The sequence below is a fragment of the Geobacillus sp. BK01 genome, assembly GCF_052220245.1.
Classification (GTDB): domain Bacteria; phylum Bacillota; class Bacilli; order Bacillales; family Anoxybacillaceae; genus Geobacillus.
In genome coordinates this window covers 1-48,674 of sequence record NZ_JBQPTH010000019.1, presented here as the reverse complement: position 1 = coordinate 48,674, position 48,674 = coordinate 1, and the positions used below count along the sequence as shown (strand labels likewise).

Genomic DNA, 48,674 nt, shown 5'->3' with positions numbered 1-48,674 from the left:
TTTGCTCTACCTGCCCCTTCCTCTACAAGCTTATTCACGGAAGTCAAGTGCGTCGGGGCAACTCGAAGCCCATTCGACGATGCATCGCTCGTTGCTGAGCGAATGGCTCATGTTTTCAATAACACTCTAAGCATCGCTTTGCTCTACCTGCCCCTTCCTCTGCAAGCTCATTCAAGGAAGTTAAGTGCGTCGGGGCAACTCGTAGCCTATTCGACGATGCATCACTCGTTGCTGAGCGGATGGGTCATCGTGCTATATAGGTGGTGGAGGATGACGGGATCGAACCGCCGACCCCTTGCTTGTAAGGCAAGTGCTCTCCCAGCTGAGCTAATCCTCCACGATGCTGCCTAGCGACGACCTACTCTCGCAGGGGCGTTGGCCCCAACTACCATCGGCGCTGGAGGGCTTAACTTCCGTGTTCGGGATGGGAACGGGTGTTTCCCCTCCGCTATCATCACTAGGCAGTCAATATAACAGACAAATAATATTATAATCGAATATGTTTGTTTGTCAATACTTTTTGAATATCATGATTGACGCATCCGCGTGCTATCATAATATAGCACACTAAAGGAGGTTTGTCAACTTATTTCGTTTTTTGTTTTATTATTAAAAACAACGTCTTACATTTTACATATTCTATGAGTAAAAGTCAATAGTTAAATGAAAATTAGTATCGATGTGCACCGTAAGAAAATGCTAGCGGTGTATGATGCAAATACGATTTGCCGAGACGGTAGTAATGGTCGACGATCTTCCGGTTTAAGTCTTTCCATTTGTCTGGGACAGGTGGCAATCGGTCGGCCTGTTCCTGTTGCCATACTGTCTCTCCTGGAGCGACGAACCGATTATCGGGGATTTTCACGCCGTTGGTTACGGTCGCCCCATGCATGATGACGCAATTTCTGCCGATTATGGCGTCATAAATATTGGCGTGTTGCCCAATGAATGTATTCCGCCCGACGAACAGGGGACCATGCACGGCTGCGTGGTGCAAGACGCTGTTTTCCCCTTCGAGATAAACACCCCATTTTCGGCCTTTCACGTTCACATGTTCGCGGCCGGGATGTACATGCATAAGCACATAATCTTGGATATTCGTATAAGGACCGACATAATACGGATACCCCGAGTCTGCTCGCAACAAATTTTTAAAACCGATAAACACATCATCAGCGATCGTTATATCACCGATAATCATCGAATCGACGCCGATGACCGCTTTGGGACTGATTTTCGGGGCGCTGATCTGTGCGGCCTCGGCCACAGGAGGATTGTGATAGAGGATCGGATAGGAAAGCAACAGAACCGCTCCTTTCACCTTTATGTTTTTTACTTCCGAGTCCTCCGTTAATATATGCAGGTCAACTGTCCAATGATATTGATCTTCTTTCTAGAGGCTGATAAACAACCGACTTTTTTTCTCGAATCGATATCCCTTAACAAATTATCCCCTGCCGTTGTTCGCGGCAGGGGACGATCATTGTTATTTATGGCGCATTTGCGGGAAGAGAAGGACATCGCGAATGGACGGTGAATTGGTCAAAAGCATGACTAACCGGTCGACCCCGATCCCGAGTCCGCCCGTCGGCGGCATGCCGTATTCAAGCGCTTCGAGGAAATCCTCGTCCATTTCGTGCGCTTCGTCGTTTCCTTGTTCGCGCTCCTTCAGCTGCGCCTCAAACCGTTGACGCTGATCGATCGGGTCGTTTAGTTCCGTAAAGGCGTTCGCATGTTCGCGCCCGACGATAAACAGCTCAAACCGGTCGGTAAAGCGCGGGTCGTCTGGGTTTTTCTTGGCTAATGGCGAGATTTCGACCGGGTGGCCGTAAATGAACGTCGGCTGGATTAGTTTATCCTCTACTTTTTGTTCAAAAAACTCGTTGACGATATGGCCGAACGTCATGTGTGGGGCGACTTCAACGCCATGTTCTTTGGCCAACGCCCTCGCTTCCTCATCGGTCATTTGCTGCCAAAAATCGACACCGACGTATTCTTTGATCGCATCCACCATGTGGAACCGCCGCCATTCAGGCGTTAAATCGACGATATGTTCATCATATTGGATTTTCGTTGTGCCAAGCACCTCTGTGGCAATGTGGGCGATCAAGTTTTCCGTTAATTGCATAATATCGCGGAAGTCGGCATACGCCTCATACAACTCGAGCATCGTAAACTCCGGGTTATGGCGGGTGGAGATGCCTTCATTCCGGAAAACACGTCCGATTTCATACACTTTTTCTAAACCGCCGACGATGAGCCGTTTCAAATGCAGCTCAATGGCGATTCGCATGTACAGCGTCATATCAAGTGCATTATGATGCGTAATGAACGGGCGGGCCGCCGCGCCGCCTGCTACGGCGTGCATCATCGGTGTTTCGACTTCCAAGTAGCCATGGCTGTCAAGATAACGGCGCATCGATTGAATAATGAGACTGCGGGTAATGAACGTCTGCTTGCTTTGCGGGTTCATAATTAAGTCAAGATAGCGCTGGCGGTAGCGCTGTTCGACGTCCTTTAAACCGTGGTATTTTTCCGGCAGCGGGCGCAGTGCTTTTGTTAAAAATTCATACGACGATACTTTGATAGAAAGCTCGCCAACTTTTGTTTTGAACATCGTGCCGCGCACGCCGACGATATCACCAAGGTCGGAGATTTTAAACAGCTCGTATTGCTGTTCGCCGACATCGTCTTGACGGACGTAAATTTGGATTTGCCCTGTCACGTCCTGAATGTGGGCAAACCCCGCTTTTCCTTTGCCGCGTTTCGTCATGATGCGGCCGGCGACGGCGACTTCGATTTGTTGCTCTTCGAGTTCCTCTTTTGACAAATCCCCGTACAGTTCAAACAGTTCTTCCGCTTTATGCGTGCGCTCGAACCGTTTGCCGAACGGGTCAACGCCTAGTTCTTCAATTTTGTTCAATTTTTCCCTGCGGACACGCAGTTGGTCGTTCAATTCTTCATGGCTCATGGTTCCTTCACTCCATTTGGCGATTTTTACGAAAAATACTGCCAGCACGAGCTGGCAGTCATCCGCTGTTTACATGTCACACCTTTGCTAGACGGCTTGAGCGTTCGCCGCTCGGCTTTCCGCTTCTTCTGCAACTTGAACCAACAGTGCCGCCAACTCATCCCGCGTCTCGCACTCGTTGATGGCATTGCGGATTTTCGCTGCCCCGCGCACGCCTTTTAAGTACCAAGCGGCGTGCTTGCGCATCTCTTTCACCGCGATGTACTCGCCTTTGAGGGCGATCAGGCGATCCAAGTGCAGCAAGCAGACATCGATTTTCTCCCTCGGGGTCGGTTCAGGAATGAGTTCTCCGGTTTCCAAATAGCGAACTGTGCGGTAAATCATCCACGGGTTGCCGAGCGCCGCCCGCCCGATCATGACGCCGTCAACCCCAGTTTCTTCGAGCATCCGCTTGGCGTCTTGCGGCGTTTTGACATCGCCGTTGCCGATGACTGGGATATTAACCGCTTCTTTCACTTGTTTAATAATGTTCCAATCCGCTTTTCCTTCGTACATTTGCACCCTTGTCCGTCCGTGGACGGCGACGGCTTTGCCACCGGCGCGCTCGACTGCTTGGGCGTTTTCAACGGCGTAAATATGCTGGTCGTCCCAACCGATCCGCATTTTGACCGTAACCGGTTTTTCGACAGCATCGACAATGGCGGCGACGACATCGTAAATTTTGTTCGGGTCAAGAAGCCATTTCGCCCCCGCGTCGCAGTTTGTAATTTTCGGGACTGGGCAGCCCATGTTAATGTCAATAATATCAGCGTTCGTATTTTTATCGACAAACTTCGCTGCCTCGACAAGCGTTTCCTTTTCACCGCCGAAAATTTGCAGGCTGAGCGGCTTTTCCCGTTCATCGATATATAACATATTTAACGTCTTTTCATTGTTATATACGATTCCTTTATCGCTCACCATCTCTGCGCATACAAGCCCGGCGCCGAATTCTTTGACAGTCAAACGAAACGCGGAGTTGCACACCCCCGCCATCGGGGCAAGTACGACGCGATTTTTAATCTCGACATCACCAATGCGAAACATCCAAAACGCCTCCTTTCTAGTTGTTTGATTCCATTTTCGGCGGCGTCAGTTCTTCCACCGATATATTCAACCGTTCGGCGATTTGCCCGACGAGCGAATCGGACGGCATCCGATTCCCCCGTTCAATCTCTCCGAGAATCGATACAGAAATGCCTAACTCCTTGGCAAATCTTTCTTGTGTATATCCTTTCAGCTTTCGAAAAGCGCGAATACGTCTTCCCCATCTTTCTGCTTCCATACACGAACTCCTTCTTTGTCGGGTAGTCGGTCAATGATGTCCGTTAACGGCTCGGAAATGTTCGGTATTGCTAAATGGGAATTGATTTCAAGCAACGGAATGAGAACAAACGCCCGCTCTGTCATGCGTGGATGCGGAATGACAAGTTGCTCTGTTTCAATATTTTCGTGATTATATAGCAAAATGTCAAGGTCTAACGTGCGCGGTCCCCATTTTATTTCCCTTTTCCTTCCAAATCGTTGTTCAATTTGTTGTGTTACGTCAAACAAGGCAAACGATGACAACGTCGTCGTCACTTCGATAACCATGTTTAAAAACTTGTCTTGATGGACGTAGCCGACTGGATCCGTTTCATAGATGGACGAGCTTGATTTTACAGAAATTCCCTCGTGGCGATGGAGGACTTCAATGGCCGAACGCAAATAATAAGCACGATCACCTAAGTTGGAACCTAACGCGATATACGCAATATTCTCCATTTAACGACCCCTACCGATTTCAACGGCAACATGCCCGTAGTGTCCGCGGATTGGTGGATTCGGTTTCGTCACCTTCACGGTACAGCGCTGCACGGCAGGGAAAGCGGCGAGCAGCTCGTCCGCAATCACTTCAGCCACCGCCTCAAGCAACGCAAATGTCCGCTCTTCTACGATCGCCCGACAACGCTCGTACACATCCGCGTAATTAACAGTATGTTCAAGGCTGTCGCTCCGCCCAGCTGGCCGCAAATCCAGCTCTAACGTCACGTCCACCACGAACCGTTGGCCGAGCACATTTTCTTCCGGAATCGCTCCATGATATCCGTAAAATTCCATCTGATGAATATAAATTTTATCGATGGCCGCTCTCCCCTTTCCCGAGCATCGCATCCATCATCTTCGCCATGCGGGCGATCGGCAATACGTCATGGACGCGGACGATATGCGCTCCTTTGGCAATGCCAAGGCAAACCGTCGCCCCCGTTCCTTCGACCCGCTCCTCAACCGGTACATCAAGTACGTGGCCAATAAACCGTTTGCGCGATGTGCCGAGCAAGAGCGGGTAGCCAAGGGCGGCAAACTCATCGAGGCGGCGCATCACTTCCAAATTGTGTTCGAGCGTTTTCGCAAATCCGACACCTGGATCTAAAATAATGTTTTCCTCTTTTACACCTGCTTGTTTGACAATACGAATACTTTCTTCCAAGTCGGCAATCATATCGGAAATGAGGTCGCGATATGCCATATCGTGGCGATTGTGCATTAAAATAATCGGCACCTCGTACGAAGCGGCGACACGGGCCATATCGGGGTCGGCTTTCGCTCCCCAAACGTCGTTGATGATGTGCGCCCCGGCTTCAATGGCTTGCCGTGCCACCTCGGCTTTATACGTGTCGACGGAAATCGGCACATTCACCTCATTGGCAATCGCTTTGACCGCCGGGATGACGCGCCGCAATTCTTCGTCAAGCGGCACTTGTTCCGCTCCTGGGCGAGTCGACTCGCCGCCGACGTCGATGATGTCCGCTCCCTCTGCCACGAGCCGTTTCGCATGCTCGACAGCTCGCTCCACCTCGTAAAACCGACCACCGTCGGAAAAGGAATCAGGCGTGACGTTAACAATCCCCATGATCAATGTTTTTTTGTCTAAATCAAACTCATACCCACGACATTTGAGCACACGTGAACGCGTCAATGTTATCATCATCGGTTCATCCTTTCTGCCAATTCGTTCCTTGTCCATAACGTATCGGTAAAGTAGCGGTAATGGTGTTGTAGCACACAGGTCACTGGGCCGTTTTTTCCAAGGTAAACACGATGGCCGATACGGTGAAGCGGCACAACTTCCTGCAGCGAATTCGTGATAAAGACCTCATCGGCTTCTTGCAAATGGGACAGGGGATACACTCCTTCTTCGACCGGAATATGAAGCTGTTCGAGCAGCGCGATGATGAACTGCCTTGTAATGCCGTTTAATATGCCGACAGACAGCGCTGGAGTGTAGACGACACCGTCTTTTACCCAAAAAATATTGGAAACGATGCCTTCCGCCACTGCCCCTTCATGGTTTAAAAAGATGCCTTCCGCATGGGGGCGATTTCCAAGCTCCCACTTTCCAATTATATTGTTTAAATAATGGTGCGATTTTAACCGTTCGTCTCCCTCAGGGCTGTTCCGCCTTGTTGTTAAAACGATCCCTTCTTTCCCTTCTCGGGGGGCAGACGGCGGCAGCGGCTTCATATAGACGATAACGGTCGGGCGTAAGTACCGTTCCACCGACAAGCCGAGACCTCCAATGCCGGCGGATACATTGAAACGGACGTAGGCGTCATGCAGCCCATTTGCCCTGAGCAGCCGCTCAATGATGTCGACTGCCTCCGCGCGGCCGAACTGTCTGTCGATGCGGAGCCCGGACAACCCGCAGTTTAGCCGCTCTAAATGATCATCAAGCAAAAACGGATGGCCTCCATACGTGCGGAACGTCTCAAACAAGCCGATCCCGTACAAAAAACCGTGGTCAAACGCCGAAAGCCGCGCCTCTTCGTGCGGGACAATCTCCCCATTGACATATACGTACATGCCCGTCACGCCTTTTTGTACGTATCGATAAAGTTTTTCAGCAGCTGCATTCCATGGCTTGTCATAATCGACTCCGGATGAAACTGTACCCCTTCGATCGGCAATGTTTTATGACGGATGGCCATCACTTCGCCTTCATCCGTCCAAGCAGAAACAACAAAACAATCTGGAAGGGTCTCTTTTTCAACGATGAGAGAATGGTAGCGCGTCGCCGTAAACGGGATCGGCACGCCGCGGAAAATCGTTTCCCCGTCATGGTAAACGGATGACGTTTTCCCGTGCATCAGCCTTGGGGCACGGATGACGCGGCCGCCAAACGCCTGGGCGATGGCCTGATGGCCGAGGCAGACACCCAAAATCGGGATTTTGCCAGCAAAGTGGGCGATGGCTTCCAGGCTGACGCCCGCTTCATTCGGCGTGCACGGGCCCGGGGAAATCATAATAAAATCTGGATGAAGCCGCTCAATCTCGGCGACGGTAATTTCATCATTGCGCTTGACAAACAGCTCCTCACCTAGAACTCCTAAATATTGTACTAAATTGTACGTAAAGGAATCATAATTATCAATCATGACGATCATTATTCTCACCTCGTGCTCGAAAATAATGTCTCCGCTTCGCTCAGCTCTTTTGCTCTCCAAAGGGCCGCCGCTTTTTTTAAACACTCGTTGTATTCATGCTCCGGGTTGGAATCAATGACAATACCTGCGCCTGCTTGTACGTGCGCTAGACCGTCTTTGGCGACCATCGTCCGGATGGCGATGTTCAGCTCCATGTTGCCTTGAAAGTCGATCCAGCCGATCGAGCCAGTATACAAGCCGCGGCGGACCGGTTCCAGTTCTTCGATGATTTCCATCGTCCGCACTTTCGGAGCGCCGGTGATCGTCCCGCCTGGAAACATGGCGCGAATGACGGCAAACGCATCGTGTTCTGGCGCCATTGTTCCGGAAACGTGCGACACAATATGCATAACGTGCGAATACCGTTCGACCGTCATCCATTCGTCGACACGGACCGTGCCATACGCACAGACACGCCCGAGGTCATTTCGCTCAAGGTCAACGAGCATGGCGTGCTCGGCCCGCTCTTTTTCGCTGGCCAGCAGTTTGCGGGCGATTTGCCCGTCTTCCGCTTCCGTGCGTCCGCGCGAGCGGGTGCCGGCTATCGGGCGTGTTTCCAGCCGTTCTCCCTGCTTGCGCACAAGCAACTCCGGCGAGCCGCTGACAGCTTGAAATTCCGGGGCGTGCAAATAAGCCATATACGGCGACGGGTTAATGGTGCGCAGCTTCTTATATACGGAAAATGGATGAGCCCGAAGCGGCTGCGACTGGCGCACCGATAAATTAACTTGGAATACATCGCCTTGGGCGATGTAGTGTTGGACGCGCCGAACAGCTTCTATAAACCGCTCTTTTGTCATCGAAACAGACGAGGCATCGGCCGGGGCTACAAGTGGCCAAACGGGCAATTCATTCCGCTCCTCGAGCCACATCCGCTCATATGCCTCAAGCCGCCGGACCGCTTCGGTCTCTTCCTCTTCTCGGGCATGGGCAAGCAAGTGAAGCTGCTGTTTTTCGTGGTCGTAAATCGCCACATCGTCAAACAGCAAAAAATGCATAATAGGCAACTGTAAATCGTCAACAGCCAGCGCCGGAAGCCGTTCAATACAGCGGGCAGCATCATAGCTGATATAACCGATCAGCCCGCCTTGGCACGGCAATGGCTCGCCGTCATCCGGAACAATAAAGCGCGAGAACCATTGTTGCAGCAGTTCGAGCGGCTGCCCGTTAAGCACCGTTTTTTTTCCTCTGTAAACGATGGACAACTGCCGCTCAGTCGCACGGGCGATCCCGCTTGGGATGAGGCCGATGATGCTGTACCTTCCCCCCTGTCCGCTCTCAAGCAGCACGTGATGCGGCCGGCTGTATGCCAGTTGCTCGTACCGGCAAAACCAGTCCCGCCCACTATAACGGATTGTCCGCTTTAGTTGCCTTCGCCGTTGTCCCACCTTGATCAGCCCCTTTACGACGTGCATGGTTATTCTTATTGTACAATGAGTGGGCGCTCATATCACGCATAAAAAAAGTTCGACAGGGTTGCCCCTGTCGAAAAACGTTGCTTAGTCTTCGAATTGGTAAAGCGCCGTGCTCAAATAACGTTCCCCGTTGCTCGGGATGATGGCCAGCACTTTTTTCCCTTTGCCGAGTTCTTTCGCCACTTTTAACGCCGCATGAATGGCGGCACCGGACGAAATGCCGCCGAGAATGCCTTCCTCACGGGCTGCACGGCGGGCTGCCGCAAACGCTTCTTCCGTTGTTACCGTAATGACGCCGTCATAAATGTCTGTATCTAAAATATCCGGAACAAATCCAGCGCCGATTCCTTGGATTTTATGAGGGCCTGGTTTGCCGCCTGACAAGACCGGTGAATCGGCCGGCTCCACAGCGTAAATTTTGATATTCGGATACGCTTCGCGCAACACTTTGCCGGCACCCGTAATCGTTCCGCCCGTGCCGATGCCGGCCACAAACGCGTCAAGTTGGTCCCCCATTTGCTCGACGATTTCTTTCCCCGTCGTCAAACGGTGGATTTCCGGATTTGCCTCGTTTTTAAACTGTTGCGGCATAAAGTAGCCATGCTCGCGAACGAGCTCTTCCGCCTTTTCGATTGCCCCGCGCATCCCTTGAGCACCCGGCGTCAGTACCAACTCTGCTCCGTATGCCCGCAGCAAGTTGCGGCGCTCTAAGCTCATCGTATCCGGCATGACCAATACCGCTTTATATCCTTTCGCCGCTGCGACCATTGCCAACCCGATTCCCGTGTTGCCGCTTGTCGGTTCGACGATCGTGTCGCCCGGTTTTAGTTTCCCTTCTTTTTCCGCTGCTTCAATCATTGCCAACGCAATCCGGTCTTTGACGCTGCTCCCTGGGTTCATGAACTCCAATTTCACATAGACATCGGCGCTGTCTTCATCGACGATGCGGTTTAATTTGACGGCTGGTGTATCGCCGATCAGCTCTGTTACAGAATTGACTGTGCGTGCCATGGTTCCACCCCTAATCCCGATTAATTTTATCGAATTTATCTACAATGTATCAGTTATTGGTGCAATTGTCAATCATTTTCGCGTTTTCACCGTTTTTCGGCAAGTTGCTTCAGCTGTTCCAACTCCTCTTTTGCAAAATGGTACACCTCGTTGCAAAAATGGCAGGAAGCTTCCGCTTGCCCTTCCTGATTGATGATATCTTGGATTTCCTCCGGCCCAAGGCTGACAAGCGCATTGGCGATCCGCTCGCGGGAACAGCGACAGACGAACGACACGGGCATCGTCTCCAACACCCGGACGTCCCCGTCACCCAAAATTTCCTCTAATATTTGCTCGGGGTTGAGCCCGTTTTCAATCATGCGCGACACAGGCGGAATTTGTTTCAACCGCTCTTCAATGCGACTGATCGTGTTTTCTTCCGTCCCGGGCATCAGCTGAATGATAAACCCTCCCGCAGCCCGGATCGTGTAATCGGGGTTGACGAGCACGCCAACACCGACAGATGATGGAATTTGCTCGGATGAGACGAAATAGTACGTAAAATCGTCGCCAAGCTCCCCGGAGATAATCGGTACCTGCCCGGTGAAAAAGTCACGCAGTCCAAGGTCTTTGACGACCGTCAACATCCCGTTTTTGCCCACGGCTCGCGCCACATCAAGCTTCCCATGTTCGTTCAGCTCAAAATGAACATGCGGATTGGTCACATAGCCGCGCACTTCCCCTTTGGCATTGCTGTCGATTAAAATCGTGCCGATCGGCCCACCGCCGTCAATTTTTATTGTTAACGTTTCCTCGCCTTTGAGCATCGCCCCCATCATGACGCCCGCCGTCAGCGCCCGTCCAAGCGCAGCCGATGCGGTCGGCCACGTTTGATGACGGCGCTGCGCTTCCGCCACCGTCTCTGTCGTTCTTGTGGCATACGCCCTCACCTGTCCATCATAGGCGAGCGCTTTCACTAAGTAATCTCCCATGTTCATCAAGCCTTTCATCCTTTTTTCTCGGTGTTTTTCTCATACAACAATTTCAGCCCGGTCAACGTTAAAAACGGATCCACGACATCGATCACGTCCGATTCACTGGCGATGAGCGGTGCAAGGCCGCCGGTCGCGATCACCTTCGGCGGAACTTTGCTTTTCGCCTTCATGCGCGACACGATGCCTTCCACTTGTCCGACATAGCCGTATAAAATGCCGGCTTGCATAGCGCTGACCGTATTTTTGCCAACGATATCGTCCGGGCGGGCGATTTCAATGCGCGGCAATTTTGCCGCCCGGGCGAACAGCGCTTCTGTCGAAATCATAATTCCCGGGGCAATGGCCCCTCCCATATATTGTTTATGTTCGTTAATATAACAATACGTCGTCGCCGTGCCAAAATCGACAATAATGAGCGGGCTGCCGTACAAATGGATGCCCGCGACCGCATTGACAATCCGGTCGGCGCCCACTTCGCGCGGGTTATCGTATTTAATGTCCAGTCCGGTTTTAATGCCCGGTCCGACAATAAGCGGCTTAATATGGAAATATTTTAAACACATGCGTTCAAGGGCAAACATAATCGGCGGCACGACCGAGGAAATGATCATACCGCGGATATCGGAAAACTGTAGGCCGACATGATTCAAAAGCGCTTTAATCGTCATGCCGTATTCGTCTTCCGTTTTCGCCCGGCTCGTCTCGATGCGCCAATGGTACTTTAGTTCATCGCCATCATAAACCCCTAATACGGTATTGGTATTGCCGACGTCCAACACAAAAATCATGGCCTCATTCCCCACTTTTCCTCAATAAATTCCTTTCTTTATCATATCATACCTTATTTTCTTGCGGGGAAAAACCGACGCCCGCCCTGCTCGGAGCCACAGCAAAAAAAGAGGATGTCCCGAACATAGCAGGACACCCTTTGCCATCACCATATTACGCACCGGACGCTTCCATCGGACAGTAGCGGTCTTTTGGTTCAGCCTCGTTACTCCTCTTTCTTTTGAATGTTGACTTTCACATCGCCTTTCTCTTTATCAGCCCCATTATTGTTTCCGTTGCGGTCGAGCGGGAGCGTGCCGTGCTCAAACAAATGTTTAATTTGTTCAGCATCGAGCGTCTCCACTTCCAAAAGTGTCGTAGCAATTAAATCCAATTTATCCCGATACTGCGTTAAAATTTGCTTCGCCTTGTCGTAACACTCTTTGATGATGCGTTGAATCTCCAGGTCAATTTCATAGGCGATTTTATCGCTATAGTTTTGCTCGTTATGCAAGTCGCGGCCTAAAAACACTTGCCCTCCCGGCTGACCGAATTGAAGCGGGCCAAGTTTTTCGCTCATCCCGAATTCCGTCACCATCCGGCGTGCAATGTTCGTCGCTCGCTGAAAATCGTTGTGGGCCCCCGTGCTCACTTCGTTGAACACGATTTCCTCGGCGACGCGCCCGCCGAGCAGGCCTGTAATTTTGTCTTTCAGTTCTGCTTTTGTCATAAAGTACCGATCTTCCTTCGGCAGCATCACCGCATAACCGCCGGCTTGGCCACGCGGGACGATCGTCACCTTATGCACCATTTCCGCGTCGGCAAGCACCATGCCGATGACCGTATGTCCGGCTTCGTGAAACGCAACGATGCGCCGTTCTTTTTCCGAAATGACGCGGCTTTTTTTCGCCGGTCCGGCGATGACGCGATCGGTCGCTTCATCGATATCGCTCATATCGATTTTCTTTTTGTTGCGGCGCGCCGCGACAAGCGCTGCTTCGTTCAACAAGTTTTCCAAATCGGCCCCGGAAAATCCCGGTGTCCGCATGGCGATCGCCTTTAAGTCAATCGATTCATCAAGCGGCTTGTTGCGGGCGTGGACGCGCAACACTGCTTCACGCCCTTTTACGTCCGGACGATCGACAGTGATTTGCCGGTCGAAGCGGCCGGGACGCAACAGCGCTGGGTCTAAAATGTCCGGCCGGTTCGTCGCCGCAATAATGATGATCCCTTCATTCCCGTTAAAGCCGTCCATTTCGACAAGCAGCTGGTTGAGTGTTTGCTCGCGCTCATCGTGGCCGCCGCCAAGGCCGGCGCCGCGCTGGCGGCCGACGGCGTCAATCTCGTCGATGAAAATGATGCACGGTGCGTTCTTTTTCGCTGTTTCAAACAAGTCGCGCACGCGCGACGCACCGACCCCGACGAACATTTCCACGAAATCGGATCCGCTGATCGAGAAAAATGGCACGCCTGCTTCCCCGGCCACTGCACGCGCCAACAGCGTTTTCCCCGTACCCGGCGGTCCGACAAGCAGCACCCCTTTTGGAATGCGGGCGCCAAGTTCGGCGAATTTGCGTGGGTCTTTCAAAAACTCAACAATTTCCACGAGCTCTTCTTTTTCCTCGTCCGCCCCAGCCACATCGCGGAAACGGACTTTCCGCTTGTCATCTGTGTACAGCCGCGCCCGGCTTTTGCCGAAATTCATCACCCGGCTGCCGCCGCCTTGCGCTTGATTCAACAAGAAGAAAAACAAAATAAAAATAATGACAAACGGAATAATGGATGTGAAAAACGTCACCCATCCGCTCGTTTCATCCGCTGGCATTACTTCCACCCGCGTCCGTGCCGCCGCTGCGTCGATACGGTCAAGCACTTTATCACTGTTCATGACATAGGTGGAAAAATATTGCCCTTCATTATATGTTTTCAATTGACCTCTAATTTCATATACGCCGCGCTCCGGCTTAATGGAAAACGACTCAACGTCCCCGTTTTCCAGATGGGTGATAAACGCATCGTACGTCATCGGCTCGGTTCGCTGATTCGTGCCGTTAAAAAAACTGACGACGCCGATTACGACGAGGAAAATCAGCAAATAAAAGATGGTGTTACGGAAAATCCGGTTCATTGCTTGCCTCCTCCCATATGAAACACACTATACTCAATACTATCATAGAAATTTGGCTAAATACAAACAATTCGGCCGCCGCACAGCAACCGCCTTATTTTTTGTACACTTCTGGCTTTAAGACACCGATAAACGGGAGGTTGCGATATTTTTCCGCATAATCGAGACCATAGCCGACGACGAACTCATCTGGAACCGTAAATCCAGTGTAGTCGGCTTGGATATCGGCTTTGCGTCCGGATGGCTTGTCAAGGAGGGTGACGATTTTAATCGAATTCGCTTTCCGGTAACGGAATAAATCGACTAGATAGCTGAGCGTCAGCCCGCTATCAATAATATCTTCAATAATCAAAATGTCGCGGCCTTCGACAGATGTGTTTAAGTCTTTGACAATTTTTACTTCCCCAGACGAAACGGTCGCACTGCCATAGCTCGAAACATCCATAAAATCCATTTCCAAGTATGTATCAATATGTTTCAACAAGTCGGCCATAAACGGCATGGCCCCTTTAAGAACGCCGACGGCGAGCGGAAAACGGCCATCATACTCCTCCGTTAACATGCCGCCTAGCTCTTTTACCTTTGCCTGAATTTCTTCCTCGGTGATTAGCACTTTTTGAATATCGTCTTTCATCCCCATCTTTTTTCCTCCTAGCTGTTCATCGCCTGATAGTGAAGCAAAATATAGCGGGCTTGCCCACGCTCCTTGGCTTCAAAAGCCGATTTTTTCAGTCCGGGCACCCAAAGGATGCGGCCGTCGGCATCTTCTACAATCGGCCAACAGTCCCTTTCTGTCCGCGGAATTTTCGCCTCAATGAAAATTTCCTTAATTTTCTTCGTACCTCCCGTTCCCTTCAAAACCATCCGGTCGCCGGTGCGGCGCGTCCGTACGTGAAGCGGAAGAGAAACCGTAGCGGGGTCAACCACGAACGAATCATTTCCCAACTGCTTTCTCGGATAGTGTTCCCCAAATTCACTCATGATTACGTAACCGTTTGGGAGAGGCAATAGCGCCGGAACCGGCAGCTGCAACCAATAGCCTTGAGCGCAACACTGCAAGCCGAACGTAAACAAACAACGATCATACGAACGAATCACTTTCAACCCTTTCGGTAAATCGAGCATGCCGGAAGGACGGCCGCGTTCGCAAAGCATCAGTATATGACCGATATGCATAGAAGTCAACATCGGCGGAACGCCTCCGTAAAGGCGGAGAAGCAACAGCTGCAACGCCCGGCGCTGCAGCGGCCGCGGCAGCGCCAAAAACGGGGCGATGCGCAGCACGGTATCGCTATTTTGTTTTTCCATTACTTTATTCAGCGCGTCCGTTGCTAATTCCTCCAAAAATTGTTCATCTTCCGCCATTATTTCGCTATATTGTTGAAACCGTTCATGCAAGCGTGGATTTTCCTGTTTCAACAGCGGAACGATATGATGGCGAAATCGGTTGCGCGTATACTCATCTTTCTCATTGCTTGGATCCCGGCGTGGGGTCAGCCCTTCCTTTTCACAGTAGTCCTCGATTTCTGCCCGGCTGACGGCTAAAAACGGGCGAATGAGATAGCTGCCATGAAACGGCCGTTTAACGGGAATGCCGGCATACCCTTTGCTTGTGCTGCCGCGCACAAGCCGCATTAAAATCGTCTCGACTTGATCATCGCCGTGGTGGCCTAAAGCGATGTATTGGGCTTGATGCTTTTTCACCAGTTCGGCAAAAAAGTGATACCGGCAGTTCCGCGCCGCCTCCTGGACACCGAGACCCGTTCGCCGCTGAAAAGCCGGGACGTCGATTTGCACTGCTTCACATAAAATACGGTGCTCAGCGCAAAAATGTTTCACAAATTCCATCTCTTCTTCCGATTCCCGCCCGCGCAACATATGGTCGACATGGGCCGCTACGAGCCGGAGCTTCCACTCATCCCGAAGGGAAGATAAAAGATGCAAAAGAGCGAGCGAATCCGGGCCACCAGAAACGCCGACAACGACCGTCGCTCCTTCTGTAAGCAACTCATGTCTGTCAATAAACGCGCGCACTTTATCAACCATGCTAAAAAACCTCTTTGCCCTCTTTTAGCTTCGTCGATAGCTATTGTACCATAAATTACATCGTTAGTTGCCAATATATATATAAACCGTATGCGCCAAGCAACAAGGCCGCGATCAACATCGTTTCGGCAATGGCGCCCACTTTGCGACGCTTTTTCGTCCGCCGCCCCAATCGACGGTTCGGCGCTGTTGATTTTGTTTCGTTTTTCACGCCTAACCGGCGCGAAGAAGCAGCCAATAAGTCACGGCGCATGTCCGCTGCTTTCGCATATCGGCCGTCGAGCGCTTTTTGTAAAACATCCTTATACGGGGCTAAACAGCGGTCCGCCTCGATAATGCCCAACAGTTGCGCCCGCCCGTCGCCTTTTTTCTCGAGACGCCCCGGATAACAGGACGCAATCATCACCATCGCCGCTGAAAACAAGTCATACGACGGCTCCGCTTTGCGCGACCCAAGCCCCCAATAGCCGCGGTCATACAGCTCGGTAAACTCTTTAACCGCCCTTCCTTGCAACGTCGTTCCCCCTACATCCAACAGCCGGACGGACGGTGGTGATCCGGTGACGATTAAATTATCCGGTTTTAAATCGCCAAACACCCATCCCTCCCCATGCAGCCGCTCGAGCACGGACAACAACTGCACGAGCAATACCGGCGCCCACTCTTTCCCGCGGCGGCGGACAAAGGTAGTGAAGTTTTCCCCTTCAATATACTCCATGACATAAAACGGGACCGTTTCTCGCCCGAACGGGCTTCGCCAGTCATCCGCTTCTAGCAAAGAAGGCCCGAGGGCGACCCCCTGGACCTTAGAAAAACGGCGCAATATGTTCATTTCCGAGGCCAATGACGCATAATCGTCGCTCAGTTTGACAGCGACGCGTTGGCGGCCGCTCTCTGCCAAGTAAACGACGCCGTTCGCTCCGCTGCCGAGCTGCCGCAACAGTCGATACGAACGGCCATTCCATTTACCGGTAACGACCGTGCCGGGTGGAAGATTACAAAGACGATTCTTCGACGTATGGCTCATCGCCATCGCCAATCCAGCTCCTTAGCGACCGTTTGCGGCCGAAATAGGCGATCGCTTCGCGCAGAGCCGGCCCTGTCGGCGTCAGTCCGCCTGACGCCAATTTCGGAAAGACAGTGGACAGCTCTTCAATTTTCGGCGTCCAGTCCATCATTTTCTCAGCGCAATTCCGTTTGCCCGGGAAGATGAACACGGAAAAACGATTTTCGCCCATGCGTGCATTTAAACTGAGCGATAAATCGACGAGCGCCTCTTTGACCGTTGGCAATTTCGTCTTCATGCTCCCGCTTGTATCGATTAAAATAAGCACGTCGAGCGCAGCCGTTTCCCCGAGCTCATCGACGACTTCCATCACTTCGCCGCGCTTGTCCGGCGGCAAATCTTCAAGCGAAACGTCCGAACCAAAGATTTGTTTCAACTCGCGGTTCACGAGCCCTTGCAATGTTTGTGTCATCGCCTGGCGCGTCACCATCTGCACCGTCTGCGACAGCTGCTTCGCGTACACGACTTGGCTCATGCCGCCGCCGGCAGCCGCAATCGCTTCAATTTCCCGCTGTCCATTTTCGTCGATCGTATCTTTGTCCAACACGCCGATCACGTTCACCGTAATGCCTTGTTCGCGCGCCAATGCCGCCATCGCAGCCGGGTCCTCGCCATGATTCGAGCAGCCGTCCGTAATCAACAAAATTTGCCGCAACGTTCCCTTCCGCATGTTCGTTCCCCTCCTTGGCGAATAGTATTACCATCATCGCCGTAGGGGAACGTTTTTATACGCGCATTACTGCGCCTTTTTCATATACATATACGCGGGAATCGTCGCCCATTTTGGCGTGTTGTGCCGCACTTTGGCGACAACGACCGTCATATCGTCTTCAATTTCCCCACCGCACTGACGGATCACTTCTTCCATGATCACATCGGCGACTTCTTGCGGGTCGGTCGTTTTCAACTCTTGAATTTTCCGTTTCATCCAAGCGTCATGGTTCTCCACATTCATCGGCCCCTCAAACACCCCATCGCTCATCATAATAAGCAAGTCGCCCGATTTCAACTGTTCGCTAACCACATCGAATTCAACTTCCTTAATAATGCCCATCGGCAAATTGCTTGCCTCCACTTTCATCACCTTGTCGCCGCGCTTAATGAAGCTTGGCGTCGACCCGATTTTCAAAAACTTCGTCGCCGCGTTTTGCAAATCGATGATCGCCAAATCAAGCGTCGCATACATATCTTCCGTCGTCCGCAACGCCAAAATGGAATTGATGGATTTAATGGCGATCGATTCATCCATTCCTGTTTGCAAGATTTTTTGCAGCAAATGCAACGTCTCACGGCTTTCGTCATGCGCCCGCTCCCCGTTGCCCATGCCGTCGCTGATGGCGACCGCATATTTGCCGGTGCCAAGCTCAATCGTTGCATAGCTGTCACCGGAAATGAGTCCGCCCCCTTTGGCCGCGAACGCCACACCCGTCTCGACGACAAACGCTTTCGTCGAACCGAAGGCAACACGGCAATACCCATTCGGGTAAGCAGCACATTCCTCCCGCTTGACGACAATCGTCTCTCCTAAAATGTCCGACAGCATCGGCGCGATCAGTTTTTCACACTCACCGCGCCCCTCGCAGTAAGGAATGCTCATTTCAATATCGATACTTCCTTTTTCTAAACTGTAAATATCGACATGTCCGATTTCGATGCCAAACTCTTGCAAGGCATGGTAAATTTGTTCTTCTTGAAAATAATGGTTTTCGCGCTCCTTCTGAATCTCCTTCGCAAAATCGTCCATGACTTGTGAAACTCCCAACAACTGCTCGGCAACGAGCTTCCGGCTTTCGTAAACTTGCCGTTTAAGCTTGCGGTTGGCCTGATAAGTCACCATCTCTTTTTCAACTGCATCAACAACTTTGCCGGCTTTGACGCAATACCGCTCCCATTCGCGCAACAGCTGATGGTTTTGCGTCAACGTTTTTTCGTCCGCCTCATGCATCATTTGCTTCATATACGCATAAGTTGTACTAAAGTTGGCCGCCCAACATTGCGCTTTCTTAAAGCACGTTTGGCACGTCTTTTCGGTAATATCGCCGAGAAAATAATCCACCTCCCGCTCGCGGTATTCGTCGGCATCCGACAGCGGCTCAGGCAAAAAGCTTTCCGCCAGCGCTTGAAAGACGTTCGAAAATTGTGAGACACGCTGTGCCGTCACATCGCGGATTTTGCGGACGTATTGCTGTTGTTCATTGATGTATTCAGCCGTACCAGGAATATGTTTCGCAATTTTCTCTGTCAACGAACGGGCGGTAAACAAAAACAGCACAACAGCGATGCCTGATTCAAGCAGCGTCGGCACGAGCTCGGCTTTTCCGTCCCCGTACAAGCCCATCAACAACGTCGCGACAATGAGCCCAAACGCCACCCCGAGCTTTCGCCCTTCTTTCAGCAGCCCACCGAGCAGTCCGGCAAAAGCAAGCAAGCTCATTTCTGACAAGTTGCCGACGTTCGCCAAGCTTAAAACGAGCCCGGTGACGACTCCAACGGTCGAACCGGTTGCCGCCCCGGCTACAAACGCAAACAATAAAACGAGATAGCGCGACATGACATGTTCGAGCGATAAGCCGTACGCCGACCAACCGATCATCCCGGTCAGCATCGAAGCCAACAAAATAATCAATGAAATGATTTCTTCCGCCCGCAGCGCATGTTTATGCTTCCTTACCGTCAACAGCGGAATACTTTGCATAAAAATCAATGTCAGCACGAGCGACAGCCCGGCCTCCACAACCGCCATGGCCGTCCCATACGCCGTTCGCTCCCCAATCCAGTAATAGGAGATCAGCCATTTCGTTGCCAACGAAACTACAAAAACGACGAACGGCACGATTTTCAATGATTCGCTAATCACTTTCCGCACCCATCCATAAATAAAGAGGAAACCAAAAATGGAAACACCGACAAACAGCACGGTATCAAACGACAGCGTCAAAGCGCCAGCCAGCAGCGAAACTAAAGCGAAGGCCGCCTTGTCACGGCGCAACATATAGACGGAAACGAAAAACGGCAGCGCAAACGGGGTCAATTTCGCCAAAATTAACGCCCGGCCAAGCAAAAAGCCGACAAGAAGAAGCAAAAATCCTTGATGAACGAACAGATGGCCAAGGCGCAGCTTCACATGGCGCATCCAACGCGATACGGTCGCTTGTGTGTCATGAATCGGCACTCCCGAAATGCGGCGCACTGTCCCTCTTTCTACTCTTTCCATTCCCCGATCCTCTCCTTTGCTTTTCTATTACCCCCTATTATATATTTAAAATTGTCAGAAATTTGTCAAAATGACGGAGCGAAATGAAAAATCGTTCGACGTTTTCTCCCATGATGCGCCGGCAGTATACTTGTTCCGACAGAAGCAGACGAAAAGAAAAAACGAGCATGTCGCTCAATGGCACATGCTCGTTTGCGATGACCCGTACGGGATTCGAACCCGTGTTACCGCCGTGAAAGGGCGGTGTCTTAACCACTTGACCAACGGGCCATATAGTATTTGAGTGGCGGTGGAGGGGATCGAACCCCCGACCTCACGGGTATGAACCGTACGCTCTAGCCAGCTGAGCTACACCGCCGTGTGGCAACAGTTAATATCATAATAGAGGGGATGCCGATTGTCAATATACAAGGCGAAAAAATGCACAAGGAAAATGTACCCTTCACTTTTGCCGTTGAAACAAAGAAGCATCCATAACAATGGATGCTTGTGATCCCCCTTATTCATCCTCTTTCCGACATGTATTCAGCAGCAAGTTACCCGCGTCTCGCTCCACGACCTCCCCGCTTCGATTCCGTATGGCGGCGCAACGACGCCAGTCGGTCCTCGCTTTCTTTGAGGAAACGGCTAATTTTTTGTTCTAAACTGTCAGCCGCAGAACGGTCGTGCGCCCGGTGGCGCGGCCGCTGTGAAGAAGGCGTATCTTTTGCTTTGCGAATGGACAGGCCGATTTTTCCGTCTTGACCGACGTTGATCACCTTGACATATACCATGTCGCCGACTTTCAAATGATCGTTAATGTCCTTGACATAGTTATCGGCTACTTCGCTAATATGAACGAGCCCTGTCACACCCTCCGGCAGCTCTACAAACGCCCCGAATTTCGTAATACCTGTGACTTTGCCTTGTAACTTGCTGCCTACTTCAATCGACATAAAAAAAGTGCTCCTCCTTAAAACGCTTTAAAGATGGTGTTGCTTCCATTATAGCGAATAAAAAAAATAAGTGTCAATATGACGGATGCCCGTATTGAACGGGCATCGGCAGGTAAAATGTCACTTTTCTGGCAAGACAAAAATAATTTCCCCGTCTTTCGATAAATAATATTTTTTTCGCGCCAGTTCAGCGATGTAATGATCATCATGCAATTTTTCGATTTCTTCTTTGAGTTGCTTTTCCTGCCGTTCGAGCTTCGTAAGCTGCTCTTGTAGCCGTTGTTTTTCCGCCGTTTTTACATCGATCTTCTTCTCCTGCAGGTGCAACGTGTAGATGAGGGCGGAGGAGAGCACCATAAACAGCGAAGCCCAAAAGGCCAAGCGGACGGCTACAACCCGCCGCCTTCTCGATGCCTTCCGCTTTTTTTCTTCCTGCTCTGATACATAGGTAGACTGCAGTTTCGTCACGTTCGTTTTCCGGGGCACGTTCATGCATTTGCACCTCTTTTACTTCCGCCATTTCGCAAGCCATATGCCTATTTTCTCTTTTGTATTCTTGATTTGTCCAGCAAATCCTTTTAAACGGCGAAAAAATTTTTCCAACCAGATTCGACGGTGCAGCGGCACCCGTCGCCAAATGGCCGTGCCCGTCCAACGCAGCGGAGCCACCAAAACAAGGAGCGTTTTCCAAACAACAAGCAACAGAAACCGGGTCGTCCACACGACAAGTCTCCACATAAACAAAAGAAGCGCCAGCGCCATTTGCCCAAGGAGGACGAGAGGGCGGAGCACCATATAACGGAACAGCTGAGCAAACGCCTGTCCGAGCCGCACCGCCAGCCAAATGAGCCATTCCAGCACCCGGACGTACAGCGGACGGAGCAAACTTTGATAGGCGGCATAACCGCATAAAAGCGCCAAAAAAAGATAAAAGCGAAGCTCGCCATGATTGACGAGCAACAGTACATAAAAAACAAAAAGCGCCTGCACTGCCCAAAATAACACGTCGTTTACAAAGACGAGCCAGTGTGCCCGTTCTTCCCGTTTTAAAAACCGGTTGTACGTATCAAGCGCCATGCCAAGCCAGCCTCCCATGCCAATCATCGTCAGCATGGTGAAAAGCTGCGTCGTGATGCTCATTTGAACAACTTGCTAAAGAACCCTTTAGCTTTCTCCTGATGGTCATCTAAATAAACGAGATCGAAAATGCGCCCTTTAATTGAAACGACACCTTTATCAACATCTAAGTTTTTCATTTGCAAGTTTTGCCCGCGGATCGCCAAAAAGCCCATGACCGTCTCAAGCAAAAACTCCTCGTTGTCAAAGCTTTCGACTTGTTTAACCCCGGTAATGTCAAGGAGGCGTCGGCCGCGCATGATCACGTCGTGTTCTTGGACCGGACCTTTGTTCGCATTCCCGCTAAACTCCTCGTGTCGATTCATGTTCATCCCCCGCATTTCAATTTAGAATGAAAAGCGGCAAAGCCAACCGCTTTTTTCTCATCCGCTGTTTGTACCATATGTATGTCAGCGGGGGATGGTTTAGAACAAGCCTACAGGACAAATTAGACGCCGTCTGGCCCGGGCGCAGGGGCGGTCCGTTCTTCACGGATCAGCTCGTACAGTCCGGCCGCCTCTTCTTTTTTTGTCGTTTCTTTTAAATCAGTCACTTTTACCGTTACCCGTTTTTGCCCGAACTGAATCATCAGTTCATCACCGATTTTCACATCGGAACTCGCTTTGGCGACATGGCCGTTGATCCATACCCGGCCTTGATCCGCAACTTCTTTCGCCAACGTGCGGCGTTTAATGAGCCGGGATACTTTCAAAAACTTATCAAGACGCATGTTCATCCCCCCTACCGTCCGTTTTCTTTTGCTTCTTCCCAAAAGCGGTCAAGCTCGGCGAGCGAAAATGAGGTGATCGGCCGACCGCTTTTTCGCACTTGTTCTTCAATGTAGGCAAAGCGGCGGGCAAATTTGTCGTTTGCCATTTGCAGCGCTTCCTCTGGTTGGATGCCGTAATACCGGGCGAGGTTAATGAGCGCAAATAATACATCGCCAAATTCACCGACAAGTTCCGCATGACGGCCGCCGGACGTTTCCGCCCGAAACTCAGCCATTTCTTCCTCGACTTTTTGCCAAATAGGCGCTACATCATCCCAGTCAAAGCCGACTTTCGCCGCTTTTTTCTGCAGCTCGTACGCCCGCATCGTCCCCGGCAAACTTTTTGGGATGCCGGCTAGAATCGATTCCGGCTGTTCGCCTCCTTTTTCTTCCTCCTTAATTTTTTCCCAGTTCACGGTCACTTGTTCGGCCGTCTCGGCTGTTACATTGCCAAATACGTGCGGATGGCGACGAATCATTTTTGCTGTCAACGTGCGGATGACATCATCGATCGAAAACAGCCCGGAATCGGCGCCGATTTGGGCGTGCAACATCACTTGCAACAACACATCGCCCAACTCTTCGACCATATGGTCATCGTCGTTCTCGTCGATCGCTTCGAGCAATTCATACGCCTCTTCAAGCAAATACCGCTTCAGCGATGCATGTGTCTGCTTCCGATCCCACGGACAGCCGTCCGGTCCTCGCAGTGTCGCGATGACGCGGCGCAGTGTCTCAAACCGGTGGTAAAGAAGCGGCTCGTCTTTGACCGGCGGCACATAGACGCTTGTTAAGTTGCCAAGCGCCGTCTGACGGTCCAATTCATAGAGCGGCACTTGCTTCACTTGTTCGCTCTTCGTCCCGGCCGCGGTCACAATATAGACCGGATAGTCATCCGGAAGCTGTTCCATCAGCGACAGTTTCACATTCGAGGCGATGAACGGGTCGTACACTTGGCAAAAGACCGCATGCAGCGATGGAGACCATTCATCCCCTTGGAAAGCGGTCGCATCCAACAGCTGAAACCCCTCGATTGGATCAATGCGCACCGCTGTAAACAGCGCATCTAAAAAGCTTTGTCCGCCCTCGATGACCACCCGGCAGTCGCCGCGCCGCTCTGCTTCCAACAGAAGCTGCACCGTCTGTTCGGCGACGAGCGGGTGGCCGGGAACAGCGTAAAACACATCGCCGCGTTTTGCCTGCTCGATGAGGGTGCGGGCAATTTCTTCGTATACATCGGCAAATTGCTCATGTTTTTCGTAAACATCATCAAACGCCGTAAACGCGATTCCCTCTTCCTCAAGCCCCTTCACTGCCGGATGTTCTTTCGTCCGCAAAAAGAGCGGATGCGCCCGCTTTAGCTTTCGATACACCCCGACCGGCAGCTGTTCGAAATCTCCGGCGCCAAGACCGAAAATATAAATGGTATTCATCGCCGATCACCTGCTTCCTGATAGTAGACGAAATTTATTGGCCAACGGGAGAGCGGACAACTCCTGCTCAGAAAAAACATTCCCTTTGACAATGCACACAATATAGACGACAGCACCGACGGCGACGCCGCCCAGTGCCTCAGCAGCCGCCCATAAGCGTCCGCCGGCGGGAGCGTCCATAAGCCACATATACAATCGCAGCACGACAACCATCGCGATAGCAGCCTTAACGATCGGATACATGTACTTTTGGGCGTTGGCCATTTGACACTCGCGCCGCAGACACACGTATAAAAAGCAAGCCATAAATGCGTAAGCCCCGGTTGTCGCTAAAGCCGCGCCAAGGACGCCAAACAGCGGCACAAGCCAATGCATGAGGACGATTTTTCCCGCCACCGCCACCGCCACACCGACAGCGGCCGCCCACTCTTTCCCTATTCCTTGTAACATGGCGGACACCGTCAGCGCGATCGTTGTAAAGAAGACGGAAGCGGACAAAACAGCAAGAACAAGTGAGCCATGGTCATTTTCAAACAACATCGTATTGATCGGCCGGATCAGACAAATGAGCCCTAAGGAAGCGCCAACACCGATGACGGCAGCAAACCGAAGCGGCAATAGACCGTACGTAAAAGCAGCGCCTTGGTCGCGTCGGGCGCTGGAGATAAACGGGACGAGCGCCAGCGAAAGCGATGTGCCAACAACCGTGCCAAGCTGGATGAGCGGCTGCCCGCGGTCATACACCCCTTTCACCCATTTTACCTCATCCATCCTTATCCCGGTTTCACGAAGAAGCTGAACAAACAAAAACGAGTCAACGAGCGGAATAAGCGTCAATACCATATTTGTCAAACAAACGATCGTTCCAGCCGTCAATAAATGGCGGCCAACATGCAAGATCGAAGCCGGGGGGATGCGGCTGCCCATTTTTTTTCGTCCGCGCTTAGCCGAATAAAAGAGCAAAATAAAAAGTGCCGCCGCCATGCCGACAAGCGTCCCGGCGATCGCCGCGATGCCGCAAGAATAAACGTCAGCGCCGCGCCGCATCATCCAATATGACAGCCCTAAAATCGCTGTCACCCGCACAAGTTGCTCCCCAACTTGGGAAGCTGCGGTCGGCATCATATCATACCGTCCTTGGAAATAACCGCGCACGACAGCCGTCAACGGAAAAACTAAAAAGGAAAATGAAAGCAACCGCAACAGCGGTTCAAGCTGTCTGTCACCCATCCATGACGCCACCGTTTCGGCCCCTATATACAAAACGGCAAACAGCATAACACCGAGCGCGCTTAACAACAACAGTGCGGCGCGCCCGACGGCGGCTGCTCCCGCCTCATCCCCTTCCGCCAGCCGCTCGGCGATGAGCTTCGAGATGGCGACCGGGTAGCCAGCTAGCGACAGCGCTGCGACAATGCCGTAAATCGGATACACCTGTTGGTAAATATAAAAGCCGACATCTCCAACCATATTTTGATACGGGATACGATACAACGCACTCAACAGCTTCGTAAGCAAAGCGGCGACCGTCAATACAGCCGCTCCTTTCCATACATTCCCCATATCACATTCCCTCCCGCCTTTATGGCGTTCGCCGACGGATGGCCAAGGCTGGGGACGTTCGCCGGCGGCGGAGACAGGCGACGCCGCTAACAATTCCATTGCCATGGCTACGCTCGATATTATAGCGCAACATCGGCTCGATCGCCAAAGACGGTGGCTCATCAGCAGCAATGACCCCATCCGGCGGACAGAAAGAAGGGGCTGACGCAAAATACTGTCGGTTCTCCCGTGAAATACAAGATATCAAATGGCGAATCTGTTCGATGCTTATATACGCAGTGGAAAAGGGTGCCTCGTCACTTTGGAGACACCCTCTTCTTGTTTCGCTTATTGTTCCATTTGTCGGGCTAAAAAGCTGGCCGCCGTTTCGACCGCTTTATGTTCCACTTCACCGAGCATCTTCTCACGCGATAAAATGATGACAGCCCCGATCGGATCGCCGTTAGCCACAATCGGGCCGATCGTATACGACTTTAACGCTTCCGTCATCCCGTCCACTAACTCTACCTCCCCCTCCTCCGTATGGAGGACGGAAGTGCGATCTTCCATCGCTTTCTCCACTAACGGGCTGACGCTTTTGTTCATATACTCTTTTTTCGAAACGCCGGCGACAGCGATAAACACGTCGCGGTCACAAATGAGCACCGGCTGCCCGAGGCTGTCAAACAGCGCCTCGGCATACTCTTTAGCAAAGTCACCCAGTTCACTGATCGGCGAATATTTTTTCAAAATGACTTCTCCATCGCGGTCAACAAATATTTCGAGCGGATCTCCCTCGCGAATGCGTAACGTTCTCCGAATTTCCTTCGGAATCACAACCCTTCCCAAGTCGTCAATTCGACGAACAATACCGGTTGCTTTCATGCTTTGTATACCCTCACTTTCATCTAGGATTTGAAGGATACTCCGATGAACCCTTTTGTGATGGGGAATTCACCATTGTTGTCATTAGTATCCTTCACAATCCATGTTCTATACGCGATGAAAGTGATTTTGGCCATTTTAGATAAAATTGCCCATCATTCATTATCGCCGCATCGGCTGAAACATAAACGTGCAAAACGGAAACAAAACATGATTTTTGCCCCCGGTTACGCAATGACCGATTTTTCGTTTTTCATCCCGGACAATTGCTTTAATGTTTCGTACAAAATCATCAGCCATTCGTGCGGTTTCATCTGCTTAATATACAGAACAATTTTCAGCTTCGCCCCGTCCATGCCGAATCCAAACAGGCGGCCATGCTGGCGGCCGATGCCGGATAGGCGTTGGATTTCCACCGTTTTCGACGCCTCTTCAGCAAATAACATGTCAATTTGTTGTTTATGCTGCTTGATCGATTCAACGCCGAGCTGTTTCGCCAACGCCTTAATTTCTGCAATTTGGAACAAATAAGCCACCTCATCCGGATAATCGCCAAAACGGTCGGCCATCTCCTCACGCAGCGCTTCAACGTCTTCGAGCGTTTCCACTGCTTGAAACCGCTTGTACATCTCGATTTTTTGCAGCCCGTCGGAGATGTATGCATCTGGAATATAGGCATCGACTTCCACATCGATGGTTACTTCCGGGCGCTCATCTTCTCGTTTCAAACCACGCCGTTTTTCAATCGCTTCTTTCAACATTTGTGAATATAAGTCAAACCCGACCGAGTCAATAAAGCCGTGCTGTTCGGCGCCAAGGAGATTGCCGGCGCCGCGGATCGACAAGTCACGCATGGCAATTTTAAATCCGGAGCCAAGCTCGGTGAACTCCTTAATGGCTTGCAGCCGTTTTTCCGCCGTTTCATTCAACACTTTATCTTTCCGGTAGGTGAAATATGCATAGGCAACGCGGTTCGAACGGCCGACACGCCCGCGCAGCTGGTACAGCTGCGATAGCCCCATCCGGTCGGCGTCATACACGATGAGCGTATTGACGTTCGGAATGTCAACGCCCGTCTCAATAATCGTCGTTGTCACGAGCACATCATATTGTCCCTCCAAAAAGGCTAAAATCGTCGACTCAAGCTCAGCCTCCGACATCCGCCCGTGTGCAAACGTCACGCGCGCCTCCGGAACAAGCTGCGCGATTTCCTCGGCTTTTAAGTCGATATCCTCGATATGGTTATAAAGGAAAAACACTTGCCCATCGCGGGCGAGCTCGCGTTCAATCGCCTCTTTAATAAGTTCCGTTGTATACTCCATCACATACGTCTGCACCGGGAACCGGTTTTCCGGCGGCGTCTCGATAATGGACAAATCGCGCACGCCAATCATCGACATATGCAATGTGCGCGGAATGGGCGTCGCCGTCAACGTAAGAACGTCAATGTTCGCCCGCAGCTGTTTGATTTTTTCTTTATGCGCCACGCCAAACCGCTGTTCTTCGTCGATAATGAGCAAGCCTAAATCTTTAAACTTCACATCTTTCGATAACAGCCGGTGCGTGCCGATGACCATATCGATCGTACCATCCTTTAGCCCTTTAATCGTCTCCGCTTGCTGTTTTTTTGTGCGGAACCGGTTGAGCAGTCCGACGTTAATCGGAAACCCTTGAAACCGCTCGCGCACCGTTTCGTAATGTTGCTGGGCCAAAATCGTCGTCGGCACGAGGAAGGCGACTTGTTTGCCGTCCATAATCGCTTTAAACGCCGCCCGCAGCGCCACTTCCGTTTTCCCGTAGCCGACGTCACCGCAAAGAAGGCGATCCATCGGTTTTTCGCTTTCCATATCGCGCTTGATTTCTTGGATTGACCGGAGCTGGTCCTCTGTTTCTTGGTACGGAAACGCCGCTTCAAATTCACGCTGCATTTCCGTATCCGGGGAAAACGCATATCCTTTGCTCGCTTCACGCTCCGCGTACAGCTTGATCAAATCTTCGGCAATGTCTTGGACAGACGACTCCACTTTCTTTTTGACCTTTTTCCATTCCGTACCGCCGAGCTTATAAATTTTCGGCTCTTTTCCTTCCGAGCCGACGTACTTTTGCACTTGGTCCATTTGCTCAACCGGGACGTACAGCGTGTCGCCGCCTTGGTATTGGATATGAATATAGTCTTTATGCACTCCATTGATTTCTAACGTCTCGATACCTAAATATTTTCCGATGCCATGGTTGACATGAACGACATAATCACCGACTTGCAGCTCGGCATAGCTTTTGATCCGCTCGGCGTTCGAAAGCTTTTGCCGGCGTACTGGACGCTTAGTCCGCTTTTTGAACAGTTCTTCCTCGGTGATGACCGCCAGTTTTTGCAGCGGCAGCTCAAACCCCGTGTTTAAATCACCTTGAAGGAGCTGGCATTTGCCGTAAAGCAGCCCCGCCTCAGGTGGAAGCGGCATCGCATCGATCTCGTAATCTTCAAGCAGCGACTGCAGCCTTTTCACCCGCTCGGCATCTGGTGCCAAAAAAACGACCGCGTAGTTCGCCTTCTTCCATCGCTCGATCTCGGATTGGAGAAGCGCCATTTGTCCATGGAAGTTTTGCATTTGCTTGCATGTAATATTGACGACATTTTGCGGGTGGGTATGCGGTGCATGACGCAAAAACAAGGACAAGTACACCCGTTGAAACCGATGTTTTTGTAACAATTCAGAAAATGAGTGCGAAATTCGTACGTCATGAATAATTTTTCCGCCGTCAAGCAAGCTTGTATACCATTCCGCCTCTTCGCGGTCGAGCCGCTCTGCCGTCTCCTGCAACCGGCTCATTTCGTCCATGAGCAGCACGCCATCTTCCGGCATGTAATCTAGTAAACTTGCAGATTTTTCATAAAAAAGAGACATATATTTATATTGTTGCTCGATTTCCTGCCCTTCGCGCAACTGTTCTAATTCAGCGTGGATATGCTCGTACATCCGCTGCTTGGCGGCGTCATCTTTCATTTTTTCAAGACTGGCCGCAAGCCCGGCTTCGATTCGTTCAATCCCACGTCGCCGCGCCTCTCCATTCAGAATGATCTCATCGGCAGGCCCGATCATCACGCGTTCCATCTGCTCGCGTGAACGTTGGTCGTCAGGGGTAAACGTCCGAATGGACTCGATTTCCGTATCAAACAATTCAATGCGATACGGCAGCTCAGCCGTTAGCGGATAAATATCAATGATGCCGCCGCGGATGCTGAATTCCCCGGGAGCGGAAACGGTGGCCACCCGCTTGTATCCCATTTCAACAAACAGCTGCTTGTAACGTTCCAAATCAAGCTCTTGTCCAACCGAGAAGGTGAACAAGTAATGTTTCCAAAGCGACAGTGGCGGCAGCAAGCGCCGCAAGCCGGCGACCGGACAGACGATGACCCCTTTTCCACCTTGTGCCCAATGGTTCATAACGTCGAGACGTTGCGCCTTTAACTCCGGGCTGGCAACCGCCATTTCGGCGGCGATGACCTCGTTGACCGAATAAAGAAACACGTCATCCGGCCCAAGCAATGAAACGAGGTCATCGTATATTTTTTGCGCCTGAAACAAGTTATGGGTGACAACTACCATCGGGCGGCCCGTCTCCTTATAAAGCGTGGAAACAAAAACGGATCGGGCCGACCCTGACAGCCCGGCGACAAGCTGTTCTTTCAGGCGGACATGGATTCCCTCAATGATCGTGCGAACATCTTCGTTTTCAGCTAAATAGCGATGCAGCGAAAGCACCCCTATCCCCCTCCTCTCAGTAGAAGATTTTTCCTCTTTAGTCGTCTCACGAAACGCAAAAACGCTTTGGTCGCCCAAAGCTGCGCCTAATGAATAAACTTTTCGTATTGATGCCATTCCGGGTTTCGCGTCAACGCCTCTTGGCAGTCTTCGCAAATCGTTTTCACATGAATGTCGCCGTTCGATTCGTACGAAATCATGTCAAGTCGTTCCTCTTCAGTCAAATGGTGGAATCCTAGTTTTTCGCTATATATCGATACGCGGTCAATCGTACCTACTTTTGCGCCGCAATGACGACAATAATAATGTAACGCCATTCGAGCAAACCTCCTCACTGGACTGTTCCGTCCGCAAGGCAGGCGAAGCTGATGCCTCGCGCCTCCCGTACTCACATTGTGTACCAGTTCAGAGGAAAATATTCACTCGTTAAAGTTATTCATCACTTGGACAAACGGTGTCGTTACCGCCTGCTCGCACGCATCGGCAGCCCGCAAAACCGCTTTGGCCACCGCCGGCTTCTCCTCTTCCGTAAAACGGCTAAGCACGTAATCGGCAACCGGCTGGCCGTTCGTTGGCCGACCGATGCCGATGCGAATGCGTTTAAACTGTTCGGTGCCAAGATGGTGAATGATCGACTTGACGCCATTATGGCCGCCGGAGCTTCCTTTCAGGCGAAGACGGATTTTCCCCGGCAGAAGATCGAGATCATCGTAAATAATCATAATATCGTCGATGGCAATGCCATAGAAATCAATGAGCGGGCGAACACATTCCCCTGATAAATTCATATATGTCAGCGGTTTGCATAATGCCACTTTTTCGCCAAAAACGGATGCCGTTCCGAACAAGCCACGGAATTTAGCGGTTCTCAACGAAACGTTCCAACGTTTGGCCAACTCATCAATGACAAAAAAGCCGATGTTATGCCGCGTTTGCTCATACTCCTTGCCCGGGTTTCCGAGCCCGACAAACAACTTCAATGACCGCGCCCCTCTCTATACATGATACTACAAAAGACGTAACCGGAACGGTTACGTCTGTCACTCTTCTGGTGTCGTTTCTCTTCCTTCCTCAGCGTCGGGCTGTCCCGCCTCTTGCTGCTCGCCGCTATGGATTTCCTCTTCTTGCTTCGGCGGCAGAATCGTCGCAATCACTTCGGAAGGTTCGTGATTGATTTCAAATGTTCCGCCTGTTTGTACGTCGTCGACCGTGACCGTATCGCCGACTTGCAAACTGGAGATGTCCACTTCAATCGCTGGCGGAATGTTTGCCGGCAAAACGCGGATCGATAACTGGTGCAAGTTTTGCTGCAGGACGCCGCCATCTTTCACTCCAGGCGCTTCGCCCACTAGCCGGACTTCGACATCGACATCGACTTCCGTCGACATATCGACCGCCTGAAAATCGGCGTGAAGAAGCTCGCCGCGCAACGGATCGCGCTGCATTTCACGCAATAGCACTGAGTAATCGCCACCGTCGACGTTCAGCGTCATCAAGCTGTGGCGCCCGCCCTCGCGGAGCGCTTTCTCAAGATCAGCGGCGCTGACGAAAATCATTTTATTATCGACCTTTTTGCCGTACAATACTGCCGGAATGCCCCCTTGCGAACGAATACGCTGCAATGTTGAACGTTTTTTGTCTGTGCGTTCTTTCGCTTCCAACACAATCGCCATGTTTTGTCACCTTCCTGAATTAGAATCTATTGTCTACTTTATCCTAAAACAAGAAGGGATAAACATACTTTGTGTTTAGTCGAACAGGACGCTGACAGATTTCATTTCATACACGCGCGTAACCGCTTCGGCAATAAGCGGCGCCACCGACAGCTCTACAATTTTATCAATTTTCTTCTCTTCTGGCAAGGCAATCGAATTGGTGACGACAAGCTCTGTAATTTTCGAATTTTGAATGCGCTCAATCGCCGGACCGGACAGCACCGGGTGGGTACAGCATGCGTACACTTCTTTTGCCCCGTGTTCGACAAGGGCGTTCGCCCCGAGCGTAATCGTGCCGGCTGTATCGATGATGTCATCAATCAAAATGGCCGTTTTTCCATTCACTTGCCCAATGATGTTCATCACTTCCACAGCGTTCGGCCGCGGCCGGCGTTTGTCGATAATGGCGAGCGGTGCTTTCAGACGGTCCGCCAACTTGCGCGCCCTTGTCACGCCGCCATGATCCGGGGAAACAATGACGACATCATCCAACTGTTTGCTTTTAAAGTAATCCGCTAAAATAGGAACACCCATTAGATGATCGATCGGGATATCGAAAAATCCTTGGATTTGCGGAGCATGCAGATCAAGCGTAATGACGCGCGATGCTCCGGCCGTTTCGAGCAAGTTGGCGACGAGCTTCGCTGTAATCGGCTCGCGCGAACGCGCTTTCCGATCTTGGCGCGCATAGCCATAGTATGGCATCACGATATTGATCGTACGCGCCGAAGCACGTTTTAATGCATCGATCATAATGAGCAGTTCCATTAAGTGCTCATTGACCGGGACGCTCGTCGATTGGATGACAAACACATCATCGCCGCGGATGCTTTCCTCGATGTTAATCTGAATTTCCCCATCACTAAAACGGGACACAGAACATTTGCCAAGCTCAATCCCCATGACTTCCGCAATTTCTTTCGCTAGCCTCATGTTCGAGTTAAGGGCGAACAACTTTAATTGGTGCTGGCATTCAGACATGATAAACCTCCATTAAGATTTTTTCTTGCCTGGCAGGCGATCCACATAGTTTTCCTTATTAATTTGCCGAGCGCGGGCAATAGCGAGCGCGCGGCCGGGGACATCGTCAGTGATTGTCGATCCGGCGGCGACGTAGGCGCCTTGGCCGATCGTAACCGGCGCGATTAAGTTGACGTTGCAACCGACAAACGCACCGTCTTCAATTTTTGTTCTATATTTGTGTACACCGTCATAGTTGACCGTAATCGACCCGCATCCGAGGTTGACATCAGCACCGACTTCCGCATCACCGATATAGCTTAAATGCGAGGCTTTGCTTCCTTTGCCAAATGTCGATTTTTTCACCTCGACAAAGTTGCCGATTCGCACTTCATCGTCAATTTTTGACAACGGGCGAATATGAGCGAACGGGCCGATCGTCACATCGTTGCCGATTTCGCTGTCATGGGCGACCGAGTGGCGGATGGACGTGCGATGGCCGATACAGCAGTTTTTAATTTCCGAATGGGGGCCAATCGAGCAATCTTCGCCAATCACCGTCTCGCCTTCAATAACCGTGCCGGGATAAATGACCGTGTCACGCCCGATTGTCACCTCGGCGGAAATATAGGTACAAGCCGGATCAATGATCGTCACTCCGTTTTTCATATGCTGGCGGCAAATGCGATCGCGCATAATTCGTTCTGCCTCGGCGAGGGCGATGCGGTCATTGACACCGATCGTTTCGTCGAACGACGGCGCCTGATAAGCGGATACAATGCCACCATCTGCTTTTATAATTTCAATCACATCGGTTAAATAATATTCGCCTTGGGCGTTATGGTTTGTTACTTTTGTAAGCGCTTGAAACAATGTTTGGTTGTCGAAGCAATACGTTCCCGTGTTGATCTCACAAATGCTCCGTTCCTGCTCATTCGCATCTTTATGTTCAACAATTTTTTCGACATGGCCGGCATTGTTGCGGACAATGCGCCCATATCCGGCCGGATCGTCGGCCATAGCCGTCAATACGGTCGCCTTCGCCTTGGCGGCCATATGCTGTTCAAGCAGCGCCTCCATCGTTTCGGCAGTAATAAGCGGTGTATCACCGCAGACGACGACCGTAACTCCTTCAAGTCCTTGCAAGTACGGAGCGGCCTGCATGACCGCGTGCGCCGTCCCAAGCTGCTCTTCTTGCAGTGCGTACTCACACTGGACGCCGAGCTGTTCTTTCACTTGCTCCGCCCCAAATCCCACTACTGCAATCGTTTTTTCCACCCCAAGCTTGGACACTTGATCCACTACGTGCTGAACCATTGGCTTGCCGCAAACGGGATGGAGCACCTTATACAGCTTGGATTTCATCCTCGTTCCTTGTCCGGCCGCCAAAATGACTGCATATCGCTTCACCATGTGAAAGGCCTCCAATTACCCTTTTATCCATAATTGAATATATATGAATCGGCCGCGCTTTTCAAGGAAACAATACGTTTGCCAAAAAAATAGAGAGCCTGGCCAATTTTGCCTAAGCTCTCTTCAATATGTTTACGAAGCGCCAGCTTCTTCAAGTTCTTCTTCCAACTTCCCGAGGCGGTGGTACTCAGCTAAGATCGCCTCCTGGATTTTTCCGCGCGTAGCGGAATTGATCGGATGCGCGATATCGCGGAACTCTCCGTCTGGTGTACGCTTGCTCGGCATCGCAACAAACAGCCCGTTGTTCCCGTCAATGACGCGGATGTCATGGACGACGAACTCGTTGTCCAATGTGATGGAGGCGATCGCTTTCATCCGTCCTTCGGTATTGACGCGGCGTAATCTTACGTCTGTCACTTCCATTATGTTCACCACCTTTTCCCTGTATGAGACTCGATGTAATTAATTCCACGCCCCCGAGCCATTTCCTTCTTTTTTCAAAAAATTTTTTATAAATTTCAGGCAGGGAAAAAGGGGAAAGTCACTGTTTATTGCACAAGAGCGATAACTTCAATTTCGACAAGGGCGTCTTTTGGCAGCCGAGCCACTTCCACACATGAGCGTGCCGGTTTATGGTTCGTGAAATATTGGCCGTATACTTCATTCATGGCTGCAAAATCGTCCATATTTTTTATAAACACTGTTGTTTTTACAACCGTGTCGAGCGAAGCGCCAGCTGCTTCCAATACCGCTTTTAAATTTTGGAACACTTGATGCGTCTGTGCTTGGATGTCGCCTTTTACCATTTCCCCTTCCGGAGTGAGCGGAATTTGCCCCGAGCTGTAAAACATGTTGTTGACAATGATCCCTTGTGAATACGGACCAATTGCCTGAGGCGCATTTTTCGTTTCCACTTTTCTCATTCGTAAAATCCCCTTTCCATTATTTTCATCATTTATGACAGGCAGCAAGCCGCCTAAAAAAACGTTTTGTAGTTGCCTTCCTTGACCGCGATTCGTTTTTCTTTCGTGTCAACAGCCGACAGCTTTACGAGCGAAATGTACTCGTCAACTAACCGCTCTTTTGCCTCCTCAGACTCGACGAGCACGCCGATGCCGGATACATGGCCGTTAAACTCTTGCAGCAAGCTGACCATGCCGTTGATCGTACCGCCTGCTTTCATGAAGTCGTCGACGATGAGCACGTTCGCCCCCTCAGCCAAGCTGCGTTTTGACAAAACCATCGTTTGAATGCGCCTGGACGAGCCGGACACGTAGTTGATGCTCACCATCGGTCCTTCCGTCACTTTATTGTCATGGCGAACGATCACAACCGGCACGTACAAAAAGTTGGCGATGGCATATGCAAGCGGAATCCCATTGGTGGCGATCGTCATCACGACATCCACCGGACGGTCGGCGAAAATGGACGCATAAAGGCGGCCAATTTTATTCATAATACGGGGGTCGCCAAGAATGTCCGTCATATATAAATATCCGCCGGGAAGAAGCCGGTCCGGGCGTGATAACTGCTCACACAAATAGGCGACAACTTCCTCCGCTTCTTCGGCGGCCATTTTTGGAATGTATTGCACGCCGCCGGCCGCGCCAGGTAGCGTCCGAACCGTTCCGATGCCTTGCTGCTCGAGCGTTTGCTTAATGATCGTTAAATCTTCGCTGATCGACGATTTGGCCGATTCGTACCGCTCCGCAAAAAAAGTAAGCGGAATGAGCTGGTGTGGCCGTTCAAGAAGATAATGCGTCATATCGACTAAACGGCCGCTTCGCCTTAGCTTCATAGCGGACCTCCTGAAACCGAATATTATAAATTCATTTTATCAAAAATGTACGTGTTTAATCAAGGGAATGGCGCTCCCCTAACAGCCTTACAGCAAACACTTGATCGCAAAAGCCGCGCAGTCCGTTGTATACGCGCTGCATTCTTGAATCGTGCTCGATCAGCCCAAACACGGTCGGCCCGCTGCCGCTCATCAGCACTGCATCGGCTCCAAACCGCCGCATTTGTTCTTTAATATGTGCGACTTCCGGATATTTTTTCAGCGTCACTTCCTCAAGAACATTGCCGACCGACCGGCAAATCGCCGCATAATCATGCCGCTCGATCGCCTCGATCATCGCCTCGACATCCGGATGGTTGACATGCTCAAGCTGTAAGTTCCGGTACACTTCCGCCGTCGATACACCAATGGGAGGCTTGGCTAATACGACCCAGCACGGCGGCGGCGGCGAGATCGGGGTGATGATCTCGCCGCGCCCGGTCGCCACGGCTGTTCCGCCGTAAACGCAAAAGGCGACATCCGAGCCGATTTGCGCGCCGAGCCGGGCGAGTTCATGGACGCTTAATCCAAGTTGCCAAAGCTTATTGAGCCCGCGCAGCGTCGCCGCCGCATCGCTGCTCCCTCCCGCCAGGCCGGCGGCCACCGGAATATGCTTCGTAATCGAAATCGCCACCCCTTCGCGAATCGAAAACGTCTCTTTCAGCAGTTTCGCCGCCTGATACGCCAAGTTGCGGCAATCATCCGGGACGAAACGGTTTTGCGACACAATGCGGATCGCATCCTCTCCAGGCAAAGGAACGAGCTCAATGCGGTCAGCCAAATCAATCGTCGTCATCACCATCTTCACTTCATGGTAGCCATCAGGACGCTTATAAAGAACATCGAGAGACAGGTTAATTTTTGCTGGCGCTTTTACCGATAACCTCACGAGTCTTCACCTACTTCCACGCACGTTCATAAACAGACTGTCTTGATATGCCGACAGGCAAATGATTCGACATATTCACTGATTTTGCTGTTTTGCTTATGTTTACACGTTCCGTGTCCGACTTTCTTCTGTCAACCCATTTTACCATATTACCACGTCTCGATGCCGCCGCCAAACGATATATGTAAAAAGGGCGTCCCTTGCTTGGGACACCCTCGCCGCAGCGCGCCATGACCGCCGGCGCTATTCCGTTTTCCCGGCCAGCTGCCGTTCTGCCCGTTCAATCGCCAATCTTACCATGTTTCCTGCATCTTTTGCGCGGATGGCTCCCCATCCTTCACGCTGCACGACATCGTAAAAGCCTAGCTCTTTTGCCAGCTCTTCTTTCAAGCGTTGCGACATAACTCCGCGGCGTCGACCCAATGTCAGCAACCCCTTTCGATGTTCATTGGCGTCATGGCACGAAACGTTGTGCAACTCGCCGGCGCAATAAACCGGCTGGCTTCATCCGCTAAAGATGAAAGGCGACCGCGGCAGTTTTAGTATGAGATAACGGAGGCGGCTTTATGTCTGCCTATTATTGTCTAGCTTCGGCCGTTGCTTCATCTTGCCAAAACGACAACAAATGACTTGCACCTCTTTGGCGCTGCTTTCGCAAAACTAAGCACCGCCCGGCTCATGCCTCCCCGTAAGCCTTTTGGCGCGTTTTTCCGACAAGCAAGCACCCCCGCTTTTCTTCACGACAAAATAAAAAGCAGCAAACAACTTATGTCTACTGCCCCCCTGCTTGCTCATCGTCCCAAAACGTCAGCTTTACGGTTTCGGTCAACACGTCGGCATAACTGAATGATACGCGTTCAAACGAGTTCTCTTTTTGATCCAGTTCAATGACAAATACCGATGGGTAAGTCTCCGCCAAAATGCCACAACGCTCAATCATTTTTCTGCGTCCGCCGTTGGCCCGCAGCGTTAAACGTCTCCCGATATTAGAGTCCAGCGTTTTTTTAATATCGGATAAAGTTTTTGGCATTCGTCATTCACCTCACTGTTTGCAATTATAACAAAAACGGCATTCAAAGTCAAAAAATAACGATTATATCAGCATGTTTTTGTTTCTGTCAATGAATATTTTTCTACAATATCCTTCTTTTTATGTGCCTTATGGCACTTTTTTGTAAAAAATATGGCGAAAGACATAAAAAAACCGCCCGTCAACTGCGGCGGTTTTCCCCCCGTTCGTCCTCAATAAGGCGAAACGGCATTCCGGTGCGGAGCACGCCTTTCGTTTCCACCCCGCCCAATCCCTTTTCCCCAGTTAACGTGTTGCGCAGCACATCCCACACATCGACCGTCTCCGTGAACGGCGTGAAGCTGAGGCGCGAAACGATATAAACCGGATCAAGGGCATGGATGTTAACCCGCGCCGGTGAACTGGCGAAATTGGCTCCAGCGCGGATAAGCGACTCGAAATGCGATTGGCAGGCGCCGGCGAAAACGATTAGTTGGTCGAGGTGCGGCACTTTTTTGCGCGCTTCTTTCACCGTTTGGACGAAATGACGCGAGTGGCGATACGCTTTTAAATCGTGCACTTTCCCTTTCGATTTTGAATACGAATCATGGCCGGTGATGACTAAAATATCCGGGCGGAACTGTTCAATCAAATAACCCACTTTTTCCGGCATCTCGCTTTCCTCACAGTAAACGCCGTGCACCGGCACCCCAATCCGTTCATACAAATCTAAGCATTTGCGCAAATATAACGGGTCGCCGTCCAAATGAAGGACGCGCCCCGGAATTTGAAAAAAATCTTTCTCCACCCGGTATCCGCCGGTCGCCCGATACTCGACTTTTTGCTTGATCGTCTGGTAATCCTGGCGGAACAGCCGGTATGACTGTTCGATCAACTCGATTTCCCTCTTTTTCCGTTCTTGCCGCTCCCGCTCATCGATTACAACCAAATCGCTGCACGGGGCATCTGCGACAAGCCGCACATCTTCGCCATATAAAATCGCCTCTCGCTCGCCGTCTTTTTCTTTAATATCAATGACGCGGAACAATAAGTCACATTGATAAGACTTGCGGGCGACAATATCACCGATTTTGACGTCCATCACCGCTCACCCCATTGTAGAATCGTTGTCATCCATACGATATGCACATGCGGACAATAGGTGATAGACGCCCGTTTCCTTTCAGCTGCAACCTAAACGCGAAAAAGAGGCGCCAGCGCGTTGCCTAATGAGGCGAATTCAGCCATATTGAGCGTTTCCCCGCGCCGGCGCGGATCAATGCCTACAGCGGCGAGCGCCCGCTCAATTTGTTCCTTTTTCTCCTTTCCACCCGGCAGGTTGTGGATTAAATTATTGAACAGCGTTTTCCGTCGTTGGCCAAAGCTCGCCCGCACCACTTGGAAAAACACGTCCTCATCCTCGACAGCGACAGGAGGATGGGACCGTTTTGTCAGTCGGATGACAGCGGAATCGACGTTCGGCTGCGGCATAAACACCGTACGCGGCACCGTCATGACTACCTCCGCCTTCGTATAATACTGCACAGCAATCGTCAGCGAGCCGTAATCTTTCGTCCCCGGACTGGCGGCGAGGCGGTCGGCCACTTCTTTTTGCAGCATGACAACGATGCCGCGGATCGGCAGCCGCTCGGTGAGCAGCTTCATGATGATCGGTGTCGTCACATAATACGGCAAGTTGGCGACCACCATCCGATCACTCACCTCAGCGAGCTCTTCAGCAATCACCGCATGTAAATCAGCTTTCAATACGTCTTGGTGGATAATGCGCACATTGTCATAAGCCGATAACGTATCAGCCAAAATCGGCAGCAACCGGTTGTCGATTTCAAAGGCGACCACTTTTTTAGCCCGCCGTGCAAGCTGCTCAGTCAACGCCCCGATGCCAGGCCCGATTTCAATCGCGCCGGTGTCGAAAGAAACGTCGGCGGCGTCGACAATTTTCCGCAAAATATTTGCGTCAATTACAAAATTTTGCCCGAGGCTCTTTTTAAACGAAAAGCCGTACCGTTCCAAAATTTCTTTCGTCCTTCCTGGTGTGGCAATATCTTTATGCATCGCCTGTCTCCTCCTGCATCACTTGTGCCAGCGCGGCATAAAAGGTGTCTCGGGAAATACGGAACACTTTTAGCCGCTTATGAAACTGCCGTCCGTTTGCATAGCCGATTTTCAGTTCCGCTCCGAGGCGCAGCCGCCGCTGACGCGCCATCTCCCCACCGATCAGCCCGGCTTCGATCAACTCGGCAAACGTAATTTCTTCTTCCCAATCCGCCGTCTCTTCATACACGTTCGCAAGCGCTTGGCGAATGTCATCGGGAGAAGCGTGCTCAACCCCGACGCCTTTGCCGTTTTTCGCTTTTGCCGCCTCCCGCGTCAAAAACGCATGTTTGCATCCTGGTACTTGCTCGGCAATGGTCCGGCGGATTTTCTCCCCCGGGAAATCCGGATCGGTAAAAATAATGACGCCACGCCTTTCTTTTGCCAGTTTGATCCGCTCAATGACATCTGCCCCTACTGCGGCTCCATTTGTTTCGATTGTATCGGCATCAACGGCGCGCCGGATCGCCGCCGTATCGTCTTTTCCTTCTACGACAATGACTTCCTTAATTTTCATCGCACCATTGCAGAAACAGCGGAATAAGAGATTTTTCCTATTTCTGCAATGCCTCCTTTCCGGTAAAATAAAGAGTAGGATGAACCTTCAACGCTAATGGCTCCATTTCCTTTTTATTTTTCGATTCCGTTGAAACTTTTTTCCGCTTAAACCGTCTAATTAAACAGAAGTGGTAAAGTGCGCATTGTCCCGGCACAATGTCATTATAACGAAAAAGAGCAGAGGGAAAAAACCCTCCGCTCTGTCCTTCGATCGCATTTCTATGGCAACACCCGTATTTTTACGCGCTTTTTGCCCCAACGAAACGCATCCGACCGTTCCGGAAAAAATACATCAATTTTATATCCGCGAATGCTTGAACCGGTGTCCGCGGCAACAGCATATCCATATCCTTCCACATATACCTTCGACCCGAGGGGGATGATGGACGGGTCGACGGCAATCACTTTGGCGGAAGGGTTTTGGCGCAAATTGATGCCTGTGCTCGTTACGCCTGAACAGCCTCCGCAATAGGCCGTATAGGCGGTAGCGGTGACGTAAAATTCCTTCGCGGCGTGACCGGCGCCGCGCGAGGACGGTTGGTCGGATGATGCAACCGGGCGCACTGTTTTCGTGCCGATGACGACAATGCGCGCTTTACTTTCTTTAACCGTTTTTTCCGCAATCAATTTGCGTGCGACTTCTTTGCCGTTTTCCAACGTCACTTCATATGTTTTTTCGATTTTCCCTTTTTCTCCGGACTCAATGACGCGCCGTTCTCCTTTTGGCAGTGAATCATCCCGTTTCGTCACCACGGCAAAATCGACAGGCTCTTCCACTACATCGGTGACTTTTTTTACCCGAGTGATGTGAATGGTCATCTGTTTTTTGACCTTTTCTTGCAAGGAAGGCTCAATTCGATCCAGTTTACCTAGCTGAATCCCTTGCTGTTTCAAAAAGTCAGCGACCGTAGTCGAAGTTGTCCATGCCTGCTGCTGTTTGCCGCCAACATTGATGCGAACGGGGAACGCTTTTTCGACGCCGATGTCCATGCCCTTTTTAATTTTCGCCGAAAGCGTTGGCGTCACTTTGTCATGAGGTCCGACTGACACGTGTTGTAAACGAAGCAATTCCCCAACCGTATCGGCCGTCGTCCACACCTTTTTCGTTTTCCCGTTTACCGTCAATGTCACTTCTTTGCTTGCTTCCCAAATGATATGAAGATCATCGGTAATCGGTGTACTTAAAGACGGATAGACGTAATCTTCTTTGCGCGGCTGAATGCCTTGCTCCTCAAGCAACTCCTTGACGTTCTCCGCATGGGTGCGAATTTCTTGTTTTTCCCCGTTGACCGTCAGCGTCACATCGTCTTTCGCAATCTCATATCCGGCGACCCCTGTTGTCGCGGAGATGGCGAGAAATCCGCTTGCCGTAGCAGTCACGTTTTTCCTCCATAAGTCCAACCATTTCCTCCTGTTTGGCAACATCAAACAAAACGCCTCCTTCTCCTCCGAAATTCCCCTCTCCCTCTAACGTGTACGCACGAGCATACTCTATTATGCAGAAAATTCAGCGAAAAAGGAAGGAAGACTTGTCGACACGTGATCGGCCAATATCGGCTGAATTTGTAGAACTTTTTCGTTTTCCCCGTTCTTTCGACAAGTCTCCCGATCATTCGACGCCTAATTTTAGCGGTCGATGGCGAACAATTTTTTGGCATTTTCCGTCGTTGTTTCCGCTACCTCGGCAAAAGAAACGTTTTTGATCTCCGCGATCGCCTGGGCAACATATTTGACATAGCTCGGCTCGTTCCGTTTTCCGCGGAAAGGGTGAGGCGTTAAATATGGGCAGTCGGTTTCAATCAATAAATGGCTGAGCGGGATTTCCTTCGCCACTTCCTTCGGCTTTTTGGCATTTTTAAACGTAACCGGTCCGCCAAGGGAAATGAGAAAATTCATTTCGATGCACTGTCTTGCCACTTCGACGCTGCCGCTGAAACAATGCATAATGCCGCCAACTTCGGCGGCGTTTTCTTCTTGTAAAATTTTTAAAATATCCGCCGTTGCCTCGCGGTTATGGATGATGATCGGCAGCTTCACTTTTTTTGCCAGCGCGATTTGCCGGCGGAATACGTCTTGCTGCACGTCTTTTGGTGACTTATCCCAATGGTAATCAAGCCCCATCTCGCCGAGCGCCACCACTTTCGGATGAGCGGCAAGCTGTTCAATCATCTGTAAGTCTTCATCGGTCATATCAATCGCATCGACCGGATGCCAACCGACCGCTGCGTAAATAAACGGATGCCGCTCGGCCAACTCAATCGCCCGGTCAATCGTCGGTCGGTCAAACCCGACAACCACGATGTGTGAAACTCCTTCAGCGCGGGCGCGCTCAATAACTTGATGTAAGTCTTCATCGTATTGGATCGCATTCAAATGCGCGTGCGTATCAAAAAGCATACAACTACCCTCTTTTCCACCTTGATGATAAGTGTAGCATAGAAATTGGTTACGTATGTCACAGATCGGTAACATTTCCATTACAAAATGGCGACAAGGAGGTGTCAAAGACGACACCCCCTCGTCTGTTGCATCATTTAATTTTTGTCCCGTTTGGCACGTGTTGATCCACGGTTGCCAGCGAAAAGTCCCCTCCGCTGCCGCCGGCCAAAATCATTCCTTCCGACCATTCACCGCGCAGCTTGGCCGGTTTTAAATTGGCGACGCAAATAACTTTTTTGCCGACGAGTTCCTCCGGCTTGTAAAACTCCGCGATGCCGGAAATCACTTGCCGTTTCTCGCCGCCAAGATCAAGCTGAAGCTTCAACAGCTTATCGGCATTTTTCATCCGTTCGGCATGCACAATTTCGGCAACGCGCAAGTCGACTTTGGCAAACTCATCAATGGAAATTCCGGCCGTCCCAGCCGTTTGTTTTTCCTCTTTGGCCGGTTCCGCCGCCGGCTTGCCGCCCTGCATATGCGCTTTAATATATTCGACTTCGGCTTCGATATCCAGCCGTGGGAAGAGCGGTTCCCCTTTTTGCACCTTTGTGCCCTCCGGAATGAGGCCGAAATCGTACAGGCTGTCCCACTCTTTCAGTGAACGGTCGGCAATGCCGAGCTGGGCGAAAATGCGCTCTGGCGTCCGCGTCAAAAACGGCTGCAGCAACACGGCCGTATGACGGAGCGACTCCGCTAAGTGGGTCATGACAGAAGCGAGCTCCCCCCGTCTGCTTTCCTCCTTGGCCAATACCCATGGCTGCGTTTCATCAATGTATTTGTTTGTCCGGCTGATGAGCTGCCAAATTGAAGCGAGGGCAACGGAGAACTCCATCTGTTCCATCGCTTCTTCGTACTGACGGACCGCCTCGCGTGCCGTCTGCGCCAACTCTTTATCAAACGGCGTTTTCGGGCCGCGGTACGGCGGAATCGCACCGTTAAAGTATTTCTCAATCATCGCTACCGTCCGGTGCAACAAATTGCCTAAATCGTTGGCCAAATCATAGTTGATGCGCTCAATAAACCCTTCCGGCGTAAATACCCCGTCAGAGCCAAACGGCACTTCCCGCAACAAATAATAGCGGAGTGCATCTAAGCCGTATCGGTCGATGAGCGTCACCGGGTCCACGACATTGCCTTTCGATTTCGACATTTTCCCGTCTTTCATAAGCAGCCAGCCATGACCGAACACTTTTTTCGGCAGCGGCAGCCCGAGCGCCATGAGCATAATCGGCCAATAAATCGTATGGAAGCGGACAATTTCCTTGCCGACTAAATGGACATCAGCCGGCCAATATTTGCGGAACTTTTCGTCATTGTCCGTGTCGTAGCCAAGCGCTGTAATATAGTTAGCTAAAGCGTCGATCCACACATAAATGACATGCTTCGGGTCGCCCGGTACTTTAATGCCCCAGTCAAACGTCGTCCGCGACACAGCCAAGTCTTCGAGACCCGGTTTAATAAAGTTGTTGATCATTTCATTTTTCCGCGATTCCGGCTGAATGAAGTCCGGATTCTCCTCATAATATTGGAGCAGGCGGTCGACGTATTTGCTCATCCGGAAAAAGTACGACTGCTCTTTCACTTTTTCGACCGGACGGCCACAGTCCGGACAGTTGCCGTTGACAAGCTGCCGCTCGGTGTAAAACGACTCGCACGGCGTGCAATACCAACCTTCATACTCGCCTAAATAAATATCGCCTTGTTCGACAAGACGGGCGAAAATCTTTTCAACAACTTTTTTATGCCGCTCCTGTGTCGTACGGATAAAATCGTCGTATGAAATGTCCAGTTTTCTCCACAACTCTTGAATGCCGGCAACGATGTCATCGACATATTGCTGCGGTGTGACCCCTTTTTCCTCCGCCTTACGTTGAATTTTTTGTCCGTGCTCATCGGTTCCCGTCAAATACATGACATCGTAGCCGCGCAGCCGTTTATAGCGCGCCATGGCATCCCCCGCCACGGTCGTATAGGCATGGCCGATGTGCAGTTTGTCGCTTGGATAATAAATCGGCGTCGTCAAATAAAACGTCTTTTTCTCCATCAGTTAGGCCCTCCCTCGTACTGTTGAGCACAAAAGCCCCCGTCTGGCGACGGGAGCAGCGTTACTTCTATTTTACATAATTTTTTCATTCTACAAAAACATCTATTTCTCCTCGGTGAAAAAAATATACCTACATGGACAAAAAGACGGCCTTAGTTTTGGCATGCACTGCGAATTCATTATAGGAGGATAAGGTTTAAACGGTCAAAATGATTCATTTTTCCTTTTATTCATTGACAAGCTTTTTTGTGAAATAACAATATACATTTTTTTTAAATTTTACATATTAAAGGATTGACGCATAATGGAAACACTGATATGATTAGGGTGTAGGAAATTTGTCGAATATTGACGAATAAACGACAAAACTATTTCGGAGAGGAGAACAGACGATGAAATCGACAGGAATCGTACGTAAAGTCGATGAGTTGGGCCGCGTCGTCATCCCGATTGAGTTACGCCGGACGTTAGATATTAACGAAAAAGATGCATTGGAAATTTACGTCGATGACGATCGCATCATTTTGAAAAAATATAAGCCGAATATGACGTGCGTCGTCACCGGCGAAGTGTCAGACGACAACTTTAAATTAGCGGGCGGCAAAATCATTTTAAGCCGCGAAGGCGCGGAAATTTTGCTTCAGGAAATCCGCCAGCACTTGCAAGAGGCAACGGATAATGAATAAAAAAAGAGTTTCTCTGGGTTCTCAGAGAAACTCTTTCTTTTCTTGCCGTTGATGATACTGTTGATAGACGTCGCGCTTCGACATGTTCCGATCACCGGCTGCCTGTTTCACCGCTTCTTTTACGGAAAGGCCATGTTCACGAACATAATAGTCGACATGTTCGTCAAGCGAAAGCGGCTGCCACCACGCTTCCTCCTGTCCGGGTTCATTCCCGTCTCTTGTCCCTTCAACAACAATGCAAAACTCACCGCGCATGTCAGTCGTCTCCGCCCAAGCGACCGCCTCGCTTAAATCGCCGCGGATAAACTCCTCAAACCGTTTCGTCAACTCGCGACCAATGGCGATGCGCCGTTCGCCAAATACGTCATACATCATGGCCAACGTTTCTTTTAAACGGTGAGGCGCCTCATAAAAAATCAACGTTTCCCGCGCTGTTTTCAACGACAGCAGCTGCCTCCGCTTCTCCTTTTTCGCCCGGTCCAAAAAACCGACGAATAAAAAACGCTCCGTTGGCAACCCGGAAGCGACGAGTACCGTCACCGCAGCGTTGGCTCCGGGAAGCGGAACAACGCGGCACCGTTCGCCCAGTGCAGCAGCAACAAGCTCATAGCCAGGGTCGGAAATGCCGGGCATGCCGGCGTCGCTCACTAACGCCACCGTTTTCCCTTCTTTCAGCCATTCAACAATCTGCCGGCCGCTGGCGTACTTATTATGCTCATGATAGCTAACGAGCGGCGTATGAATGTCGAAATGCGACAACAGCTTTTTCGTCTGCCTTGTGTCTTCCGCAGCGATCACGTCCGCCTCCCGGAGCGTCCGCACCGCACGGAACGTCATATCGTCCAAATTGCCGATCGGCGTCGGCACGATGTACAGCGTTCCTTGTCCCGTTTGTTCGACAAAGCTTTTTTGTTGCCAAAGCATCCATCTTCCGCCCCTTTACGATGAAATGATGCCGTTTAAAATGCGCTTCGTTTCTTCGGTATATTCGTTATCCTCGCCATAAATGACAAGCGGGGACAACACTTTTAAGTCCGGGCTGGCATCTTTCATTCCTTCAATTAAAATCATGTTCGCCTCTTTTCCTGCTTTTGGATAAACGAATCGAAGCCGTTTCGGTTCAAGCCGGTATTGGCGCATAAGCATCACAATATCAAGCAGCCGGCCGGGTCGGTGAACGAACGCCGCTTTTCCGCCCTGCTTCAGCAATTGGCTGCTAACGCGAACGACATCCTCTAATGTACAATAAATTTCGTGACGGGCGATCGCCACGTGTTCATTTTTGCTTAACTCTTCTTTGCCGGCAGCCGGAAAATATGGAGGATTGCACGTAACGACGTCATACCGGCTATAGCCAATTCGCTGCGGCATCTCTTTAATATCGCCGTGTATAATCTTGATTTGTTCTTCAAGCCCGTTGTACTGCACGCTTCGCCTCGCCATGTCACAAAGCCGCTCCTGAATTTCAACGCCGATAATCGTTCCTTTTGTTCGCTGGCTCAGCAACAGTGGGATCACCCCGTTGCCCGTGCATAAATCGACGATTTGCCCTTTTTGAATCGGCAAATAGGCAAAATGGGCGAGCAACACCGCATCAAGGGAAAAGGAAAACACGGATGGGCTTTGAATGATGCGGAGCTCCTCATTGAACAAATAGTCAAGCCGTTCATCCCCGTACAATTCTACCATCACAAACGATCCTCCATTGAAAAAAATAACCTTTCCGGAGCGGAAAGGATTACACTATCTTTATTTTTTGTTTAAAAACGATAAACAAAACAAACAATCGCCCTCTGTGCGTACGCTTCCGTAGTGAACGTGGCAAATATGGAACCCTTCTTGGTAAAGGCGGGCTAAATTGTCATACCCTTCGCCAATGTCGATTAGTTTTTTGCCATGCTTCGTCTCTTTTCGTTTTTCCTCTTCCCATGCCTCGAGCAGCTGCTCAAGCCGCCGGCGCAGATGAGCGTTTTCAATTTGCAGCTGATGGTTTTCCTCTAACAGCTCGGATACGCGTTGCTTCAGCTGCACAAGCTCACGGTAAAAATGGCTCAAATGCTCTTCCATGTTTGCCACTGATTGAAACACTTCTTTTTTATCTACCTTTTCCACATGGCCCCACCTCAAATTAATCTGCGACACGAGTAGATAACGTTCCGTCCTTCATCAGCTCATCAAGTGTATATTCGACGACCCGGCCGTGCTCCGGTAATTCGATTTGCAACACCCGCTCTAAAATGTTCAAACCGACCACTTTGCCAAAACCATGAGGCGTCTCAACATACTCCCCTAAATCCGGAAGCTGCTCTTTCGCCGTTTCATACTCTTCACTCTCGTACTTCAAACGGTATTGTCAAAAGTTTATCCTCCACACTCACGGTTTTCCCTTGAGTTTCAACGGTCGGAAGAAAAAAAGCTTGCCACCCCCATTGTTTTGGGCCATCATTGAGGTAACCACACACTCAACAGCCAA

48 protein-coding genes, 3 tRNA genes, 1 rRNA gene and 2 pseudogenes are annotated in these 48,674 nt (G+C 50.9%); 1 reads left to right on the top strand and 53 read right to left on the bottom strand.

The window, feature by feature from the left end; translation table 11 throughout:
* Positions 1–261: 261 nt before the first annotated feature.
* The 49 genes and pseudogenes from ACTVDO_RS14590 to metG form a co-directional block, all read right to left on the bottom strand.
* Positions 262–337: transfer RNA gene (locus ACTVDO_RS14590), tRNA-Val, on the bottom strand.
* A gap of 8 nt (positions 338–345) precedes the next feature.
* Positions 346–462, bottom strand: a 5S ribosomal RNA gene (gene rrf / locus ACTVDO_RS14585).
* A 208-nt stretch (positions 463–670) separates the two neighbouring features.
* Positions 671–1,303: a carbonate dehydratase gene (locus ACTVDO_RS14580; protein ID WP_277392224.1), complete on the bottom strand. Its 633-nt coding sequence runs from the start codon at positions 1,301–1,303 to the stop codon at positions 671–673.
* Between the two features lie 183 nt (positions 1,304–1,486).
* Positions 1,487–2,971, bottom strand: coding sequence for a lysine--tRNA ligase (gene lysS / locus ACTVDO_RS14575; protein ID WP_442901760.1), 1,485 nt, complete (start codon positions 2,969–2,971; stop codon positions 1,487–1,489).
* A gap of 87 nt (positions 2,972–3,058) precedes the next feature.
* Positions 3,059–4,057, bottom strand: a complete 999-nt coding sequence (gene dusB, locus ACTVDO_RS14570) for a tRNA dihydrouridine synthase DusB (RefSeq protein WP_020958327.1) — start codon at positions 4,055–4,057, stop codon at positions 3,059–3,061.
* 16 nt (positions 4,058–4,073) lie between these two features.
* A complete protein-coding gene (locus ACTVDO_RS14565) occupies positions 4,074–4,295 on the bottom strand; it encodes a helix-turn-helix domain-containing protein (protein WP_023817411.1) in 222 nt (73 codons plus the stop codon).
* Positions 4,247–4,774, bottom strand: a complete 528-nt coding sequence (gene folK / locus ACTVDO_RS14560; protein WP_442901759.1) for a 2-amino-4-hydroxy-6-hydroxymethyldihydropteridine diphosphokinase — start codon at positions 4,772–4,774, stop codon at positions 4,247–4,249. Before folK ends, ACTVDO_RS14565 begins: the two co-directional genes overlap by 49 nt.
* Positions 4,775–5,164 carry a dihydroneopterin aldolase gene (gene folB, locus ACTVDO_RS14555; protein WP_442901758.1) on the bottom strand — a complete coding sequence of 130 codons (390 nt, stop codon included), beginning with the start codon at positions 5,162–5,164 and terminating at the stop codon, positions 4,775–4,777.
* On the bottom strand, positions 5,127–5,981 hold the full coding sequence (gene folP, locus ACTVDO_RS14550) for a dihydropteroate synthase (RefSeq protein WP_041267716.1): 855 nt from the start codon (positions 5,979–5,981) through the stop codon (positions 5,127–5,129). Before folP ends, folB begins: the two co-directional genes overlap by 38 nt.
* Positions 5,978–6,853, bottom strand: coding sequence for an aminodeoxychorismate lyase (pabC, locus tag ACTVDO_RS14545; protein ID WP_442901757.1), 876 nt, complete (start codon positions 6,851–6,853; stop codon positions 5,978–5,980). Before pabC ends, folP begins: the two co-directional genes overlap by 4 nt.
* A gap of 5 nt (positions 6,854–6,858) precedes the next feature.
* A complete protein-coding gene (pabA, locus tag ACTVDO_RS14540) occupies positions 6,859–7,434 on the bottom strand; it encodes an aminodeoxychorismate/anthranilate synthase component II (protein WP_020958321.1) in 576 nt (191 codons plus the stop codon).
* Between the two features lie 5 nt (positions 7,435–7,439).
* Positions 7,440–8,861: an aminodeoxychorismate synthase component I gene (gene pabB, locus ACTVDO_RS14535; RefSeq protein WP_020958320.1), complete on the bottom strand. Its 1,422-nt coding sequence runs from the start codon at positions 8,859–8,861 to the stop codon at positions 7,440–7,442.
* Positions 8,862–8,972: 111 nt separating this feature from the next.
* Positions 8,973–9,899, bottom strand: coding sequence for a cysteine synthase A (gene cysK, locus ACTVDO_RS14530; protein WP_020958319.1), 927 nt, complete (start codon positions 9,897–9,899; stop codon positions 8,973–8,975).
* 86 nt (positions 9,900–9,985) lie between these two features.
* A complete protein-coding gene (gene hslO / locus ACTVDO_RS14525; RefSeq protein ID WP_041267812.1) occupies positions 9,986–10,870 on the bottom strand; it encodes an Hsp33 family molecular chaperone HslO in 885 nt (294 codons plus the stop codon).
* Positions 10,871–10,884: 14 nt separating this feature from the next.
* A complete protein-coding gene (locus ACTVDO_RS14520; protein ID WP_020958317.1) occupies positions 10,885–11,661 on the bottom strand; it encodes a type III pantothenate kinase in 777 nt (258 codons plus the stop codon).
* 206 nt (positions 11,662–11,867) lie between these two features.
* Positions 11,868–13,769, bottom strand: a complete 1,902-nt coding sequence (ftsH, locus tag ACTVDO_RS14515) for an ATP-dependent zinc metalloprotease FtsH (protein WP_442901756.1) — start codon at positions 13,767–13,769, stop codon at positions 11,868–11,870.
* 94 nt (positions 13,770–13,863) lie between these two features.
* Positions 13,864–14,409: a hypoxanthine phosphoribosyltransferase gene (hpt, locus tag ACTVDO_RS14510; protein WP_020958315.1), complete on the bottom strand. Its 546-nt coding sequence runs from the start codon at positions 14,407–14,409 to the stop codon at positions 13,864–13,866.
* An 11-nt stretch (positions 14,410–14,420) separates the two neighbouring features.
* Positions 14,421–15,815, bottom strand: coding sequence for a tRNA lysidine(34) synthetase TilS (gene tilS / locus ACTVDO_RS14505; RefSeq protein WP_442901755.1), 1,395 nt, complete (start codon positions 15,813–15,815; stop codon positions 14,421–14,423).
* Positions 15,816–15,870: 55 nt separating this feature from the next.
* Entirely contained in the window at positions 15,871–16,848 is a 978-nt protein-coding gene (locus tag ACTVDO_RS14500) for a protein kinase domain-containing protein (RefSeq protein ID WP_442901754.1), read from the bottom strand.
* Positions 16,811–17,575, bottom strand: a pseudogene (locus ACTVDO_RS14495) (VWA domain-containing protein); the annotation flags it as partial. The pseudogene ACTVDO_RS14495 and the gene ACTVDO_RS14500, both read right to left, overlap by 38 nt.
* A 42-nt stretch (positions 17,576–17,617) precedes the next feature.
* A complete protein-coding gene (gene spoIIE / locus ACTVDO_RS14490) occupies positions 17,618–20,095 on the bottom strand; it encodes a stage II sporulation protein E (RefSeq protein WP_020958311.1) in 2,478 nt (825 codons plus the stop codon).
* Positions 20,096–20,293: 198 nt separating this feature from the next.
* Positions 20,294–20,365: transfer RNA gene (locus ACTVDO_RS14485), tRNA-Glu, on the bottom strand.
* Between the two features lie 14 nt (positions 20,366–20,379).
* Positions 20,380–20,453 (bottom strand) — tRNA-Met (locus ACTVDO_RS14480).
* A gap of 178 nt (positions 20,454–20,631) precedes the next feature.
* Positions 20,632–21,030 carry a S1 domain-containing RNA-binding protein gene (locus ACTVDO_RS14475; RefSeq protein ID WP_008881703.1) on the bottom strand — a complete coding sequence of 133 codons (399 nt, stop codon included), beginning with the start codon at positions 21,028–21,030 and terminating at the stop codon, positions 20,632–20,634.
* Between the two features lie 120 nt (positions 21,031–21,150).
* On the bottom strand, positions 21,151–21,522 hold the full coding sequence (locus ACTVDO_RS14470; protein ID WP_020958309.1) for an FtsB family cell division protein: 372 nt from the start codon (positions 21,520–21,522) through the stop codon (positions 21,151–21,153).
* Between the two features lie 15 nt (positions 21,523–21,537).
* Positions 21,538–22,170, bottom strand: a complete 633-nt coding sequence (yabQ, locus tag ACTVDO_RS14465; RefSeq protein ID WP_020958308.1) for a spore cortex biosynthesis protein YabQ — start codon at positions 22,168–22,170, stop codon at positions 21,538–21,540.
* Positions 22,167–22,472 carry a sporulation protein YabP gene (yabP, locus tag ACTVDO_RS14460; RefSeq protein ID WP_020958307.1) on the bottom strand — a complete coding sequence of 102 codons (306 nt, stop codon included), beginning with the start codon at positions 22,470–22,472 and terminating at the stop codon, positions 22,167–22,169. The genes yabQ and yabP overlap by 4 nt, the downstream gene beginning before the upstream one ends.
* A gap of 122 nt (positions 22,473–22,594) precedes the next feature.
* Entirely contained in the window at positions 22,595–22,876 is a 282-nt protein-coding gene (locus tag ACTVDO_RS14455) for an RNA-binding S4 domain-containing protein (RefSeq protein WP_020958306.1), read from the bottom strand.
* A gap of 11 nt (positions 22,877–22,887) precedes the next feature.
* On the bottom strand, positions 22,888–24,348 hold the full coding sequence (gene mazG / locus ACTVDO_RS14450) for a nucleoside triphosphate pyrophosphohydrolase (RefSeq protein WP_020958305.1): 1,461 nt from the start codon (positions 24,346–24,348) through the stop codon (positions 22,888–22,890).
* 6 nt (positions 24,349–24,354) lie between these two features.
* Positions 24,355–25,911: a putative polysaccharide biosynthesis protein gene (locus ACTVDO_RS14445; protein WP_023817409.1), complete on the bottom strand. Its 1,557-nt coding sequence runs from the start codon at positions 25,909–25,911 to the stop codon at positions 24,355–24,357.
* Positions 25,912–26,238: 327 nt separating this feature from the next.
* Entirely contained in the window at positions 26,239–26,775 is a 537-nt protein-coding gene (gene spoVT / locus ACTVDO_RS14440; RefSeq protein WP_020958303.1) for a stage V sporulation protein T, read from the bottom strand.
* 227 nt (positions 26,776–27,002) lie between these two features.
* Positions 27,003–30,536, bottom strand: coding sequence for a transcription-repair coupling factor (gene mfd, locus ACTVDO_RS14435; protein ID WP_020958302.1), 3,534 nt, complete (start codon positions 30,534–30,536; stop codon positions 27,003–27,005).
* An 86-nt stretch (positions 30,537–30,622) separates the two neighbouring features.
* Positions 30,623–30,853: an anti-sigma-F factor Fin family protein gene (locus tag ACTVDO_RS14430; protein ID WP_020958301.1), complete on the bottom strand. Its 231-nt coding sequence runs from the start codon at positions 30,851–30,853 to the stop codon at positions 30,623–30,625.
* Between the two features lie 102 nt (positions 30,854–30,955).
* Positions 30,956–31,516, bottom strand: a complete 561-nt coding sequence (gene pth, locus ACTVDO_RS14425; protein WP_020958300.1) for an aminoacyl-tRNA hydrolase — start codon at positions 31,514–31,516, stop codon at positions 30,956–30,958.
* A gap of 60 nt (positions 31,517–31,576) precedes the next feature.
* A complete protein-coding gene (locus ACTVDO_RS14420) occupies positions 31,577–32,209 on the bottom strand; it encodes a 50S ribosomal protein L25/general stress protein Ctc (protein ID WP_020958299.1) in 633 nt (210 codons plus the stop codon).
* A gap of 75 nt (positions 32,210–32,284) precedes the next feature.
* Positions 32,285–33,232, bottom strand: a complete 948-nt coding sequence (locus ACTVDO_RS14415) for a ribose-phosphate diphosphokinase (protein ID WP_020958298.1) — start codon at positions 33,230–33,232, stop codon at positions 32,285–32,287.
* A 12-nt stretch (positions 33,233–33,244) separates the two neighbouring features.
* On the bottom strand, positions 33,245–34,624 hold the full coding sequence (glmU, locus tag ACTVDO_RS14410; RefSeq protein ID WP_020958297.1) for a bifunctional UDP-N-acetylglucosamine diphosphorylase/glucosamine-1-phosphate N-acetyltransferase GlmU: 1,380 nt from the start codon (positions 34,622–34,624) through the stop codon (positions 33,245–33,247).
* Positions 34,625–34,756: 132 nt separating this feature from the next.
* On the bottom strand, positions 34,757–35,047 hold the full coding sequence (gene spoVG, locus ACTVDO_RS14405) for a septation regulator SpoVG (RefSeq protein ID WP_003247437.1): 291 nt from the start codon (positions 35,045–35,047) through the stop codon (positions 34,757–34,759).
* Positions 35,048–35,172: 125 nt separating this feature from the next.
* Positions 35,173–35,547: a 2-iminobutanoate/2-iminopropanoate deaminase gene (ridA, locus tag ACTVDO_RS14400; protein ID WP_020958296.1), complete on the bottom strand. Its 375-nt coding sequence runs from the start codon at positions 35,545–35,547 to the stop codon at positions 35,173–35,175.
* 53 nt (positions 35,548–35,600) lie between these two features.
* A complete protein-coding gene (purR, locus tag ACTVDO_RS14395) occupies positions 35,601–36,422 on the bottom strand; it encodes a pur operon repressor (RefSeq protein WP_020958295.1) in 822 nt (273 codons plus the stop codon).
* A gap of 55 nt (positions 36,423–36,477) precedes the next feature.
* Positions 36,478–37,350 carry a 4-(cytidine 5'-diphospho)-2-C-methyl-D-erythritol kinase gene (gene ispE, locus ACTVDO_RS14390; RefSeq protein ID WP_020958294.1) on the bottom strand — a complete coding sequence of 291 codons (873 nt, stop codon included), beginning with the start codon at positions 37,348–37,350 and terminating at the stop codon, positions 36,478–36,480.
* A gap of 243 nt (positions 37,351–37,593) precedes the next feature.
* The gene (locus ACTVDO_RS14385) at positions 37,594–37,773 is read right to left on the bottom strand and encodes a small, acid-soluble spore protein, alpha/beta type (RefSeq protein WP_011886605.1); all 180 of its coding nucleotides are present in this window, start codon (positions 37,771–37,773) and stop codon (positions 37,594–37,596) included.
* 349 nt (positions 37,774–38,122) lie between these two features.
* Entirely contained in the window at positions 38,123–38,380 is a 258-nt protein-coding gene (gene veg, locus ACTVDO_RS14380) for a biofilm formation stimulator Veg (RefSeq protein WP_008881684.1), read from the bottom strand.
* Between the two features lie 181 nt (positions 38,381–38,561).
* On the bottom strand, positions 38,562–39,461 hold the full coding sequence (yabG, locus tag ACTVDO_RS14375; protein ID WP_020958292.1) for a sporulation peptidase YabG: 900 nt from the start codon (positions 39,459–39,461) through the stop codon (positions 38,562–38,564).
* 92 nt (positions 39,462–39,553) lie between these two features.
* Positions 39,554–40,435, bottom strand: a complete 882-nt coding sequence (rsmA, locus tag ACTVDO_RS14370) for a 16S rRNA (adenine(1518)-N(6)/adenine(1519)-N(6))-dimethyltransferase RsmA (RefSeq protein ID WP_020958291.1) — start codon at positions 40,433–40,435, stop codon at positions 39,554–39,556.
* A complete protein-coding gene (gene rnmV, locus ACTVDO_RS14365; protein ID WP_020958290.1) occupies positions 40,428–40,991 on the bottom strand; it encodes a ribonuclease M5 in 564 nt (187 codons plus the stop codon). The genes rsmA and rnmV overlap by 8 nt, the downstream gene beginning before the upstream one ends.
* 260 nt (positions 40,992–41,251) lie before the next feature.
* Positions 41,252–42,457: a ubiquitin-like domain-containing protein gene (locus tag ACTVDO_RS14360; RefSeq protein ID WP_442901761.1), complete on the bottom strand. Its 1,206-nt coding sequence runs from the start codon at positions 42,455–42,457 to the stop codon at positions 41,252–41,254.
* 201 nt (positions 42,458–42,658) lie between these two features.
* Positions 42,659–43,429, bottom strand: a complete 771-nt coding sequence (locus ACTVDO_RS14355) for a TatD family hydrolase (protein WP_020958288.1) — start codon at positions 43,427–43,429, stop codon at positions 42,659–42,661.
* Between the two features lie 133 nt (positions 43,430–43,562).
* On the bottom strand, positions 43,563–45,515 hold the full coding sequence (metG, locus tag ACTVDO_RS14350; protein ID WP_442901753.1) for a methionine--tRNA ligase: 1,953 nt from the start codon (positions 45,513–45,515) through the stop codon (positions 43,563–43,565).
* A 392-nt stretch (positions 45,516–45,907) separates the two neighbouring features.
* Here metG and ACTVDO_RS14345 point away from each other — a divergent pair, with 392 nt between their 5' ends.
* The gene (locus tag ACTVDO_RS14345) at positions 45,908–46,201 is read left to right on the top strand and encodes an AbrB/MazE/SpoVT family DNA-binding domain-containing protein (RefSeq protein ID WP_020958286.1); all 294 of its coding nucleotides are present in this window, start codon (positions 45,908–45,910) and stop codon (positions 46,199–46,201) included.
* A 21-nt stretch (positions 46,202–46,222) separates the two neighbouring features.
* Here the strand turns inward: ACTVDO_RS14345 and rsmI are convergent, their stop codons facing one another.
* The 4 genes and pseudogenes from rsmI to ACTVDO_RS14325 all read right to left on the bottom strand — a co-directional run.
* Complete coding sequence (gene rsmI, locus ACTVDO_RS14340; RefSeq protein WP_442901752.1) at positions 46,223–47,125, bottom strand: 16S rRNA (cytidine(1402)-2'-O)-methyltransferase; 903 nt, start codon at positions 47,123–47,125, stop codon at positions 46,223–46,225.
* Between the two features lie 15 nt (positions 47,126–47,140).
* Entirely contained in the window at positions 47,141–47,890 is a 750-nt protein-coding gene (locus tag ACTVDO_RS14335) for a tRNA1(Val) (adenine(37)-N6)-methyltransferase (protein ID WP_020958284.1), read from the bottom strand.
* 60 nt (positions 47,891–47,950) lie between these two features.
* A complete protein-coding gene (gene yabA, locus ACTVDO_RS14330; RefSeq protein ID WP_020958283.1) occupies positions 47,951–48,313 on the bottom strand; it encodes a DNA replication initiation control protein YabA in 363 nt (120 codons plus the stop codon).
* Positions 48,314–48,329: 16 nt separating this feature from the next.
* Positions 48,330–48,545: pseudogene (locus ACTVDO_RS14325) on the bottom strand (stage 0 sporulation protein); the annotation flags it as partial.
* Between the last annotated feature and the right edge of the window lie 129 nt (positions 48,546–48,674).

Coding starts and splice junctions, on each gene's coding strand:
- lysS (WP_442901760.1), bottom strand. CDS start 2,971: ATGAGCCATGAAGAATTGAACGACCAACTGCGTGTCCGCAGGGAAAAA.
- dusB (WP_020958327.1), bottom strand. CDS start 4,057: ATGTTTCGCATTGGTGATGTCGAGATTAAAAATCGCGTCGTACTTGCC.
- ACTVDO_RS14565 (WP_023817411.1), bottom strand. CDS start 4,295: ATGGAAGCAGAAAGATGGGGAAGACGTATTCGCGCTTTTCGAAAGCTG.
- folK (WP_442901759.1), bottom strand. CDS start 4,774: ATGGAGAATATTGCGTATATCGCGTTAGGTTCCAACTTAGGTGATCGT.
- folB (WP_442901758.1), bottom strand. CDS start 5,164: ATGCGATGCTCGGGAAAGGGGAGAGCGGCCATCGATAAAATTTATATT.
- folP (WP_041267716.1), bottom strand. CDS start 5,981: ATGATGATAACATTGACGCGTTCACGTGTGCTCAAATGTCGTGGGTAT.
- pabC (WP_442901757.1), bottom strand. CDS start 6,853: ATGTACGTATATGTCAATGGGGAGATTGTCCCGCACGAAGAGGCGCGG.
- pabA (WP_020958321.1), bottom strand. CDS start 7,434: ATGATCGTCATGATTGATAATTATGATTCCTTTACGTACAATTTAGTA.
- cysK (WP_020958319.1), bottom strand. CDS start 9,899: ATGGCACGCACAGTCAATTCTGTAACAGAGCTGATCGGCGATACACCA.
- hslO (WP_041267812.1), bottom strand. CDS start 10,870: ATGGGAGATTACTTAGTGAAAGCGCTCGCCTATGATGGACAGGTGAGG.
- ACTVDO_RS14520 (WP_020958317.1), bottom strand. CDS start 11,661: ATGATTTTTGTGTTGGACGTCGGCAATACCAATACCGTATTAGGGGTT.
- ftsH (WP_442901756.1), bottom strand. CDS start 13,769: ATGAACCGGATTTTCCGTAACACCATCTTTTATTTGCTGATTTTCCTC.
- hpt (WP_020958315.1), bottom strand. CDS start 14,409: ATGGGGATGAAAGACGATATTCAAAAAGTGCTAATCACCGAGGAAGAA.
- tilS (WP_442901755.1), bottom strand. CDS start 15,815: ATGGTTGATAAAGTGCGCGCGTTTATTGACAGACATGAGTTGCTTACA.
- ACTVDO_RS14500 (WP_442901754.1), bottom strand. CDS start 16,848: ATGGCGATGAGCCATACGTCGAAGAATCGTCTTTGTAATCTTCCACCC.
- spoIIE (WP_020958311.1), bottom strand. CDS start 20,095: ATGGAAAGAGTAGAAAGAGGGACAGTGCGCCGCATTTCGGGAGTGCCG.
- ACTVDO_RS14475 (WP_008881703.1), bottom strand. CDS start 21,030: ATGTCGATTGAAGTAGGCAGCAAGTTACAAGGCAAAGTCACAGGTATT.
- ACTVDO_RS14470 (WP_020958309.1), bottom strand. CDS start 21,522: ATGAACGTGCCCCGGAAAACGAACGTGACGAAACTGCAGTCTACCTAT.
- yabQ (WP_020958308.1), bottom strand. CDS start 22,170: ATGAGCATCACGACGCAGCTTTTCACCATGCTGACGATGATTGGCATG.
- yabP (WP_020958307.1), bottom strand. CDS start 22,472: ATGAATCGACACGAGGAGTTTAGCGGGAATGCGAACAAAGGTCCGGTC.
- ACTVDO_RS14455 (WP_020958306.1), bottom strand. CDS start 22,876: ATGCGTCTTGATAAGTTTTTGAAAGTATCCCGGCTCATTAAACGCCGC.
- mazG (WP_020958305.1), bottom strand. CDS start 24,348: ATGAATACCATTTATATTTTCGGTCTTGGCGCCGGAGATTTCGAACAG.
- ACTVDO_RS14445 (WP_023817409.1), bottom strand. CDS start 25,911: ATGGGGAATGTATGGAAAGGAGCGGCTGTATTGACGGTCGCCGCTTTG.
- spoVT (WP_020958303.1), bottom strand. CDS start 26,775: ATGAAAGCAACCGGTATTGTTCGTCGAATTGACGACTTGGGAAGGGTT.
- ACTVDO_RS14430 (WP_020958301.1), bottom strand. CDS start 30,853: ATGGCGTTACATTATTATTGTCGTCATTGCGGCGCAAAAGTAGGTACG.
- ACTVDO_RS14420 (WP_020958299.1), bottom strand. CDS start 32,209: ATGGCGATTGTGTTGGAAGCGAAAGAACGCACAGACAAAAAACGTTCA.
- ACTVDO_RS14415 (WP_020958298.1), bottom strand. CDS start 33,232: ATGTCTGAATGCCAGCACCAATTAAAGTTGTTCGCCCTTAACTCGAAC.
- glmU (WP_020958297.1), bottom strand. CDS start 34,624: ATGGTGAAGCGATATGCAGTCATTTTGGCGGCCGGACAAGGAACGAGG.
- spoVG (WP_003247437.1), bottom strand. CDS start 35,047: ATGGAAGTGACAGACGTAAGATTACGCCGCGTCAATACCGAAGGACGG.
- ridA (WP_020958296.1), bottom strand. CDS start 35,547: ATGAGAAAAGTGGAAACGAAAAATGCGCCTCAGGCAATTGGTCCGTAT.
- purR (WP_020958295.1), bottom strand. CDS start 36,422: ATGAAGCTAAGGCGAAGCGGCCGTTTAGTCGATATGACGCATTATCTT.
- veg (WP_008881684.1), bottom strand. CDS start 38,380: ATGCCAAAAACTTTATCCGATATTAAAAAAACGCTGGACTCTAATATC.
- yabG (WP_020958292.1), bottom strand. CDS start 39,461: ATGGACGTCAAAATCGGTGATATTGTCGCCCGCAAGTCTTATCAATGT.
- rsmA (WP_020958291.1), bottom strand. CDS start 40,435: ATGCATAAAGATATTGCCACACCAGGAAGGACGAAAGAAATTTTGGAA.
- rnmV (WP_020958290.1), bottom strand. CDS start 40,991: ATGAAAATTAAGGAAGTCATTGTCGTAGAAGGAAAAGACGATACGGCG.
- ACTVDO_RS14360 (WP_442901761.1), bottom strand. CDS start 42,457: ATGTTGCCAAACAGGAGGAAATGGTTGGACTTATGGAGGAAAAACGTG.
- ACTVDO_RS14355 (WP_020958288.1), bottom strand. CDS start 43,429: ATGCTTTTTGATACGCACGCGCATTTGAATGCGATCCAATACGATGAA.
- metG (WP_442901753.1), bottom strand. CDS start 45,515: ATGGAGAAAAAGACGTTTTATTTGACGACGCCGATTTATTATCCAAGC.
- ACTVDO_RS14345 (WP_020958286.1), top strand. CDS start 45,908: ATGAAATCGACAGGAATCGTACGTAAAGTCGATGAGTTGGGCCGCGTC.
- rsmI (WP_442901752.1), bottom strand. CDS start 47,125: ATGCTTTGGCAACAAAAAAGCTTTGTCGAACAAACGGGACAAGGAACG.
- ACTVDO_RS14335 (WP_020958284.1), bottom strand. CDS start 47,890: ATGGTAGAATTGTACGGGGATGAACGGCTTGACTATTTGTTCAATGAG.